Raw genomic sequence first — 57,671 nt, 5'->3', positions numbered from 1 at the left:
GGCGGCGCCGTGGCCGCGCGGATCACTGCGTGGCGGCGCGGGTCACTGCGTGGCGGAGTGGATCTGGCTGCGGTAGGACTTGATAACCCTCGATGCCTCACCGAGCTCTTCCGCCATGCGCTCGAAGGCGACCCTGTAGTTCTGCCATGCCTCGCCGAACCGCTGGGCTCCCGGACCGGTCCAGGCGACGCCGACCTTGCTCGCCTCGTTGTTCAGGGCGGCCACGATTTCCCGCACCTGGTCAGCCCTCTGCTGGAACTGGCCGGCCATGGCCTCCATTTCCTCCAGGTTGCCGCCGACCATGGGATGACTCATGCCGTCTCCTTCGGGGTCAGTATCAGGGGGACACTAAAACAAACTCACGGTACGCGCATGGATCACTCGCTATCAGCTTTATACCTATCGGTTATGATCTCCGCCAGCTATCGTTGCTGTTTTTATTGACTTATGCATATATGAGGGACTATCGCAATGCGTGAGATCGTGGTGACCGGTGGAGGGACCGGGATCGGTTACGCCGTCGCGGCGGCCTTCGTGGCCCAGGGCGACCGGGTCACCATCGCCGGGCGGCGGGAGCACGTGCTCAAGGAGGCCGCCGACCGACTGGACCCCGGCCGCACCGGGCTCGTCGCCGCGGTGGCCTTCAACGCGGCCAACCCTGTCGCCGTGGGCGAGGCGCTGGACAGGCTGCCGTCCCGGGTGGACGTACTGGTCAACAACGCGGGCGGGAACACGGACCTGGACCGCCCGGCCGACGACGGCGACCTGATGGACGTGGCCGAGGGCTGGTGGGCCAACCTCAACGCCAACCTGATGTCGGCCGTACTGGTCACGAGCGCGTTGATCCCCCGGCTCGCCGACGACGGCCGGATCGTCACGATCGGCTCGATCGCGGCCCGGGGCACCGGGTCCGGCTCGTACGGCGCGGCCAAGGCGGCCGTGGAGGCGTGGACCGCCGACCTGGCCGCCGAGCTCGGCCCGCGTGGCGTCACCGCGAACGTCGTCTCCCCCGGCCTGGTCGTGGACACCGAGTTCTTCCGGGGCCGCCTCACCGAGGAGGGGGTCCGGCGCCGGGTGGAGAACACCAGGAACGGGCGCGCCGGCACGCCCGAGGACGTGGCGGAGACCGTGAGATTCCTGGCCTCTCCGCAGGCACGCCACCTGACCGGACAGGTCGTCCACGTCAACGGCGGTGCTTATCTCGGCCGTTGAGCGGTCCCCGGCAAGACCTGGACATCAGGAGACGCTTACACTCCCTGGAGGCTCGCAGCCGCCTGCTCGCGTGTACGAAGGGAACGATCCGGTGCAGAAGGTCCTGATCGCCAACCGCGGTGAGATCGCCGTGCGAATCGCCCGCGCCTGCAAGGACGCCGGCCTGACCGGCGTCGCCGTCTACGCCGACCCCGACCGCGACGCCCTGCACGTCCGCGTCGCCGACGAGGCCTACGCACTGGACGGCCACAGCCCCGCCGAGACCTACCTCGACATCACCAAACTCCTCACCGTCGCCACCCGAAGCGGCGCCGACGCCGTCCACCCCGGCTACGGCTTCCTCGCCGAGAACGCCGCCTTCGCCCAGGCCGTCCTCGACGCCGGCCTGACCTGGATCGGCCCGCCCCCCGCCGCGATCACCGCACTCGGCGACAAGGTGCAGGCACGCCACATCGCCCAGGCCGTCGGCGCCCCCCTGGTCGCCGGCACCCCCGACCCCGTCTCCGACGCGGACGAGGTCGTCGCCTTCGCCACCGAGCACGGCCTGCCCATCGCGATCAAGGCCGCCTACGGCGGCGGCGGCCGCGGCCTCAAGGTCGCCCGCACCCTGGCCGAGATCCCCGAGCTGTACGAGTCGGCGGTCCGCGAGGCGGTGACCGCCTTCGGCCGCGGCGAGTGCTTCGTCGAGCGCTACCTGGACCGGCCCCGGCACGTGGAGACCCAGTGCCTGGCCGACGCCCACGGCAACGTCGTGGTGGTCTCCACCCGCGACTGCTCGCTGCAGCGCCGCCACCAGAAACTCGTGGAGGAGGCCCCCGCCCCGTTCCTGACCGACCAGCAGCTGGAGCTGCTGTACGCCTCCTCCAAGGCGATCCTGCGCCAGGCCGGCTACGTCGGCGCGGGCACCTGCGAGTTCCTCGTCGGCCAGGACGGCACGATCTCGTTCCTGGAGGTCAACACCCGGCTGCAGGTCGAGCACCCGGTCAGCGAGGAGGTCGCCGGCATCGACCTGGTCCGGGAGATGTTCCGGATCGCCGACGGCCAGGAGCTCGGCTACGGCGATCCGGTGCTGCGCGGGCACTCCCTGGAGTTCCGGATCAACGCCGAGGACGCCGGGCGGGGTTTCCTGCCCGCCCCGGGCACCATCACCGCGATGCGGACCCCGTCGGGGCCGGGCGTGCGGCTGGACGCCGGGTACGAGACCGGGATGACCGTGCCGCAGGCGTTCGACTCGCTGGTGGCCAAGCTGATCGTGACCGGCGCCACGCGGGAGCAGGCGCTGCAGCGCGCCCGCCGGGCCCTGGCCGAGTTCACCATCGACGGCATGCCGACCGTGCTGCCGTTCCACCGGGCGGTGGTGGAGGACCCGGCGTTCGCGCCGGTGGGGGATGAGCCGTTCGCGGTGCACACGCGGTGGATCGAGACCGAGTTCGACAACACCATCGCGCCGTACGCCGGGGAGAGCGGCGTCTCGGAGGAGGCGGGCGAGCGGGAGCGGATCACGGTCGAGGTGGGCGGCAAGCGGCTGGAGGTCGTGCTCCCGGCCGGGCTGGGCCTGCCCGTTGCGGGAGCGGGCCGTGCTTCCTCGGCCGCGCCGCCGCGGCGGCGCGGGGGCGGCGGCGCGGCGAAGAAGGCCGTCGGCGGGGATGCGCTGGTGAGCCCGATGCAGGGGACGATCGTGAAGGTGGTGGCGGCCGACGGTGACGTGGTCGCGGCCGGGGACACGATCGTGGTGCTGGAGGCGATGAAGATGGAGCAGCCGTTGACCGCGCACAAGGCGGGCACGGTGACCGGGCTGGGCGCGCAGGTGGGGCAGACGGTGACCTCCGGTGCGGTGCTCTGCGACATTAAGGACGCCTGACCCGGATCACCGTGCGGGCGGGCCGTCCGGCCGGGTTGAGCCGGTCAGACGGCCCGCTCGCGCCGCTGGGTGGGCCTCGTGCGGCCCATCGGGCGCCGCCCCCGTGCTCAGCTTGCCCACGCCGCGGAGCGAACCTCGGATCCTCGGATGTTCTGCACGGATGTCCCGCCTCCGCGCCCGATCCCGGGATGAAGGGGATACGGTCGGGTAGTAGGGAACTCCGATGTCCGCTCATTCGTCCTTAAGGGACGAAGGAGGCAATCTGCCGTGACCACCACAAAGTTCGCGCCAGGTCGTCTCGGTGCCGCGATCGCCGCGATGTTCGCCGGGCTCCTGGCCATCCTCATGACCGCCCCGCCGGCCCACGCGGCGGCGCCCGACCCCGACACGATCGTCTCGGCGTGGGCCCAGGATCCCCTCTACGTGGAGTCGGGCTCGCCCCTGACCGGAGCCGAGCAGTCCGCCATCCGCGACTCCATCAAGGGAGCGAACCCGCCGATCTATGTGGCCGCACTGCCGGATGGCACGGTCACCAGTGGGTCGGCCGCGGGTGAGCTGATGACGAAGATGGGCACCCAGCTCAAGTCCGGAGGCACGGAGAAGGCGACCATCGCCCTCCTCGACGGCAAGACCCTGTTCGCCGCGTCCAACTCCCTGCGTGGCGGTGTCGCCGGCCGGATCGCCAACGCCGCCGTCGCGAGCAACAGCGACGTCGCCAGCGGGATGCAGGACTTCGTCCGGCGAGTGGAGCTCGCCGAATCCGGCAAGACCAGGGAGGCCGTGAGCGTCGGCGGTTCCCGCGGCTCCGAGGGCTCCTCCAGCGGAGGCGGCTCCGGCGCGGGCGTGCTGGTCGGCATCCTGGTGCTGGCCCTGGCGGGCGGTGGAGGCCTCTTCCTCTACTCCCGCAAGAAGAAGAAGGAGCGCGAAGCTCGCGAGGCCGCTGAGCTGGCCGCCGTCAAGCAGACCGTGGACGAGGACGTCACCAAGTTCGGCGAGGAGATCACCGCGCTGGACATGGACGTCAAGATGCTCGCCGACGGCGGCGACCACCAGGACGACTGGGCGCGCGCGCTCGACTCCTACGAGCGGGCCAAGGTGGAGCTCGAGGCGGTCAAGCGTCCCGACGAGCTGCGCGGTGTGACCACCGCGCTGGAGGAGGGCCGCTACGCCCTCGCCTGCGTGAAGGCCCGCGTCAACCACCTGCCGCTCCCCGAGCGGCGCTCGCCGTGCTTCTTCAACCCGCAGCACGGCCCTTCCGTCCGCGACGTGCGCTGGGCCCCGCCCGGCGGCGCGGTGCGCGACGTCCCGGCCTGCGCGGCCGACGCCGAGGCCATCGAGCGCGGCTTCGAGCCGCAGACCCGAGAGGTCATGGTCAACGGCCAGCGCCGCCCCTACTACGACGCAGGCCCGGCCTACCAGCCCTACGCCTACGGCTACTACGGCGGCTTCGGTGACGTGATGAGCGGCATGCTCGTCGGCACGATGCTCGGCAGCATGATGGGCGGCTGGGGCATGGGCGGCTACGGCATGGGCTACGGCGCCGGTTACCAGGAGGGCGTCTCCGACGCCGGCGGTGACTGGGGCGGAGGCGGCGACTTCGGCGGCGGTGGTGACTGGGGCGGTGGTGACTTCGGTGGCGGCGACTTCGGCGGCGGCGACTGGTAGTCGCGGCTGAGAGCCGAGGACGGTCGCGTCTCCCCTGGGGGCGCGCGACGGCCGAGAGCCGATCACTCCGGACCTCGACCACTCCGAGCGCGGCGAGGCCGCGCGGACTCTTCCCTCACATTCGGACCCGCATCTGGAGCCGAGGGAAGGCCCGCGCGGCCTTTCGCCTATTACGGCCGCTTCATTAATAGTCATGCCGGACAGCCGAGAATTCGCATAAATTCTGCCGTCACCGCCGGATATGGCGGGACGATGCGCGGTTGTGACAGGGTGATGATCAGACTCTTGTGACCATTACCGTCCACCGTGCCGGGTGTCAGCGAAGTCCGGCCCGTGCGACGGGTGAGGAGGCTGACGGTGCCCGATCCCAACCGGCTGAGCGCGAGCGATCCGCAGCAGATCGGTGCATACCGTCTGGCGGGTGTGCTGGGCGAGGGCGGTCAGGGCACGGTCTACCTCGGCCAGACCTCCTCGGGACGGCGGGTCGCGGTCAAGGTACTGCACACCCGGATGGCCGCCGAGGCCTCCGTCCGGGAGCGGTTCGAGCGGGAGGCCGCCCTGGCTCGGCGGGTCGCGGTGTTCTGCACCGCCCAGGTACTGGAGGCCGGCGTCAGCGACGGACGACCCTACCTGGTCAGCGAGTACGTCCCCGGACCGTCGTTGCAGCAACTGGTCGCAGGCGAGGGACCCCGTACCGGCAGCGGGCTGGAGCGCCTGGCCGTCGCCACGGCGACCGCGCTGGCCGCCATCCACCGGGTGGGGATCGTGCACCGGGACTTCAAACCGGCAAACGTGATCATGGGTCCGGAGGGGCCGGTGGTCATCGACTTCGGCATCGCCCGCATCCTGGAGGCCGGTGTCACCAGCTCGGCGCTGGTGGGCAGCCCCGGCTACATGGCCCCCGAGCAGCTCTCCGACCAGCCCGCCGGACCGGCCGCCGACATGTTCGCCTGGGCCGCCACCATGGTCTACGCAGCCACCGGACATGCCGTTTTCACGGGGCAACACCCGGCCGCGGTGATGAACGCCGTACTGCGCGGCGTGCCGGACCTGACCGGGGTCCCCGATGGATTGCGGCCCTTGCTGGCGGCGTGTCTCGCCAAAGATCCCGCGGCCCGTCCCACGGCCGAGCGGGCGCTTTCCACGCTGACCGGCCACGGCAACGCTCCCATCCCCCTCAACGGGAACGGGTCACAGACGGTGGGCCGTACCGTGCCAGGGGTGGTGAGGCAGCCTCCGTACGGCCAGGGATCCAAGGCGTCCGATCGAACTCTCGGCAACCGAGGGAGCGCCGTACCCGGTCCCTCCGATGGCGGTGACGTCGAGGATGACGTGACCCGATACGGTTTTTCCGGAAAACGCAGCTGGGACGTGTCCGCGCAGCCGGATGCTCTCACCGTGCCCGCGCACCCCCACCTTTCTCCACCGCCGCAGCCCGCGATGAACCATGCTGGTGCGAGGACTCCCGTACCCGACCGTGACATCGCGGCCGGCGTGCCCCGCGGGACGACCGTGGCAGGGGCCGCAGCGCCATTCGTCCCGGCAGCACCACCGCACCGTCGGTCCCGACTCCTGTGGGGCGTCGTCGCTGCAGCGATAGTGGTCACCGCCGCCGCTCTCATCGCGGTCATCGTCTTCCCCTCACACATACCGTTTCTCGGCACGGAGACCTCCACTGCGCCGTCCACCGCCGCGGCCTCCACCCCGACGCCGTCTGTGGAGCCGAGTTCTTCCCGCGCGCTGTTCACTGGTCACGCCAGGGCGGTGAACGCGGTGGCAGTAACGGAGCTGGACGGCCGCTCGGTCGTCGTCTCCGGCAGCGGGGATCAGACGGTGAGAGTATGGGATCTGGCCACGGGCAAGCAGCTAGGACAGCCGATCACCGATCCAGCGGGTCCCATCGTCGCGCTGGCGGTGACAGAGCTGGACGGCCGCCCGACCGTCGTCTCCGGCGGATACGGCGAAACCATGCGAATCTGGGACCTCACCACGGGCAAGCAGCTAGGACAGCCGATCAAAAACTCCTCTGTCGAATCACTGGCGGTGACAGAGCTCGACGGCCGCCCTGTCGTCATCTCAGGTAGTCAGGATGAGACAGTCCGGCTTTGGGACCTGGCCACAGGCAAGCAGCTAGGACAGCCGTTCGAAGGCCACAGCGGTACGATCTCAGGGCTGGCGGTGACAGAGCTGGACGGCCGCCCGACCGTCGTCTCCGGCAGCATCGACAAGACCGCTCGAGTGTGGGATCCCACCACGGGTGAGCAGGTGCGCCAACCACTCACCGACAGCAGCATTTCTCTGAATGCAGTGACGGTGGCGGAGTTGAATGATCAGCCGGTCGCCATCACCGGAGGCGGCGTTCTCGATCGTGAAAGTGCCGTATGGGTCTGGGATCTGGTCACCGGATCACCTATTGGACAACCGTTCAAAGGTCACACTGATGAGGTCAGATCAGTGGCGGTGACGCAACTGGAGGGCCGTCCGGTCGTCATCTCCGGCAGCCTCGACAAAACCGTACGGATCTGGGACCTGGCCACGAGGGAGCCGATCGGTAAACCACTGACCGGCCACGACCGCGGGATCCACTCGATAGCGGTGACGAAGCTGGACGGTCGGCCGGTCATCGTCACCGGCAGCGGGGACGGCACGATCCGGGTGTGGGACCTGCCGACGTCCTCCGGCGGCAACTGATCTCCAAGGTCCCACCCCGGCCCGCTCAGGTGCTGGCGCGGACCGTCAGGCGCGGAGCGAGCAGGGTGCCGTCCGGTACGGCGCGGCCCTCCAGCTTGTCCATCAGCAGCCGCACGGCCTCCCGGCCGACGTCCTCGGCCGGGATGAGCACCGAGGTCAGGGCCGGGCTGGAGCGTTCCGCTATGTCGTCGGGGCAGATGGCGACCACCGCGACGTCCTCCGGGACCCGCCTGCCGTGCTGGCGCAGCGCACCGAGCACGTGGTTGACCGCGGCCTCGTTGTGCACGACCAGCCCCGTCAGACCGGGCCGTTCCTCCAGCAGCCCGCCCACCGCGTCCGACACCTGGTCGAAGGTCTCCTCGCAGGGCAGCGCGATCCCGGTCACGCCGTGGGCCGCGGCGGCCTCGGTGAAGCCCTCCCGCGTCCGGCAGGCGTAGCCGGTGCCCCGGTCGTAGACCACGGCGGGCGCACCGAGCAGCGCGACCTCCCGGTGGCCGCGGGCCGCCAGGTGCTGCACGCACAGCGTCCCGGCCCGGGCGAAGTCGAGGTCCACACAGGTCAGCCCGGTGGTGTCGGCGGGGAAGCCGATGAGCACGCTCGGCTCGGCCAGCTCGCGCAGGAGCGGCACCCGGGTGTCGTGCAGCTCCACGTCCATGAGCACCAGCCCGTCCACCAGCGCGCTGGCGGCGGCCCGGCGCAGCCCGTCGGGTCCCTCGTCGGCGGTGAGCAGCAGCACGTCGTGGTCGTAGCGCCGGGCGGCGGTCACCACCGACGTGGCGAACTGCATCAGCACCGGGACGTGCATCCCGGCCCGGAGCGGCAGCACCAGCGCGATCACGTTCGCCCGTCTGCTGGCCAGCGCCCTGGCTCCGGCGTTGGGGTGGTAGCCGAGCGTCCGCACGCTGTCGAGCACGCGCCTGCGCGTGTCTGCGGAGATCGCGCGCTTCCCGCTGAGCACGTACGAGACCGTGCTCACCGCCACCCCGGCGTGCCTGGCGACCTCCGTGATCGTCACCGCTCTGCCGCTCATCCGCTCCACGCCCCCTCACCCGGCGGCCCGGAGTCCGCATCCGTGAACATCCCGCGCCCGTCGACCCGCCCTCCCACCCGTCCGCTCATCCGTTCTCGGCGGAACCGAAGGCCAGGCGGGAGACGGTGATACCGGCATTCTCGAACACCACGTACAGATCCTGCACTCCCCGGGCCCCCTCGACTCCCCCGACGAGCCGCGACAGGTCGTAGCGGCCGGCCCGCGGGACGGGCACGGCGCCGAGGACGGGGCCGTACAGGGGGTCGCCGAGGCGCAGGGTGACCACGCCGCCCTCGGTGCTGGTGGCCTCGATCGCGCAGGCGGCGGCCCCGCTCCCGAAGTCGACCCCGCGGAAGAGGATCCAGGCCCCTTCGGCCGTGGAGCGTACGGCGTCGCCGGAGACCCGGGAGGCGTCGGTGAACGCCACCGCGTCGTACTCGTCGTGGTCCACCGCCGGGATCGGCGCGGCGAGGGCGTCGCGGGGCGGGATGTGCTCACCGGTGACGTGGATCGTCGCGCAGAGGCGGATGTCGCGGGCCGAGCGGCCCACCATGATCTTGTGGGGCGCGTCCTCGACCGCGAACCGGTTCCTGGTCACGTCCCAGAAGGCCAGGTCGGCGACGTCGAGGGTCCAGCGGACCACGGCGCTCTCGCCGGGCTCCAGCCGGAGCTTGGCGAAGTTCCGCAGGCGGCGCAGCGGCTGCTTGACGCGGGAGCGCTGCTGGTGGGTGTAGAGCTGGACGACCTCCGTGCCGGGCCGGGGGCCGGTGTTGGCGACCGTCGCCGAGACCGTGATCCGCCCGTCCGCGACCTCGGCGGTCAGGTCGCGGTGGTCGAAGTCGGTGTAGGACAGGCCGTGGCCGAAGGGGTAGAGCGGGGTGCCCCGGTAGTACTGGTAGGTGGCGTCGGCGGCGATGATGTCGTAGTCGAGCAGGTCGGGCAGCTCGCACGCCGAGCGGTACCACGTCTGGGTGAGGCGCCCCTCGGGGTCGGCGTCGCCGAAGAGCACCTCGGCCAGCGCGTGGCCGTACTCCTGGCCGCCGTGCGAGGACCACAGCACCGCGGGCAGGTCCCGCTCCGACCAGGTCATCGGGTAGCCGCTGCTGATCACCATGACGGTCCTGGGGTTGGCCGCGCGCACCGCCGCCACCACGGCCTCCTGCGCCGCCGGGAGCGCCAGGTCGGTGCGGTCCTCGGTCTCGCGCCCGTTGACCAGCGGGTGGTCGCCGACCACGACGACCGCGACGTCCGCGGCGGCGGCCAGCGCCGCGGCGCTCTCGGCCCCGCTGACGACCGTCTCCGCGGTCAGCCAGACGGCCGCGTCGGCGTCGTCCACCAGCCGCAGGGCCGCGCCGTCCGGCAGCGCGGCGGACGCCGTACCGTCCGGCACCGCAGCGCCCGGGTCGGCGGCCAGCCCGACGTAGCGGCCGGTGGAGATGTGCCGGAGCACCAGCGTGCCGCGCGGCCGGTCCTCCAGCCGGAAGGTCTGGCGCACCTCCCAGCCGTTGGGTCCCGGCTGGTCGTTGACCAGCGTGCCGGAGTCGTCCACCGAGACGTACCGGCCGGTCGCCGCGGCCCGCAGGGCGTAGGACCCGCCGCCCCAGTCGAACAGGTCGAACAGTCCCTCGGCCGTGCCCGCCTCCGCGGTGAGCCCGAGCGGCCCGCCGCCGGGGTCGGCGACGACGTGCCCGCTCTCGGCGGTCAGCGTGATCCGGTCCACCGCCTCGCAGAACACCGTCTCACACCGCTCGGCGAGCCCGGCGCGGGCGGTGACGGCGTACGGCAGCGTGCCGGAGTACCAGTCCTCCATGAGGGTGTCGCCGAGCTGGCCGATGACGGCGATCTTCGTGACCCCGGCCAGCGGGAGGATGCCGTCGTTCTCCAGGAGCACGATCGAGCGGCGGGCCGCCTCGCGGGCCAGCACCTGGTGCTCGGGGCAGTTGACGACGGCCTCGGTCACGTCGTCGTACGGCGTGGCGGGGTCGAACTCGCCGAGCCGGAACCGGATGGAAAGCGCATGCCTGACGGCCGCGTCGACGTCCGCCTCGGTGAGCAGGCCCCGCTCCAGCGCGTCGCGGATGTGCCCGAGGACGGCCTCGGTGCGCTCGTCGTCCTGGGTGAAGCTGTCGAGCCCGGCCTTGATCGCGTGCGCGTAGGCCTCGGCGGGGTCGTCGTGGTAGGCCTGCAGGCCGGTGAGGTTGCCGGGGGCGTAGGCGTCGCTGACCACCAGGACGTCGTCCGGGGCCCAGGCGCGCAGCACGTCGTTGATCAGCGGGCTGAGGTGCGCCGGGCGGCCGTTGACCAGGTTGTAGGAGGGCATCACGGCCACCGCCGCGCCGCTCTCCAGTGCGGGCCGGTAGGCGGGCAGCTCGTACTCGTGGAGCACCCGGGGCGGCAGGTCGCTGGAGGTGGTGCAGCGGTCGGTCTCGTTGTTGTAGCCGAGGAAGTGCTTGAGCGTCGGCGCCGTCTTCAGCACCCTGGGGTCGCTCCCGCGGAGCCCGGAGGCGTACGCCACCGCCATCACGCCGGTCAACCACGGGTCCTCGGAGTAGCCCTCCTCGTTCCGCCCCCAGCGGGGGTCGCGCAGCGGGTTGACCACCGGCGCCCACACGTTCCGCCCCGCCCCCGCCGGGTCCTTGTGGTGGAAGGCCAGGACCTCGTCGGACGTCGCCTCGCCGACCCGCCGGACCAGCTCGGGGTCCCAGGTGCTGGCCAGCCCGACCGCCTGCGGGAAGACGGTGGCCGGGCCGAGCCAGGCCAGGCCGTGCAGGGCCTCGGTGCCGGTGCGGAACGGGCCCACGCCCAGCCGCTCGACCGGGGCCTGGTACTGGTGCAGCAGGGCGACCTTCTCCGCCAGGCTCAGCCTGCCCTGCAGGTCGGCGATGCGGTCGGCGAGCGGGAGCTCGGGGTCGCGGAACGGTTCGTTCATCGGGGGGACCATCCCTCTGGTGAGCGTCGAAGCGCTTCGACAACGGGGCGAGAAAACGCGCCTCTGTCGAAGCGCTTCGATATTCGGTCCAGGAAAACTCCGCCCGTTACACGAATGTTTCGAGCAGAGTTTCCCTGAAGGGTGCCTGGCCGTGAGATCCAGGTCAAGACCTGCGGAGAAAATCACGGATCATTCTTCGGTTCCGGATCATCCCGGAACGCCTCCGTGCCGAGGTCAGGAGACCCGGGGCAGCCGGCCGGAGTCCACCGAGTCGAGCACCCGGGCCGCGCCGCCCAGCGCCGCCGCGTCGTAGCCGAGGGTCGAGGCCACCACCCGGCAACCGCCGCCCTCGGGCGCGATCGTACGGCCGCGCGCCTCGTCCTCCACCGCGGGCAGCAGCCAGGGCGCCAGCGGCACGTAGTAGCCGCCCAGGATGACCACCTCGGGGTTGAGCAGGTTGGCCACCACCGCCACGCCCTTGCCGAGCTGCCGCCCGACCTCCGCCAGCAGGCCGAGGGTCCGGGCGTCGCCGGCCCGGGCCAGCCGCGCCACCTCGTCGAGCTCGATCTCGACCTCCGCGGGCGAGAGCGGGGCGTGCCGGAGCACCGCGCCGATCCCGGCGACGGCCTCCAGGCAGCCGGTCCGCCCGCACCGGCACTCGGCGCCGAGCGGGTCGAGCTGGATGTGGCCGATCTCGCCGCCGTAGCCCCGGCCGCCCCGGCGGATGCGGCCGTCCAGGATGATCCCGGCGCCGACCCCGATCTCGCCGGTGAGGTAGACCAGGTTGGCGGTCCCCGCCTGCGAGCCGAAGCGGTGCTCGGCCAGGGCGGCCAGGTTGGCGTCGTTCTCGACCTGGACGGCGAAGCCGGGGTCGCGCAGCGCCTTGGCCAGGTCTCCGGCCAGGTCGGCGTCGCGCCAGCCGAGGTTGGGCGCGATGAGCACCGTGCCGTCCGTGCCGACCAGGCCGGGCACGCCCACGGTCAGGCCGAGGACCTGGCGCTCCTGCTTGGCCATCCGGCTCACCACCCGGCGGACGATCGCCGCGACGGCCGCCACGGCCTGGCCGGTCGAGCCGTCCGGCCCGGGGAAGGAGCGCCGCCACGACAGCAGCCGCTCCCCCGCCAGGTCCACCGCCACCGCGGTGACGTAGTCGACGTTGACCTCGACGCCGATCGCGGCGTACGGCGAGCCGTCGAGCACGAGCATCGTGGCCGGGCGCCCGACGCGGTTCTCGGTCAGCCCGGTCTCGCGCACCAGGCGGCGGTCGATCAGGTCGGCGACCAGGCTCGACACGGTCGCCTTGTTGAGGCCCGTGGAAGCCGCGATGTCCGCCCGCGAGCACGGCGCGTGCTCGCGCACGAACCGCAGCACCACGGCGAGGTTGGTGGCCCGGACGTCGGCGAAGTCGGCCGGCTGCGGATTCGTCGTAGATGTGATCAAGGTCCGTCCCGTCCCGATCGGCCCGGGCTCCGTCTTGCGAACGGCCCCCGGCTGGCCCCATCATGCCTCACCCGCCCCGAGGACCGCGATCGTCGGCCCCTTGTGGCGAGAGTGCCCCTCGACTAATTTGTTTGGTCAAAAGACGAACTAACTCTATCTCGGACCCATCCTCTTAGGACAACCCCCGCCCGTCCATGGACAACGAAGGGAACGCGCCGTGAAAACTCCCCCCGAGGGCGCGACGACCAGCCGCCGAGGCTTCCTCGGCCTGGTGGGACTCAGCGCGGTCGCCGCCGCGAGCGGCGGCCTGCTCAGCGCCTGCTCCACGCCGAGCGGCCCCCGGCCCGGCTCCGGAGGAGCCACGGCGGCCGCTCTCGACAAGCTGACCTCGCAGGTGCCGGCGTACGTCCCCTACGCGGGCGTCACCCCCGACATCCCCGGGCAGAACGGCGCGCCCGGCGGCTTCACCAAGTATCCCGCCTCGCTCGTCGACGCGGTCACCGCCAAGCCCGGCAAGGGCGGCCACTACAAGGCCATGACCCCGCTGTGGGGACCGCTCCCGCCGCCGCTGGGCGAGAACCCCTACTTCGACGCCGTCAACGCCGACCTCGGCGCGACCATCGAGTTCAACATCCTCGACGGCATGACGATCATCGAGAAGATGAACGCGATCATCGCCGGCGGCGACGTCGTGGACATCACGATGATCCCGAGCTGGACCGTCAACCAGATCCCCCAGTTCGGCGAGGCCGTGGGCCGGCTCTTCGAGGACCTCACGCCCTACCTGCAGGGCGACGCCGTCAAGAAGTACCCGCTGCTGGCCAACATCCGCACCGACGCCTGGAAGTGGGGGGTCTTCAACGACAAGCTGACCGGCATCCCCGGCAGCTACACCTTCCCGATGGGCGTGGTGCTCCTCTACCGCAAGGACCTGTTCGACAAGAACGGTTGGACCGCTCCCAAGAGCGCCGACGAGATGCTCGCCCTGGGCAAGGAGATCAACGACCCCAAGCAGAAGCGCTGGGCCTTCGGCGACATCAAGCTGATGGCCTACCAGATCTTCCGCGCTCCCAAGGAGTGGGTCCTGTCCGGAGGCAAGCTGGTCCACCGGTACGAGACGCCGGAGTTCGAGGCGGCGGTCGAGTTCATGCGCAAGCTGTACGAGGGCAAGCTGATCCACCCCGACATCGTCAGCAGCAAGGGCGCCAACGCCAAGGAGCTGTTCAAGTCCGGCCAGATCCTCATCACCCAGGACGGCTTCGGCGGGTGGAAGGAGATGCTGGAGCAGATGATCCCCACCAAGCCCGACTTCTGGATCGAGGCGGTGCCGTCCTTCGGCCACGACGGGGGCGCCCCCGCCTACCACAAGAGCGAGGAGCCAGGGCAGTACACCTTCATCAAGAAGGGCCTGGGCAAGGAGAAGGTCGAGGAGATCCTCTCCCTGATGAACTACCTGGCCGCGCCGTTCGGCACGCAGGAGCACATGCTGTCCGTCTACGGCGTCGAGGGCAAGCACTACACCAAGACGGACGCCGGAGCCCCCAAGCGGACCGATCTCGGCCTCAAGGAGGCCCCGCCGACCTACTTCTTCCTCAGCGGCCGGCCCGACGCGATCACCGAGAGCGAGCTCCCGAAGTACGTGGAGACCGCGGCCAACTGGTACAACGAGGCCGCCCAGCACTGGGCGCCCAACCCGCACGAGGGCATCCGGATCCAGCGGCCCGCCGAGTACGCCGCCCTGGAGCAGCCCACCGAGGACAAGATCCAGGACGTCGTCCGCGGCCGCCGCCCGCTCAGCGAGCTGAAGAAGGTCGTCGACGAGTGGCGCAAGGACGGCGGCGACAAGAGCCGCGAGTTCTACCTGAAGGTGCTGCAGGACAACGGTCGTGCTTGACAACGCCGAGAAGGCCGGAAAGGACGCGAGCACCGGACCGGCGGGTGACCTGACCTCACCCGCCGGCGCCGGCGCTCCCGCGAAGCGTAGCAAGGCCGGTCAAAAGCCCGGCGGAAAGCCCTCGCTGGGCAGCAGGCTGCGGCACGACTGGCAGCTGCTGCTGATGACCGTGCCCGCGGTCGGGCTGCTGGCGGTGTTCCACTACATCCCGACGCTCGGCAACGTGATCGCCTTCCAGGACTACTCCCCCCACGTCGGGATCGCGGAGAGCCCCTGGATCGGCTTCACCAACTTCCAGTGGCTGCTCACCGACCAGAGCTTCTGGGACGCCACGCTGAACACGCTCACCATCACGGCGTTCCAGCTGGTGTTCTACTTCCCGCTGCCGATCCTGCTGGCGGTCCTGCTCGACAGCGTGATGAACCCCCGGGTCCGGCTGTTCGTGCAGAGCATCGTCTACATGCCGCACTTCTTCTCCTGGGTGCTGGTCGTCACGCTGTTCCAGCAGATCCTGGGCGGCGCGGGGCTGATCTCCCAGCTGCTGCGCGCCAACGGCTACGACGGCATCGACCTCATGACCGACCCGGACGTGTTCCTGCTGCTGGTGACGGCGGAGTCGGTGTGGAAGGACGCCGGCTGGGGGACGATCATCTTCCTTGCGGCGCTGGCGGCGATCAACCAGAACCTCTACGAGGCGGCGGCGGTGGACGGCGCCGGCCGGTGGCGGCGGATCTGGCACATCACCCTGCCGGGGCTGCGCCCGGTCATCGTGCTGCTGCTGATCCTCCGCCTCGGCGACGCGCTCAACGTCGGCTTCGAGCAGTTCTTCCTCCAGCGCGACGCGGTGGGCCGGGAGGCCGCGGAGGTGCTGGACACCTTCGTCTACTGGCGCACGCTCGTCACCGGGGAGTGGAGCTACGGCGCCGCGGCCGGCCTGGTCAAGGGCGTGGTCGGCCTGGTCCTCATCCTCGTGGCCAACAAGGTCGCCCACCGGTTCGGCGAACAGGGAATCTACAAACGATCATGAGTACACGTCCCGCGTGGGAGGAGGCGCCGAGCGTGCCGGGCAGGCTGGCCAAGGGCCTGACCCTGACCCTCATCTCGCTCGTCGTCCTCTTCCCGATCTACATCGTGGTGCTCACCAGCCTGTCCCCCGCCTCGGCGGTGAACGAGGCCGGCGGCCTGGTGGTGGTGCCCAACGGGTTCTCCTTCGCCGCCTACCAGGAGCTGTTCTCCGGCGGCGTGGTCAGCCGGTCGGTGCTGGTGAGCCTCGGCGTCACCGCGGTGGGCACGGCGGTGAGCCTGGTCTGCACGGTGCTCGCGGCCTACGGCCTGTCCCGGCCGGGCTCGCTGTTCCAGCGTCCGCTGCTGTTCATGATCCTGCTGACGTTCCTGTTCACGCCGGGCATGATCCCCAGCTACCTGATGGTCAAGTCGCTCGGCCTGATCGACAGCTACTGGTCGCTGATCCTGCCGGGCGCGATCAACGCGTTCAACCTCGTGGTGATGCGGGCCTTCTTCATGAACATCCCGGAGGAGGTGCCCGACAGCGCCCGGATCGACGGGGCGAGCGAGTTCCGCATCCTGATCCGGATCATCCTGCCCATGTCCAAGGGCGTCACCGCGGTCATCGGCCTGTTCTACGCCGTCGGCTACTGGAACGCCTTCTTCAACGCCATCCTGTACATCAACGACAACACCAAGTGGCCCCTCCAGCTGGTGATGCGCCAGTACGTCCAGCAGGGCCAGTCGCTCACTCTCGGCTCGGCGGTGGACACCTCGGTGGCCGGCGCCCTCCCGCCCAACCTGGCCATCCAGATGGCCATCGTCGTGCTCGCCCTGCTCCCCGTGCTGTTCGTCTACCCCTTCGTCCAGAAGCACTTCACCAAGGGCGTCATCATCGGCGCCGTCAAGGGCTGACCCTCCCCGGCCGCCCGGCGCCGCCCTCCCGGCGCCGGGCCCCGCCGTACGCCCCGGTGCGCCGCCGTACGGCGTGCGGTTCCCGGAGAACGGCCACGCCGCGTAGGGCACCTGGACCAAGAAGTACAGCGGTGCGTACTCGCCCTCCTCGGGCAGCCTCGCCTTTACTGATCACCCTTCCTGTCGACGATGGCTATGTACAATATGTTTGTATGTGACCAACATCAGGAGGGGAAGCATGACCGTCACCCAGATCGACATCGACGACGAGGCACTCGCAGAAGCCATGCGCATGCTCGGCACCACCACGAAAAAGGACACCGTGAACGCGGCCCTGCGGGAATACGTCGCCCGCGTCAAGCGCATCGAGGCGCTGGAGAAGCTCTCCGCCCGAGCGGCACGCGGGGAGTTCGACGAGGCCGTCGCCGCCCACGAGAAGGCCAAGCAGGCGCGGAAAGACGCCTTCTCTTGACGGGCTACCTCATCGACGCCTCAGCGCTGTGGCACCTGTTCCGCACACCGGAGACGCAGGAGGCATGGGCGGATCGGATCACTTCCAGAGCGCTGAGCATCTGTGAACCCACCCGGACTGAGTTCCTCTACTCGGCGACCGGCCCCGACCACCGGGACGAGCTGGAGACCGAGCTGAACGACCTCTGCCGACTCGCCGCCGTTCCCAAGAACGCATGGCGCTGGGTCGAGCAGGCACAGTACAAACTCACCCTTAAGGGGCAACATCGCTCAGCAGGAGCGATCGACCTCCTGCTCTGCGCCACCGCCGTCCACCACGGGCTCACCCTGCTGCACGTCGACAACGACTTCGTCACGGTCTCCGCGGTCATGACCGAGCTCCGGCAACGAGATATCCGTATCCCCTGATCCTCCGCTCCCGTCACCCCGGATCGGGCCGGAACCCGCCCACCGGGTGGAGCCTCGCCGCCGGTTCCGGGCTCGACGGCGGGCCGTACGAGGTCCGGTCACACCCACCCCGTACGGCCGTGCACCCGGCGTCACGAACCGGATCACCTATTGACCGTGACCTCCGGGTAGCGCGCGGAGGCCCGGTCGAGCAGCGGCCGCGACCGCCCGCGCAGGTGCAGGTCGAAGAAGGCCCCGACGTACTTCCGGGTGATCTCCAGCGAGCGGGCGCCGGGGAGCGTGCCGAACATCTCCTCGTCCTTGATCACGTCGGCCAGGAGCGGTGCGTAGTCGGTGAGGGCGTTGTGACCCATGCCCTTGACCGTCACCCAGCGCTTCCAGCCGGTCATGTTCTCCCAGTCCCGTCCCCAGGTGGGGTCGGCCCCGCCCTGCGCGTGGAGCTCGCCGGCCCCCAGCAGCATGAACGGCTTGCGGAGTCCCGTGCCGGGGATCGGGATCCAGAAGGTGCCGTCCATGTTGACCCCGGCGCGCACCCGGGGATCGGTGAGCATGGTGTGCGTGGCGCTGTTGCCGCCCAGGGAGTGGCCGGCCATGCCGATCCGGGACCGGTCGATCAGCCCGGCGTGCTCCCAGGCGGGCCTCTTCCCGGTCAGCCGGTCGAGCACGAAGGAGACGTCCGCCGCGCGGACCCGGGTGCTCTTCTCACCGAACTCCGGGGTGCCCCCGGACTCGCAGGTGGTGCAGGGGGTGGTCCGGCCGTCCGGGAAGGTCGTGGGGGACTCGTGCGTGTGGTCGATGCCCACCACCGCGTAGCCCCGGCTCGCCAGGTCCTCCGACAGCGCCGTCAGCGAGCTGCGGGGCATGCCGAACCCGGGCGAGAGCACCACGAGGGGCAGGCCGCGCCGCCGTCCGAGCGGCGCGGCGCCGGTGACCGCGTTGGTCCGCGTCCCGGCCAGCGCGTTCACGACCTCGGCCCCGGCGCCCTGCTCCTTCAGCAGCAGCTCCGCCTCCTTCGCGGTCATGTACGGCGCCCGCTCCCCCCTGGCGGTCCTGGCCGGATACCAGATCGAGACCATGAGCTCGCGCGGCTTCCCCGACACCCAGGGGTCGGTGCGGGAGCCGTCCACCAGGTGCAGCGTGGTCGTGCCCACCGCGTGCGGACCGGTCGGCCGGGGCAGGGCGAGAGCCGGAGCCTGCTCCGGCGCGGCGGCGGCCGGTGCGCCGAGCGGGTACGGCGCGGCCGGTGCTCCTGCCTGGTTCGGCGCGGCGAGCGCGGCGGCGGGCGTGGCGAGGACGAGAAGCGCGGCGGCGGCGGCGAGCGCCCCGCGAAGTGGTGATCGTGACATGGCACCACCTTCGCGGCACCCCGATGACCTGCGCTTCAGCCGAAAAGGCACTCGGAAGGTACGACTTCCGAAGATCTCCCTACGCCGAAAGTTGCAACCGCGCCACCGGCACGAGTGACATGGGCCCACGCCGCCGGACCTCCCCGTCGCGCCCGTACGCGGTTACAGTGGATCCCGAGCCGTGACCGGCGCTTAGGCGGAGCACCACCGGGGAGCGGCTCGGCGATCCCGTCACCGCCGTGCGCCTGGGCATTCCGCAGCGACCCGCAGGAGCGGCCCATGACCCGGACGCAGACCGCCCGCCTCATGGACGGCACCACCCCGGCCCGCCGCATCACCGAGCGCGCCGCCTCCGCGGCGGCGGACCTCACCCGGCTGACCGGCACGGCGCCGTGCCTGGCGACCGTACTGGTCGGCGACGATCCGGCCTCTGTCACGTAGCCGGATACAACCCCGGCAACGTCGGCGACGTGGACTTCGAGAGCTGCCGGGCCCGGGCGAGCCTGATCACTCCGGTTCCGGGCGGTGTCGGTCCCATGACCATCGCCCTGCTGCTCGAACAGACCGTGACCGCGGCCGCCCGGCAACTGGGCCTCACCCCGCTTCCGTAGCACAGTGGTGATCCTTCCCCGGGAAGTGCACCGTTCTGCGGTCCATACGGCGTGCACTTCCCGGGAAAGGATCACAACCGGTCGATCGGATCAGGCCGGGCGACGATCCGTCGGCGGCTTCTGAGCCGTGCGGATCGCCGTACCGGGGACAGGGTGGCATGGGAGGCTCCATCGCGTGCTTCCCGAAGCGTTGCGCCATGGACCGTTCCGGACCGGAGACGCCTTGGCCCTAGGGCTGACCCGCCGCCAGCTGCAGGGGTCCAGGTTCCGCCGGATATATCGCGACGTTTACGTTTCCGCGGAGTTACCCGACTCCCTCCGGCTCCGTTGTCGGGCCGCGTTGCTCCTCCTGCCTCCGAGTTCGGTGTTCTGCGGCCTCACCGCCGCCCGCCTGTACGGCCTGCCCGTTCCCGAGTCCGGAAACCTCGATGTCGCGCCGCCCCCGGCACTCGGCAAGCATCCCGAGATCCTCGGCATCAGGGTTCACCGCTACACCCACTGGGGGCGGGACGATCTGCGGCGCCTGGACGGACTGCTCGTTCCCCGGCCCGAGTCCTTGTTCCTGGAACTGGCGATCAGGCTGTCCCGGATCGAGCTCATCATGGCCGGTGACCAGCTCGTCCGCTCCTGGACCTCGGTTGCGGCGATCGGCGATCGGCTGTCCCAGGTGCGGCGGCGCCGAGGGCTGCCCGCCGCCCTGGCGGCGCTCCCCCAACTGGAGCCGGAGACCTACTCCCCCATGGAGACCCGCCTCCGGATGCTCCTCGTCGACGGCGGGCTTCCGCGCCCCGTCGCCAATCCCCACGTCTTCGACGACACCGGTCAGCGGATCGCCCAGCCCGACCTCTACTATCCTCAGGCCCTGCTGACGATCGACTACGACGGCTCCCACCACGATCGCGACCCCCGCCAGATCAGGCAGGACCGCGAGACCATGCGACTGCTCGCCCTCAACGGTTATCTGTCCTTACGCTACGACGCGCGCATGGTCCTCGGCTTCCCTCGAGAGATCGTCTCCGAGGTCCGCAACCTCCTCGCCGAACGGCATCACTGATCCTTTTCCGGGAAGTGCACGCCGTACGGCCTGCGGAACGGTGCACTTCCCGAAAAAGGATCATGATTCCTCGGTTGTGTCACCCCCGTGGGCGGCGCGCATGCGGGCGATCTCGGCCTGCAGGTCGCGGACCTGCTGCTGGAGTTCGAAGATGCGGCGGACGGCGGGGAGGGTCATGCCCTCGTCGATGAGGCGGATCGCGTCCTGGAGGCTGCCGATCTCGTGCCTGCTGTAGCGCCGCTGCCCTCCGGCCGAGCGGGTGGGCCGGACCACCTCGTGCTCGTCGAGGCGGCGCAGGAACGCCTGCTGCACCTGGAGCATGTCGGCCACCTGACCGACGGAGTACAGCGGTGCGTGCTCGTCCTCGAACGGCAGCCGCGTCATCGTCGTCTCCTTCTCGGCGTCGGGGGGAAGCCGACGGGGCGGGCACCGTCCTCATGGTGCCCGCCCCGTCGCGGCCCGCCTCGGGCGGGTCAGGCCTTGATGGACTTCTGGTCGACCTGGTCCACCTTCTGGATCTCCACCTTGCGCGGCCGGGCCTTCTCCAGGACCGGGATGCGCACGGCCAGGACGCCGTTGGAGTAGGCGGCGTCGACCTTCTCCCCGTCGAGGTGCTCGGAGAGGTAGACGCGGCGGGTGAAGGTGCCCATCGGGCGCTCGCGGACGAACAGGCGGTCCTCCTCGCCGTACTCCTCCTCGCGGCCGGCGCTGACGGTCAGCACGCCGCGGTCGACGGTGACCTCGATGGAGTCCGGGTCGACGCCCGGCAGGTCGAACTTGAGGAGCACGTCGTCCTTGCGGCGGACGCCGTCCAGCGGCATGGCCCCGCGCGCGGCGTTCTCGCCCCAGCCGAGCGTCTGCCGCGCGATCCGGTCGAACCGGCGGTCGAACTCCTGGACGAACGGATCGATCGACGTCAGCAGCATCGATAACCACCTCCGTTGAATCTTGCAGGGTTCCTCAAGCCCTGCTTCCTAGAAACCTCACACTCCATTTATAGGTATCCTCCCGCGGAGATGCAAGCCGCTGCGGGGAGGTTTTACCCCCCGCTGCCGGTACGGGCCCCTCCGCCTGCCGACGCGGCCTCCGCCTGCCGCCCCCGGCCCCACCGACTGCGGGTACGGGTCCACCGGACCGCGGACCGCCGAGTCCTGCCGGTACGGGCCCACCGGACCGGCGGGCCCCGGGCGGTTCCGTGCCGCCGGGGCCCGCCGGAGGGCTCCCCCGAAGGCTCAGCGGGTCAGGACGGCGTCCTTGAGCCGCAGGTCGCCTCGGGCGACCAGGTAGACGTCCTGCCGTCCCGCAGCCCGTGCGAGCGCCGCGGTGGCCGTCGACCACCGGTAGACCCCGCCGGTGGCGGCCACCCGGACCGTGCCCAGCAGCCTGCCGGCCGGCGACCCGGTCCTGACCTCCACGGAGGCGGCCTCGGCCGCCGCGACCCCCAGCGTCGCCCCGGTCGCGCCCCGGCCGAGGTCGACGTCGGCGAAGGAGATCCACTCGCCGGAGGAGAGCGCGACCGCGTCACCGCTCGCCTTGGTCTCGTCGACCAGTTCCGCCCCCGAGTGGTCGTCGAAGTCAGCGGCCCGGACGGCCCGCGTCAGGTCGCGGGCGGGGATGCGCTCCCCGTCCACCCGCAGCGTGGCCCGCTGCCGGATCCGGTCCGAGGAGGAGCCGACGAGCACGTCGTGGGTGGACGGCTCCACCGCGAAGCGGCCCCGGGTCACGTCCCACAGCGCCAGGTCGGCGGTCTTCAGCGGGAACGTGACGGTCTTCGACTCGCCCGGCGCCAGGTGCACCCGCTCGAACCCGCGCAGCTGCCTGACCGGCTGCCGCACCCGCGAGGAGCGCTGGTGGGTGTAGAGCTGGACGACCTCGTCACCGGCGCGCGACCCGGTGTTGGTCACCTTGACGCTCACCTCGAAGCCGTCGCCGCCGCGCCTGGTCTTCAGCCCCTGGTAGCCGAAGGTGGTGTAGCTCAGACCGTGCCCGAAGGCGTAGAGCGGCTCGTCCTTCGAGTACAGGTAGGTCGAGCCGGTCTTGACGATGTCGTAGTCCAGGATGTCCGGCAGCTCCGCGCCCTCGCGCGGCCAGGTCTGGGTGAGCCGGCCGGCCGGGTTGGCGTCGCCGTACAGGATGTCGGCCAGGGCGTGGCCGGTCTCCGCGCCGGCGTGGGTGGTCCAGAGGACGGCCGGGACCTTCTCCGCCAGACGGTCGATGGTCGTCGGGTAGCTGTTCTCCAGGACGACCACGGTGTTCGGGTTGGCCTCGCGCACCGCCTCGACCAGCGCCTCCTGGCCCTCTGCGAGGCCCAGGTCGGTGCGGTCGTGGGCCTCGCGGCCGTTGATGAACGGCATGCTGCCGACCACGACGACCGCCGTGTCGGCGCTCTTCGCCGCCGCGACGGCCTCGGCGATCCCGCTGCGCACGGTCTCCCTGGTGAACCGGGTGGCGTTCTCCGCAGTGGTGAGGGAGAGCGTGCCGTCGGCGGCGGCCCGGACGTAGACGTTCGGGCCGAACCACGGCTCGGCGGTCTCGTAGCCGGCGTAGCGCAGCAGCACGGTCCCGTCGCCCTGCGACTCCAGCTTGAACTGCTCCTGGACGAACCAGCCGGCGGGCTGCTCCTGGGTGTTGGCGAGGGTGGACCAGTTGGCGCGGCTGACGTACCTGCCGTTGGCGACGCTGCGCAGGGTCACGATCCCCTGGCCCCAGTCGAAGACGTCGAACTGCTCGGCCTCCCCCGCGGTGGCGGCGGCGAGCCTCAGGTCGCCGCCCGCGCCGGCCGGGGCGGTGAGGTACCTCCCGCCGGCCTTGAGCGCGATCCGGTCGGCGCCCTCGGTCGCACCGGTGACGGCGGCCCGCTCCCTGATCCCGTCCAGCGGGGTCACCTCGTACGGCAGGGCGCCGGAGTACCAGTCGGTGTAGAGGGTGTCGGCGAGCGGGCCGATGACCGCGACCTTCTTCGCCGGATCCAGCGGGAGCAGCGCACCGGGCTTCCCTGAGCCCTCGGCGGCCGGGCCCTCGGGGCCGGTGTTCTTGAGCAGGACCATCGCCTCGGTGGCGGCCCGCCGGTTCAGCCTCCGGTGCTCGGGGCTGTCCACCACCGCCTTGGTGATCTTCCCGTACGGCCCGCCGTCCGGGTCGAACTCGCCGAGCCGGAACCGCACACTGAGGATGTTGCGCACGGCCCGGTCGACGTCGGCCTCGGTGAGCAGCCCCTGGGCGAGCGCGGCGTTCACCGAGGCGACCGTCGGAGCGCTCCTGGTGTCGTCCACGGTGAAACTGTCCACGCCCGCCTTGATCATCGCGGCGGCCGCCTCGGGCTGGGTGGCGAAGTAGCGCTGCGAGCCGGTCAGGTTGTTCGGCCCGCCCGCGTCGGAGACGTTGAAGAGCGTCCGGTCGGTCCACCGGCGCACGCTCGCGTTGAGGTCGGTGACCGTGGCGGGGCGGCCGTTGACCAGGTTGTAGGCGGTCATCACCCCGGTGGCGGCGTCGTTCGCGAGAGCCGTCCGGAAGGCCGGGAGCTCGTACTCGTGCATGACCCGGGGCCGGATGCTGGAGTTGGTGGTGTCCCGGCGGATCTCGTTGTTGTTGGCCATGAAGTGCTTGAGCACCGGAGCGGCCCGCAGGTGGTCGGGGTCGTCGCCCTGGATGCCCCTGCCGTAGGCGGTGGAGATCGCGCCGGTGAGCAGCGGGTCCTCGGAGTAACCCTCCTCGTTGCGGCCCCAGCGGGGGTCGCGGAGCAGGTTGACCACCGGCGCCCAGAGCTGCAGGCCCCACACCCGCGGGTTCTCGGCGTGGTAGCCGCGGGCCTCGGTGCCGACGGCCTCGCCGACCTGCTCGACCAGGTCCGGGTTCCAGGTGCTGGCCAGGCCGACGGCCTGCGGGAAGACGGTGCCCCTGGCGGTGACGACGTTGCCGCCGTTGTCGACGTCGGTGGACCAGGCGATGCCGTGCAGCGCCTCGGTGCCGGTCTTGAACAGGCCGATGCCGAGCCGTTCCACCGCCGGCTGGTACTGGTGCAGCCAGGAGACCTTCTCGGCCAGGGTCAACCGGCCGAGCAGGTCGTCGACGCGCTGCTGGAGCGGGAGCGACGGGTCGCGGAAGGGGTGCTGGGGGGCCGCGTGCGCCGGGGCCGCGCACAGGCCGAGGGCCAGGGCGAGCACGGCGCCGGCGGCCGCGGACCTGCGCAGGTGCGCGCGCGGTGACGGACGGGGGGACACGCGTAAGCGCATTCGGGGCGGACGGAAGGACGTGCGGAAGGACACCATGCCTCCTACTTGATCGCGCCCACGGTCACGCCGCGGGTCAGGGTCCGCTGGAAGATCAGGAAGAAGACGACGGCCGGGAGGATGCCGAGCAGCGCCGAGGCGCTCGACATGGTGGCGTCCATCATCTTGTCCCCCTGGAGCACGCCCAGCGCGACCGGGACGGTCTGGTTCTCGTTGGAGATCAGGAAGACCAGGGGGAGGAAGAACTCGTTCCAGGTCCAGATGAAGAAGAAGATCAGCAGCACCGAGAGCGTGGGCCTGCTGACCGGGACCACGACCCGCCAGAGCGCCCGCCACTTCCCGGCCCCGTCGAGCGCGGCGGCCTCCAGGATCTCGTGCGGGAACCGGCCGAGCACCGAGGCGAGCAGGTAGGTGCCGAACGCGCTCTGGATGACCGTGAAGATGATGATCACGCCGAGCCGGGTGTCGTAGAGGCCGGCCTCCTTGGACAGGTAGTACAGCGGGTAGACCAGCGCCTCCTGCGGCAGGGTGTTGGCCACCAGGAAGACGACCAGGATCCAGGTCCGGCCGCGGACCCGGCCGATGCCGAGCGCGTAGGCGTTGAGCACCGAGAGCACGACGGCGAGCACCGCCACCGAGCCGCTGATCAGCAGGCTGTTCCACAGCTTCCCGCCGAAGTCGACCCGGTTCCAGAACTCGACGATCCCGTCGAGGTGGAGGCCGTCGGGCAGGCTCAGCGGGCCGTTGGCGGAGTAGTCCGCCGGGGAGCGCACCGCGTTGAGCGTGACGATGGCGAACGGCACCAGCATCACGACGGCCAGCACGGCCAGCGAGACCAGGACCGAGTACTTCCGGATCATCGAGCGCTCCTCGGGCCGGCCGGACGCGGGTGTGCCGGATGCGGATATGTCGGATGTGAGTCGGCCGGACGCGGGCGGAGCGGACACGAGCGGGGCGGACACGGACGAGGTGAACGCGGGCGGGAGGTCACGAGTCGCCTTCCTCCCCGTCCTGGATCCGCAGGAAGAGCACCGTGACCACGATGATCAGGAGGGTCAGCACGGTGGCGATCGCGGCGCCGTACCCGACGTTGGCCTTCTCGAAGAAGTTCTGGTAGCTGAAGTAGGACGGCACGAGCGTGGCGCCGCCGGGACCGCCCCGGGTGAGCACGAAGATCGGCCCGAAGACCTTGAGCGCGGCGATCGTGCAGGTGAGCAGGACGACGTAGATCTCGGGCCGGATCTGCGGGACGGTGATGTGCCGGAACCGCCGGGCCCATGAGGCCCCGTCCATCTCCGCGGCCTCGTACAGCGCCGGGTCCACGCGCTGCAGTCCGGCCATGAAGATGACCACCGGGTAGCCGATCTGGAACCAGACCATGATCATCATCACGCTCGGCAGCGCCCAGTCCGGGTCGCCCAGCCAGCCGCGCGGCTCCATGCCGAACAGCGCCAGGAACTCGTTGAGCACGCCGAACCGGGGGTGCATGATCCAGCCCCAGACGATCCCGGCGATCGCGACGGGCAGCACCTGCGGCAGGTAGTAGGCGGCCCGCAGCACGCTCGCCGTACGGGGGCCGAACTTCTTGCCCACGTAGTCGAAGAGGGTCGCCGCCAGGACGAGCCCGATGAGCGTGGGGACGATCGCCATCGCCACGATCAGCGCCGCGTTGTTCCGGAACGACGTCCAGAACCGGGCGTCGGCGAACAACCGGGTGTAGTTGTCGAGCCCGAGCCACCTCGGGTCGCCGATCCCCTGCCACCGGGTGAAGGAGATCCCGATGTTCATCAGGAACGGCACCAGGATCACCGCGGTGAACAGCACCGCGCTGGGCAGCAGGAACACCCAGTAGCCGCCGGTGCGGCGGCGCGGGTGCGGCTCCGGTCCGCGGACCGCCTTCGGCCGCGCGGCCGGAGCGTGCACTGCCATCTTTCCTCTTTCCGACTGTCGGTCGCCGATGTCCTTCCGGCCGCCGGGGCCTTCCCGGGGCCGCCGGTCGCCGAGGCCTGCTCCGCGGGTCAGTCGCCGATGTCGGCGAGGTTCTCCTCGTACGGCGCGGCGAGCTCGTCGAGCACCTCGGCGGGCTTCTTCGCGCCGTTGATCAGGTTCTGCACCCCGGCCACCAGCACGTCGTAGTAGCCCGGGGCGGGCCAGTCGGGGTAGAACGCCAGCCCGTCGGCGGTCGAGAGCTTCGTGAAGTTCTCGATCAGCTCCTTGCTCTTCGGGTCGGTGATCGCGGCGGGGTCGGCCGCCACCGGGATGCCGCCGGAGTTGCCGAGCAGGTTCTGGATCTCCTTCTTCATCGTGATGTCGATGAAGTCGTAGGCCAGGTCCTTGTTCTTCGCGTTCTCCGGGACCACCCAGATGTTCCCGCTGGAGCCGGCGTGCAGGGTGTTGCCCGGCCAGAGGAACGAGCCCCACTCGAAGTCCTTGATGTCGGTGGCGAACCGGCCGTACCACCACGATCCGGTGACCACCATCGGGTACTTCCCGCCGATGAAGGACAGGCCCATGTCCTCGGCCTTGATCCCGGCGGAGTCCTTGGCGATGTAGCCCTTCCTCACCCAGTCGGCCGTGGTCTCGGCCGCGTAGGTGAACTCGGGCCCGTGGAAGTCGACCTTGCCCTTGTAGAGCTGGAAGCCGTCCACCCACGGCCGCTGCGCCTTGCTCAGCGCGAGCTGGTAGAAGATCTGCTGCGCCGGGTACTCCGCGCCGCCGACCGCGAGCGGGGTCACTCCGGCCTTGGCGAACGTGTCCATGGCCGCGGTGAACTGCTCGAACGTGGTCGGCACCTCGACCTTGTGCTTCTCGAACAGGTCCTTGTTGTAGTAGACCATCACGTACTCGGCGTAGTTCGGGATGCCGAACCACTTGCCGGAGCCCATGACGCCCCGGTCGTCGTACTTCGCGGTGGTCTGCAGCGACGGGCTGAGCAGCTTGTCCCAGCCGCGCTTCGCGGCCTCCGCCGACAGGTCGGTCAGCAGGCCCTGCTTGGAGAGCAGCCCGGCGGTGGCGTTGCCCTTGTTGTACTCCATGACGTCGGGGGCCTCGTCCGAGTTGAGGATCATGCCCGCCGACTGGCGGATCTGCTCGAACGCCTTCTCCTCGAACTGGACCTTGACGCCGGGGTGGGTGGCCTCGAACTGCTTGATCGCCTCGGCCCAGGCCTTGCCCATCGCCCCGTCGGCGCTCTCGTAGTGCCAGAGCTTGAGCGTCCGGGGACCGCTCGCGGCGGGCTCCGCGCCCTCCTGCCCGTCGCCCCCGCAGGCGGCCAGCGCCGCCAGCATGACCGTCGCGGCCAGCACGGCCGCCCCGGTTCGCATTGTGAACATGCTCGTCTCCCATGGATGGTGGCGGCCGTGCCGCCCCTGGCGGCGGTCCGGCTCCGGACCGCCCGGCCGCGCTCGGCGGCCGTCGTACTTCAGGCGGCCCCGGACCGCCCGGAACCGGTGACCCTCACGCGGCCCCGAACCGCCCGGAGCCCACGGCCCTCAGGCGGCCCCGAACCGCTCGAAACCCGTGACGCGCGCGGGACCGTCCACCCGGATCCCGCCCGCCTCCACGGTCGCCGTGGTGTCGCCGTCGACGTCGGAGATCACGGCGGTCCCCGCGTCCGTGCCGTAGCCGACCAGCGTGATCTCCCCGAACGGCCCGTCGCCGACGGTCTCGCCGGGCTCGGCCAGGACCGGGACGACCGCGCCGCGCCGGACGAACAGGGGGATGCGCGAAAGCGGCGCGGACACCGTGACGTGCCGCCCGCCCGCGAGCACCTCGCCCGTCCAGTGGTCCACCCACTCGCCGGCCGGGAGGTAGACCTTCCGGACGCCGTCGGGCGAGGTCATGGGGGCCACCAGCAGGTCGCGGCCGAGGAGGTACTCCAGGTCGGCCCGCCAGGCCACCGGGTCGTCCGGGTGGTCGACGCACAGGGCCCGCATCATCGGCGCCCCGGTCCGCGCGGCCTCGACGGCGGCGGTGTAGACGTACGGCATGAAGCGGTAGCGGAGCTTCAGCGCCGCCACGGCCTCGGCCTCGACCTCGGGGAACTCCCACGGCTCGCGGCTGGTGGTGCCGTGCAGCCGCAGCAGCGGGGAGAAGGCGCCGAACTGGGTCCAGCGGACGTACAGGTCGTCGGTGGGGCGGCCGGTGAAGCCGCCCGCGTCGTGGCTCCAGAACGGGATGCCGGACAGGCCGTGCGCCAGCCCGCCGCGCAGGGTGCTGCCCATCGCCGGGTAACCGGTGTAGGTGTCGCCGCTCCACTGGGCGGCGTGCCGCTGCCCGCCGAGGAAGGACGAGCGCGCCCAGACCATGCCGTGCCCGGCGACCTCGCGCGTCACCTCGGAGACCACGTCGTTGAAGAGCAGCGTGTAGACGTTGTGCAGGTCGGTGCCGGTCATGCCGTTGGCGGCGACCGCGTCGCGCGGCACGCCCTCGGCGAAGTCGGTCTTGAAGACCTGCACGCCCTGCTCCAGCAGCGGCCGGAGCAGCCCCCGGAACCACTCGACGGCCTCGGGGCTGGTGAAGTCGACGATGCCGCACTCGGGGTAGGAGCCGTGCCAGGAGTCGGCGACGTAGACCTCGCCGCCGGGCCTCCTCAGGAAGTACCCCTTCTCCGCCGCCTCGGCGAAGGCCGGGCTCAGGTGGGAGATGTACGGGTTCATCCAGAGGCAGACCTTGAAGCCCATCTCCTTCAGCTCCGCCAGCATCCCGGCCGGGTCGGGGAAGTTGCCCTCGTCCCAGCGCAGGTCGGACCAGTGGCCGTCGGTCTGCCAGTAGGTGTCCAGGTGCAGCACGTCGCAGGGGATGCCGCGCTCGCGGATCGTCCGGGCCCGGTTCATCACCCGCTCCTGGGTGTCGACGAAGAAGCCCGAGGAGATCCAGGTGCCGAACGCCCACTTCGGCGGGAGCGCCGGACGGCAGGTCAGCCGGTCGAAGCGGTCCAGGATCTGCGGCGGGGTCGGCCCGGCGATCACGTAGTAGTCGATCAGGTCGTCCGGAACGACGATCTGCACGCAGCTGTGCGTGGACTGGCACATGTCGAACTCCACCGGGGCGCCGCTGTCGACCAGCACGCCGTAGCCCCGGCTGGACAGGTAGAACGGCACGTTCTTGTAGGCGCGCTGGGACTCGGCGCCGAAGGCGTCGAAGTTCCACATGACCGGCCGCTGGCCGCGCTTGTCCAGCGGGGTGAAGGACTCGCCGAAGCCGGTGAACGCCTCGTCGGCGGGGGCGGCGAAGCTCTCGTGGTAGCCGGCCACCTCGCCGCCGGCCGTGGAGCGGCCGAACGGGAGCGTGCGCAGCCGGCCGCTGATGTCGACGTGGCCGGCGTCCTGCTCCAGCAGGGTCCTCCCGGCGGCGTCGGTGAAGCGCAGGTGCCAGGGGGACAGGGTGATCTCGGCGCGGAGCGACCCGGCGTCGACCACGACCGTCCCGCCGCCCGTCTCCACCCGGGCCCCGGGGAACCCGCCCGGTGTGACCATGGTGATCGCCCGCGCCGACCGGGTGCGCGCGTCGGCGTCCTCGCCGAGCCGTACCCGGATCACCCCTTCGCCCGCCACGCCCACGCAGGCCACGAGCGTCTCCTCGGCCGAGGTGGTCGCCTTCAGGACCACTCCGGCCGCGTCCGCCGCCACCAGCTCCGCCGCCGTCAGCGCCGAGAGCCCGCCCTCCCCGTGCGAGCGGACGGGCAGCTCCGGCGGGTCGGCGACGAAGTACTCATGCGCGATCAGCGGGGGACGGTAGGGCATGGGGGCTCCAGCGCTTCAGGCTTCCAGTTGCTGAATTAGTTTTGCGTCCAAACCAACAAACGTCAATGGCAACGCCTCCCCGGGCAGCACCCGCGCGCTCTGGATGCCGCAGGTGACCAGGAGCGGGGCCCAGGCCCGCACCACCGCCTCCACCCGGCCGGGCTTCCAGGTCAGCCGCTCGACCGTGCCGCCCCGCACCACCAGCCCGCGCGCCTCGCCCCGCGGCCAGGCCTCCGGGAGCGCGGGCAGCAGGTCCACCCGCCCGTAACCGGCGCCGGGCAGCGAGGAGCGCACCAGCATGGCCGCGACCAGCGCGGGCAGCCCGCCGCAGACGTCCACGTTGAAGATCGCGTCCCGGTTGTGGGTGGAGACCAGGTTCTCCTCGCGCCAGTAGCGGGTGGCCAGCAGCGTGAGCGTCTCGTGCGCCTCCTCGGCCAGGCCCAGCGAGGCCGCCGCGAGCCCCAGCTGGACCAGCCCGAACGCCATCTCGTCGCTGCCCTCGCCGCGCCACCACTCCAGCCTCCGCCGGACCGCGAGCTCCGCGGCCGCCGCCAGCCGGGGGTCGTCGAAGGCGGGGTCCCGCTCGTACCAGAGCGGGTAGAGGTGCGAGGCGTGCCGGTGCGCGTGGTTGTCCGCCGGAAGGCCCCCGCCCCCGCCTCCGCCCGTCCCGCCCGGGGAACCGCCGTCCGCGCGCCCGCCCGCGCCGCCGCCCGCGGTGCCCGCCGGAGCGCCGTCCGCGAGGTGCCGCGGGCCGATCCACTCGGCCAGTTCCCCGGTCGGCGCGATCCGGTACACCGGGAGGCGTTCCAGCAGCCGCCACCACCGGGCCGGGTCCAGCCCCAGGAGCTCGCACGCGCGGACGAGGTTGCGCAGCAGGTCCCGGACGACCGCGACGTCCATGGTCGCGTTGACGCACGCCTGCGAGTCGCCCCCCGCCGGGGTGTTCTCCGGCGAGTAGGACGGGACGAAGTCGCCGCCCCCGTCCAGGAAGTCCTCGTAGAACAGGGCCGCCTCGGTCATGAACGGCAGCGCCCGCTCGCGCAGGAAGGCCAGGTCGCCGGTGTGCGCGTAGTGGTCGTGGTAGAGCCGGGCCAGCCAGCCCGCGCCGGCCGTCCAGAAGGTCAGGCACCAGACCGGCCCGAAGTGGTTGTGCAGGCCGTGCGTGGACAGGTGCGCCGGGACCAGGATCCCCCGGCAGCCGTACAGCCTGCGCGCGTTCTGCCGGAAGTCGTCCATCATCGCGTCGGCCAGGTCGAAGACCGGGAGCATGAGCTCCGGGGTCCCGGTGCAGGGCAGGGCGGCCACCGCCGAGGCCAGGTTCCCGTCCATGGTGAAGCCGCTGCGCCACGGCGGGTCGTAGGTCCCGGTCCACACCCCCTGCAGGGTCGGCGGGAGCTCGCCCGAGCTGGAGATCACCGCGTACCGCCCGGCGGTGAACAGCCGCTCGACCGGCCCGCCGTCCGGCAGCCGGACCTCCGACCGGGCCAGCAGCCCTCCGTGCACGGCCGCGTGCTCGTCCAGCAGCCGCCCGAAGTCGGCGGGCAGCCCGTCCAGCGGGTACGGCTCGCCGCCCGCCCGCCCGACCCCGTGCACGACGGTGCGCACCAGCACGAGCGCCTCACCCCGGACCGCCAGCCCGTCGGGGAGCGCCTCCGCCTCCCCGTCGACCCGGCACTCGACGGTGTAGCCCGTCATCGCGCCGGGCCGGCACTCGGGCAGGTCCGCGCGGAGGACCAGGCGGCCCGGGGCCGTCTCCGAGGTGAACCGGACCGGGACCGGCGGCTCGCCGTCCGGCGGCAGCAGCCGGAGCAGCCCTCCGGCCCCGGAGAGGCGGACCGCCACCACGTCGGCGGGGCGGGAGGCGAACACCTCCTGCCGGGCCGGGCCGTGCTCCTGCGTCACCAGCCCGGTCGTGAAGTCGCAGGTCCGCCGGACGCCGCCGGGCGCGCGGGTGGAGAAGGCCAGGGTGGCGGCGGGGACCAGGGGGTCGATCCAGCGGGTCTCCGCGTAGCCGGGGTGCTCCTCGGCCGCGAGGCCGGCGACCCGCTCGGCCGCCTCGCGGGGGCGCCCGCCGTACAGCAGGGCGTGCAGCTCGGACAGGACGCGGGCGGTGTGCGGCGGCGGCAGGGGCTCGGTGACGGGGAGGAAGAGGCGTTCGTGGGAGAGGGTCACCCGGAACTCCCCCGGCTCCCCGTACACCAGGGCGCCCTGGCGGCCGTTGCCGGTGATCAGCGCCCGCTCCCAGTCTCCGGTCGCGGCACTTGAGACGACTCCATGATCCATGGATAATTAGTTTAGTTTCTGTACGAACAAAGGATCCAGAGTGAACTGGCCGAAAGGGCTGGAAGGCCTGTGCTACGGCGGGGACTACAACCCCGAGCAGTGGCCGGAGAAGGTCTGGGAGGAGGACGTCGCCCTGATGCGGCAGGCCGGGGTCAACCTGGTCAGCGTCGGGGTGTTCTCCTGGTCGCGCCTCGAACCCGCCGAGGGGGCCTACGACTTCGGCTGGCTGGACCGGGTGCTCGACCTGCTCCACGAGGGCGGGGTCCGGGTGAACCTGGCCACCCCCACCGCCTCCCCCCCGCCCTGGTTCTCCCTGGCCCACCCCGACGCGCTGGCCGTCACCGCCGACGGCGTCCGGCTCACCCACGGCAGCCGCGACACCTACTGCGTGGCCGCCCCCGCCTACCGCGAGGCCTCGGTCCGCATCGCCCGCGCGCTCGCCGGGCGCTACGCCGGCCACCCGGCGCTGGCCATGTGGCACGTGCACAACGAGTACGGCACCGGCTGCCACTGCGACCACGCCGCCGCCGCCTTCCGGGCCTGGCTGCGCGCCCGGCACGGCTCGCTGGAGGCGCTGAACGACGCCTGGACCACCTCGTTCTGGAGCCAGCACTACTCGGCGTGGGAGCAGGTCATGCCGCCCCGCGCCACCCAGTACCTGCCCAACCCCTCCCAGGTCCTGGACTTCCGCCGCTTCCTGTCCGACGAGATGCTCACCCATTTCCGCGAGCAGAAGGCGGTCCTGCGCGAGCTCACCCCGGACGTCCCGGTCACCACGAACTTCGTCTTCGGCGACTGGGTCCCGGTGAACCAGTGGGACTGGGCGGAGGAGGTGGACCTGGTCGCGATCGACCACTACCCGTCGGAGAACCCGCCGGAGGAGACCGCGTTCGCCGCCGACCTGGCGCGCGGCTGGGCGGGCGGGCGGCCGTGGCTGCTGATGGAGCAGGCCGTGGTGACCTACACCGGCCCCCGCATGGCCGCCAAACGCCCCGGCGAGATCACCCGGCTGAGCCTGTCGCACATCGCGCGGGGCTCGCGCGGGGCGATGTTCTTCCAGTGGCGGGCCTCGCGCGGCGGGGCCGAGCTCTGGCACGGCGGGATGGTCCCGCACTCCGGGCCGGACTCGCGGATCTTCCGCGAGATCCGCGACCTCGGCGCGCTGCTGCCCGCCCTCGCCGAGGCCTGCGAGGCGCCGGTCGAGGCGTCCGCCGCGATCCTGTGGGACCCCGAGTCGGGCTGGGCGCTGCAGTCCCCGGGCTTCCCGTCCACCGAGACCGGTTACCTGGAGGCCGTACGGCAGGCGCACCGGGTGCTCTACCGGCACGGCGTCACCGCCGACTTCGTCCGCCCCTCGGCGGACCTGTCGGCCTACGAGCTGGTGATCGCCCCGAGTCTCTACCTGCTCTCCGACGACGACGCCGGCAACCTGCGCCGGTACGCCGCCGGCGGCGGCCGCCTGGTGGTCTCCTTCCTCAGCGGGATCGCCGACGAGCACGCCCGCGTCCGGACCGGCGGCTACCCCGGGGCGCTGCGCGACCTGCTCGGCGTCCGGGTCGAGGAGTTCCTGCCGGTCGCCGGCCCGGTGACGCTGGACGACGGCGCCACCGCGACCCTGTGGACCGAGCACGTCCACCTGGCCGGGGCCGAGGCCCTGGCCCGCTACCCGGACGGCACCCCCGCGGTCACCCGCCGCGACCGGGCCGTCTACGTCTCCACCCGGCTGGACGACGACGCCTACGCCCGCCTGCTCGGCCTCGGCCCCGCCGCCCCCGTCGAGTCGGTACGGCGCGGCGACTGGGTCTTCTCCGTCAACCACGGCGACCGGGAGCAGGCGGTTCCCGGTAACCTGCTGCTGCCCCCGGGAGGGTACGCGGTGGTCCGGGTGCCTCGCTGAGGCGGGGCGCGGCCACCGGGGATCAAGCGGGTGTCCAGCGGACTGCAATGGGCCGCTGGCACGCTCGGGGCCGTAGTCGAAGGAGGCTCCCGTGCGTCGTTCCATCTCCCTGGCGCTCACCGCCGCGATCGTCGCGGCGCCGGGGTTCGCAGCCCTGCCCGCCCACGCCGCGCCCGCCCAGGGCCAGGCCCGCGCCTCGGCCGGAACCCCGGCGCGGCCGATTCCTGCCGGGTGGGCCCCGGCCGGACGGGGCTCGGCCGAAGCGGCCTCGGCCGGCCCGTGCCGGCCCGGTCAGCGGGCGAACCTGCGCGGCCGGGACTTCACCGGGGGCGCCCAGCTCCCCTCCAGCCTGCGCTGCGCCGACCTGACCGGCGCCAAGCTGGACGGCCAGCAGCTGACGCAGAAGGACCTGACCGGGTCGATCCTGCGTGACGCCTCGCTCAAGGAGGCCGACCTCACCCAGGCGACGCTGAAGTACGCCGACCTGCGCGGCGCGAACCTCACCGAGGCCGATCTGGGCCAGGTCAGGGCCGACCACGCCGACCTGCGCGGCGCGATCCTCATCGACGCCGAGGCGGGGCAGGCCGAGTTCCCCTACGCGGACCTGTCCGGGGCGAAGCTGACCCGGGCCGAGCTGACCCAGGTGGAGTTCACCAGCGCCAAACTCGTCGGCGCCGACCTCACCGAGAGCACGCCCGGCCAGCTCAAGGCCCGCAAGGCCGACTTCACCCGGGCCAAGCTCCGGGAGGCCCCGCTGACCCAGGCCAACCTGCGCAACGCCGTCTTCGTCGACGCCGACCTGACCGAGGCCGAGTTCACCATGGCCGAGCTCGCCGGGGCCGACTTCACCGGGGCGACGGTCGAGAAGGCGTCCTTCACCATGGCCGACGACGCGAACCTCGAGGGCGCCAAGGGCACCCCCACCGGCCTGGCCGGCCTGCCGACCTCCTTCCCCACCTCGCTCCCCCTGGGCGGCGAGGAGGCGCCGGAGGACGAGCCGTCCACGGCCGCGGCGCCGGACCAGGGCGGCGGGATCTCCGTGGGCCTCGTCATGGTGGTGCTCAGCGCGGTGGGCCTGGCGGTCACCGTGGTGGCCTGGGGCGTCAGCGCGCAGCGGCGGACCAGGCGCAACGCCCGCTTCACCCTCATGCGCCGGGGCGCGGAGGAGGACATCACCCGGCTCGGCGAGGAGATCGACCGGCTCGACTACGAGTTCCAGATCAGCGGGCGCGGCGGGATGACCGCCGACCACGACTGGCGGCAGGCCCTGGACGCCTACGAGGCCGCGAAGAACGCCCTGGTCATGGCCAGGCGGGAGCAGGACCTGCACCTCGTGGCGCGGGCCGTGCAGGACGGCCGGAACGCCCTGGGACGGCTCCGCGGCCGCGTGCGCTAGCCGGTCAGATGCCGCTGGGGGTCATCGGCTGCATCAGGCGGCGGGCCGCCTCGGTGACGGACCCGGACAGCGAGGGGTAGACCGCGAAGGTGTGCGCGAGCTGGTCCACGGTGAGCCGCTGCTGCACGGCGACCGAGACCGCCAGGATCAGCTCGGAGGCGCGCGGGGCGACCACGACGCCGCCGAGGATGATGCCGGTGTTGGGGCGGCAGAACAGCTTCACGAAGCCGTCGTGGAAGCCCTGCATCTTCGCCCGGGCGTTGGTCGCCAGCGGGAGTTTGACCACGTTGGCCTGGATCTCCCCGGACTCGATCGCCTTCTGCGTGATGCCGACCGCGGCGATCTCGGGGTCGGTGAAGATGTTGGAGGCCACGGTGGCCAGGCGGAGCGGCTGCACGGCCTCGCCGAGGGCGTGCCAGACGGCGATCCGGCCCTGCATCGCGGCGACGGAGGCGAGCATCAGCACCCCGGTGCAGTCGCCGGCCGCGTAGACGCCCGGCGCGGAGGTGCGGGAGACCTTGTCCACCTGGACGAACCCGCCCCGGTCGAGGGTGACGCCGGCCTCCTCCAGGCCGATCCCGGCGGTGTTGGGGACCATGCCGACCGTCATCAGGCAGTGGCTGCCCTCGGCGGTCCGGCCGTCCTCCAGGGTGACGACCACGCCGTCGGCCGTGCGCTTGACCGACTCGGCGCGGGAGCGGCCCATGACGTTCATCCCGCGGCGCCGGTAGACCTCCTCCAGGACCTCGGCGGCGTCGGCGTCCTCGTTCGGCATCATCCGGTCGCGCGACGAGACGAGGGTGACCTCGGAGCCGAGCGAGCGGTAGGCGCCGGCGAACTCCGCGCCGGTGACGCCGGAGCCGACCACGATGAGGTGCTCGGGCAGCTCCTCCAGGTCGTACATCTGCCGCCAGGTGAGGATGCGCTCCCCGTCGGGCTCGGCGGTCGGCAGGATGCGCGGGGTCGCGCCGGTCGCCACGATGACCACGTCGGCCCGGATCGTCCGGTCGCCGGCCCTGACCACCTGCGGGTCCACCAGCCGCCCGGGGGCCTGGACCACCTCGACGCCCTCGGCGGCGAGCCGCGCCGCGATGTCGGTGGACTGGGCCCGGGCCAGCTCCTTCACCCGCAGGTTGACCAGCGGCATGTCGGCCACCGGGGTCCCCACGTCGCCGTCGGGGCCCCCGCTGTAGTGCACGCCCAGCGCGGCGGCGTCGAGCAGCGCCTGCTTGCGCACGGAGGTCGCGATCAGGGTCTTGGAGGGCACGCAGTCGGTGAGCACGCAGGCGCCCCCGGGCCCGTCCTGCTCGACCACGGTGACCTGCGCGCCCAGCTGCGCCGCCACCAGTGCCGCCTCGTATCCGCCGGGTCCGCCACCGATGATCACGATCCTTGTCACTACCCCATTCTCCCGCATCCCCGGACCAACCACCGCTCGGGTCCCCCTCGAAAACCGGGGAAAGCCCTTGCCCTTCGAGGAAATCGACGACATGACATCACGGGAGGGGCATGCGGGCGATCTTGGATTAGTCTTGGGCACCGTGCCTGTCTACGCCGCCTACGGCAGCAACATGGACCCCGAGCAGATGGCCCAGCGGGCCCCGCACTCCCCCGTCCGGGGGTCGGGCTGGCTGCAGGGCTGGCGCCTGACGTTCGGCGGGGACGACCTCAGCCGGGAGGGCGCGCTCGACGGCGCGCTCGCCACCATCGTCGAGGACCCCGACGAGCACGTCTTCGTCGTCCTCTACGACGTCCCCGAATGGGACGAGACCTCCCTCGACCAGTGGGAGGGCGCCACCCGCGGCCTCTACCACAAGGTACGGCTGCGCGTGCAGACCCTGGACGGCGAGGTCGTGGCCTGGTTCTACGTGCTCGACGGTTACGAGGGCGGCCTGCCCTCGGCGCGCTACCTCGGCATCCTGTCCGACGCCGCGGAGAAGGCCGGGGCCCCCGACGACTACGTCAAGGCGCTGCGCAACCGCCCCTGCACCTCCTTCGGCGGCTGACGCCCCGTCCGCGGCGGGCGGTGGCGGGCCGCATCCGCGGGACCGGTGACGCCTCCCGTCTGCGGGACCGGTGGCGGGCCGCGGCCGGATGCTCGGCAGGTCGGAGGCGTAGCGGCGGGTCGCGGCCGCCGGAGTCATGGCGTGGACGGCCCGGCGAGTACGCTCGGTGAGGTGACCAATGACCCTTATGCACTCGCCACGGACGCCGCGACCGCACTGCGGAGCGCCACCGGAGTCGAGTCCTTCGACGTCGCGCTGGTGATGGGGTCGGGCTGGGTCCCGGCCGCCGACGCGATCGGTGAGACCGTCGCCGAGATCCCGGTGACCGACCTGCCCGGTTTCGCGCCGCCCGCCGTGGCCGGCCACGCGGGCAGGGTCCGCGCCGTGCGGACCGAGTCGGGCAAGAACGCGCTGATCTTCCTCGGCCGCACCCACCTCTACGAGGGCCGGGGCGTCGAGCCCGTCGTGCACGGCGTGCGCACCGCCGTACGGGCCGGGGCCCGCACCGTCGTGCTGACCAACGCCGCCGGCGGCCTGCGCCCGGAGACCCAGGAGGTCGGCGAGGCGGTGCTGATCAGCGACCACATCAACCTGACCGGCGCCAACCCGATCACCGGCGCCACCTTCGTCGACCTCACCGAGGTCTACTCCCGGCGCCTGCGCGACCTGGTCCGCGGGGTCGAGCCCACCATGACCGAGGGCGTCTACGTCGCCTTCCGCGGCCCGACCTACGAGACCCCCGCGGAGATCCAGATGTGCCGGATCCTCGGCGGCGACATGGTCGGCATGTCGACCGTGCTGGAGGCCGTCGCGGCCCGCGAGGCCGGCGCCGAGGTGCTCGGCATCTCCCTGGTCACCAACCCGGGGGCGGGCCTGGTCGGCAAGCCGCTGAACCACGAGGAGGTGCTCCAGGTCGGCCGCACCACCGCGGCCCGCATGGGGGTCCTGCTCGCCGGGATCGTCAACAAGCTGTAGCGCCCGGCCCCGCGGGTCCCCGGAGCGGGACCCGCGGGCGGGCCGGTAGGGGAAACCGGCGGGGACACGCCCTCCCCGCCCGGAGCGTGAGGTGATCATGAGCAGCGATCTCGTACGGCTCGCCCAGGACTGGCTGGCCCAGGACCCGGACCCGCGGACCCGGGAGGAACTCCGGGAACTCCTCGACGAGGGGGACGAGGAGGCGCTGCGCGAGCGGTTCGGCGCCAAGCTGGAGTTCGGCACCGCCGGTCTCCGCGGCGAGCTGGGCGCCGGACCCAACCGGATGAACCGGGTCACCGTCATGCGCGCCGCCGCCGGGCTGGCCGCCGTCCTCGGCCCGGACCGGCACGTGGTGATCGGCTACGACGCCCGGCACAACTCCGACGTCTTCGCCCGCGACACCGCCGCCGTGCTGACCGGCGCCGGGCTGCGGGCCTCGCTGCTCCCGGCCCCCCTGCCCACCCCGGTGCTGGCCTTCGCCGTCCGCCACCTCGGCGCCGACGCGGGCGTGACCGTCACCGCCAGCCACAACCCGCCCCGGGACAACGGCTACAAGGTCTACTGGGGCGACGGCTCCCAGATCGTGCCGCCGGTCGACGCGGGCATCTCCGCCGCCATCGACGCCGTCGGCCCCGTCTCCGCCCTGCCACTGGGCTCTCCCGACGACCCCGGGTGGGCCGACCTGGGCGAGGAGATCGTGGCCGCCTACCTGGACGCGGTGACCCTGCTCCCGCTGGGCGACGCCCGCGAGCTGAAGGTCGTCTACACGCCCCTGCACGGCGTCGGCGGCGTCACGCTCACCTCCGCGTTCCTGGCCGCCGGGTTCGCGAGCCCGGTGACCGTCGAGGCCCAGGCCGACCCTGACCCCGACTTCCCGACCGTCGCGTTCCCCAACCCGGAGGAGCCCGGCGCGATGGACCTCGCCCTGGAACTCGCCGGACGGGTCGGCGCGGACCTCGTGCTGGCCAACGACCCCGACGCGGACCGCTGCGCCGTGGGCGTGCCCCTGCCGCAGGGCGGCCACCGGATGCTCACCGGCGACGAGGTCGGCGCCCTCCTCGGCGAGCACGTCATCCGGCACACCTCGGGCGACGACCGCCTGGTCGCCACCACCATCGTCTCGTCGTCCCTGCTCGGGAAGATCGCCGCCGAGCACGGCGTGGGCTACGAGGAGACCCTCACCGGCTTCAAGTGGATCATGAAGGCCGGAGGCGGCCACGGGAAGCTCGTCTACGGCTACGAGGAGGCGCTGGGCTACAGCGTCGGCTCCGGCGGGGGCCTGCCCGTCCACGACAAGGACGGCATCGGCGCGGCCCTGACCGTCGCCGGCCTCGCCGCCCGGGCCAAGCGCGACGGCCGCACCCTGCTCGACCTCCTCGACGACCAGGCCCGCCGGTACGGCCTGCACGCCACCTCCCAGCTCTCGGTCCGGGTGAACGACCTGTCCCTGATCGCGGGGGCCATGGCCCGCCTGCGCGGCGCCCCGCCGGTGGAGCTCGGCGGCCGCAAGGTCGAGTCGGCCGAGGACCTCAGCCTGGGCTCGGCAGGCCTGCCGCCCACCGACGGCATCCGCTACCGCCTGGCGGGCGGCGCCCGTGTCGTGGTCCGGCCCTCGGGGACGGAGCCCAAGCTCAAGTGCTACCTGGAGACCGTCGTACCGGTGACCGGCGAGGTCGCCGACGCCCGGGCGCAGGCCGTACGGGAGCTGGGCGCGCTGACGGCCGATCTGTCGGCGGCGCTGGGCCTGTGACGCGCCCGCCGGGCCGTGGCCCGGCGCTCCGCCTGTGCCGCGCGGCCTCGGGCGGCGGCTCGGCGGTCTCCCCTGCCACGGGCCGCGCCCTGCCGCCCGCGGGTCGCGCGCCCGCGGTCCGCATGCGCTCAGACGCGGAACCGGTCGACCAGCGTCCGCAGGTCGGCCGACATGCGGGCGAGGTCCTCGGCCGCGCGCCGGGCCTCGGTCACACCGTCGCTGGTGAGCCGGACCGCACCGGCCACGTCGGAGACGGTCTCGGCGATCCGCCCGGTGCCGGAGGCGGCCTGGGTCACGCCGCGGTTCATCTCCCCGGAGGTGGCGGTCTGCTCCTCCACCGCGCCGGCGATGGCCAGCTGGTAGTCGTTGATGCGGGTGATGATCCCGCTGATCTCGCTGATCGCCGCCACCGCGTCGCCGGTGTCGGCCTGGATCGCCTCGACCCGCCGGGCGATGTCCTCGGTCGCCCTGGCGGTCTCCTGCGCCAGGTCCTTGACCTCGCCGGCGACCACGGCGAAGCCCTTGCCGGCCTCCCCGGCCCGGGCCGCCTCGATGGTGGCGTTCAGGGCGAGCAGGTTGGTCTGCTCGGCGATGGACGTGATCGTCCTGATGACCGAGCCGATCTCCGCCGACGAGGCGCCGAGCCTGGCGACGGTCCCGCTGGCGGAGGCGGCCACGGCGACGGCCTGCGAGGCGACGCCGGCCGCCTGCCCCGCGCTCTGCGCGATCTCCCCGATCGCCGCGCTCATCTGCTCGGATCCGGCCGCGACGGAGTGCACGTCGCCGGAGACCTGCTGGGCGACGGCGGCGACCGCGCCGATCCGGGCACTGGCCTCCTCCGCTCCGGCGGCGATCCGGCCGCTGGTGACGGTCAGTTCCCCGGAGGCGGTGGCCAGCCCGCCCACGGAGGCGTCGATGGTGCGCACGGCGGTGCGCATGTGCTCGATCGCCTGGTTCAGCGCCTGGGCCATGCGGCCGAGCTCGTCGCGGGAGGCGACGTCGGCGCGCGGGGTGAGGTCGCCCTCCGCCACCGCGGCCAGGACCCGGCCGATGCGGCGCACCGGCCGGGAGATGGAGCGTCCCAGCGGAACGCAGAGCGCCACCAGCAGTACCACCCCGCCGATCCCCACCAGCAGGGAGAGCAGGCGGGTCTGCGCGACGGAGGCGTCCATCCCGGCGCGGGCGGCCTCGATCTCGGCGTCCACCCCGGCGTGCACCGCCTCCAGCTTGCCGTCCACCACGCTGTTGCGCTCGGCGATCTGCTGCCCGCGCTCCCGCGCGGCGGCCCGGTCGCGTCCGGCGTCGGCCACGAACGCCGACACGAAGGCGTTGAACTCCTCGATGTCGGGCCGCACCGACTCCAGCCGCTCCCGCACCCGCTCCGGCAGGGCCAGGGCGTCCAGGTCCGCCACGGCCTGCGTCACCGACGCCACGTCCTCGGGCAGGTCGGCGCGCACGTCGCTGAGATCCCGCTCACTGATCGCCCGGTAGGCGTCGACCTTCAGCTCGGCCTCGCGGGTGTCGAGGTGGTTGAGGATCGCCTTGGCGTGCTCCATGCCCCGCAACCGGTCGGCGTCGCCGATCAGCCGGCTCTGGGAGTACATGCCGATGCCGACGACGGAACCGACCGTCACCGCCCCCGCGGTGAAGATCAGCGCCAACCGCTGCGTGACGCTGAGGTTCGTCACTCGTGCCGCCATGGCTTCCTCCAAGGGGTCGGCGGGATACCCGCCCCATCGGCGCGGTGCCGCCCGGGCTGAGCATTCCGCCGCCGGACGGAGCCCGCCGGGCGCTCCGGTGCCGGGCACCGGACGGCCCGCTCCCGGACAGGCCTCCGCACGCGGCTCCCGCCAGGTCCCGGAAGGCTTCCGCATGCGGGTCCGCGGAAGGCTTCCGCATGCAGGTCCCGCACGCGGCTCCCGGCGGGCGCGGCGGCGTGGACCGCGCCGTCGGCGTCTCCGGAGGGGGCGGCCGCCGTGACCGCAGGCGTACGACTCTCCGGAACGGGAAAGAGTCGGCCTCGGAACCTCCATATCAGGCCTGCTCAGCGGTGAGGTGCCAGATTACGGGCACATCGGACAGAAGAGTCTCGCTGCTGAGACTCTCATCAATGAGACCCTCGGGGAGCGATGGCCCGGTTCATCGGCAGGGAGCACGAGCTGTCCAGGCTGGAACGCCTGCTGGGCAAGGTCGCGACGGGCGGCCGGGCCGGCCGCCCGGGCCGGGCGGTCCTGGTGCGCGGCCGCCGCGGAGCCGGCAAGTCCCGGCTGCTGGAGGAGTTCGTCCGGCGCGCGGACGTCCCGTACGTCTTCCACACCGCCGTCCGGGGCACGGAGGCCGAACAGGTGGCGGGGCTGCTCGCCGAGGGCGCCGCGTCCGCCCTCCCCGGCGCCCGGATCCTGGCGGAGCGGTCCGCCGGATCGTGGGAGGACGCGCTCCGGCTCCTGGCGGTGGCCGTCCCCCAGGAGTCGCCGAGCGTCGTCGTGCTCGACGGGCTCCCCGTGCTCCTGGCGACCGCCCCCGAGTTGGAGGGCGTGCTGCAGGTGGTGTTCGCCCGGGAGCTGTCCCGCCGTCCCGTGCTGCTCGTCCTCGCCGGCTCGGACCTGGAGACCATGGAGGCGGTGAACCGGCCGGGGCGGCCCTTCTACATGCGCGCCACCGAGCTGGTCGTCCACCCCCTCACCCCGGCGGACGTGGCGGACGCGACGGGGCTGCCCGCCGCCGAGGCCGTCGACGCCTGCCTGGTCTCCGGCGGCCTGCCGCTGATCTGCCGGGAGTGGCCCCCGGGACTGCCCGTGCGGGAGCAGCTCCGGCGGGCCCTGTCCGACCCGGTCTCCCCCCTGGTCGTCACGGGGGAGCGCGTCCTGGCCGCCGAGGCGCCGCCGGACACGCAGGCGAGGACCGTCCTGAACGCCGTCGGCGCCGGGCACCGCACCCACTCCGCGATCGGCCGCGCCGTGCCGGGGGTGCCCAGGGCCTCGCTCAACCGGGCGCTGCAGTCCCTCGTGGAGCGACGGCTGGTCACCGCCGCGACCCCGCTCTCCACCCGGCCGTCGCGTGAGACCCGCTACCACGTCACCGACGCGCACCTGCGCTTCTGGCTCGCCTTCGTCGGCCCCGGGCTGGCGGAGATCGGCCGGGACCGGGGCGACCTCGCCCTCGCCCGCCTCCTGCGCTCGTGGGACGCGTGGCGCGAGGCGGCCGTCAAGCCCCTGGTCCGGGAGTCGCTGCGGCGCATGGGCGGGCTTCCCGGCGGGACGGGCGCGATCGGCGGTTACTGGACCCGCACCGACGACCCGGAGATCGACGTCGTGGGGACGGACCTCGAACCGGTCGGGCGTACGGTGACCCTGCTCGGCTCGGTCGTGTGGCGGGAGGACCGGCCCTTCGGGCGGGGCGACCTGGACGCGCTCATCGTCCGCCGCTCCCGGATGCCGGGCGCGACCCCCGGCACGCCGCTGCTCGCCGTCTCCCGGAGCGGCTCGGCGACGGCGGAGGTCGCCCTGGTCACCCCGGAGGACCTCGTCGCCGCCTGGCGTCCCGGCCCGTCCTGAACCCGTCAGGTCCGGGGCCGCGCCCTCCTGCCGCACGGGCCCGGGCCGTGTCAGGTCAGGAAGGCGGCGACCACCAGGGCCAGCGCGACGCCCAGCGCGGCCAGGGCGCCCGGCGCCCAGGTGATCCTCATCGTCGCGGGCCCCTCACCGGTCCCGGCGGCTCCCGGCCCCGCCCCGGCCTCGGCTCCGGCCCCGGTCTCGATCGTCGCGGACCCCTCACCGGCCTCGGCCCCGGTCCCACCGGTCCCGGCCCGCGGCCTGGCGGCCTCCGCGCGCCGCCTGATCTGCTCGGCCGCCCAGTCGGCGTGCGTCCTGCCCGCCAGCGCCTCGGCCGCCGCCTGCTCCCCCCGGCTGCGGGCGGGCTCGGCCGCCGGACCGCCGCCCTCGGAGCCGGAGCGCCCGCGCCGTACGGCCGCCGCCCGCTCCCGCGCGGTGGTCTGCGGCGTCCAGCAGCGGACCGCCGCGTCACCGGAGGTGATCGTGATCGCGTGCGAGACCGCCACGCCGTCCACGGCCGTCCAGGGCACGAAGGCGTCCCGGAGCGGGTTGCGGACCAGCACGCCCTCGTCGGTCAGGACGACCGCCGGGCGGATGCACGTGACGAAGACCAGGGCCGTCAGCACCGCCAGGACCGCCCCGGCGTCCAGCGAGGACGGCCCGCTGTAGCGGACGACCAGGTCGGCCGCGTTCGCCGCGGCGAACGCGACCCACACCCAGCCGAGGACCAGTGCGGCCTTCGACCGGAACACCTCTCTCATCGCGCCCGTCCCGCTCCCGCCGCCCCGCTCACGCCTGCCACTTCAGACGCGCGAAGCCCGGCTTGATGACGCCGTTGATGAGGGCCAGCCGGTCGTCGAACGGCAGGAACGCCGACTTCATCGCGTTGACCGTGAACCACTGCAGGTCGTCCCAGTCGTAGCCGAACGCCTCCACCAGTTTGGCGAACTCCTCCGAGACCGTGGTCCCGCTCATCAGCCGGTTGTCGGTGTTGACCGTCACCCGGAAGCTGAGGCGGCGGAGCAGGCCGATCGGGTGCTCGGCGATGGAGGGCGCCGCCCCGGTCTGCAGATTGGAGGTCGGGCACATCTCCAGCGGGATGCGCTTGTCGCGCACGTAGGCCGCCAGGCGGCCGAGCTTGGGCTCGCCGTCGCCGGACACCGCGATGTCGTCGATGATCCGCACGCCGTGGCCGAGCCGGTCGGCGCCGCACCACTGGATCGCCTGCCAGATCGACGGGAGACCGAACGCCTCACCGGCGTGGATGGTGAAGTGGGCGTTCTCCCGCTGGAGGTATTCGAAGGCGTCGAGGTGGCGCGTGGGCGGGTAGCCCGCCTCGGCCCCGGCGATGTCGAACCCGGCCACGCCGACGTCGCGGTAGCGGACCGCGAGCTCGGCGATCTCCATGGACCTGGCCTGGTGCCGCATCGCGGTGAGCAGCGTGCCCACCTTGATCCCCCGGCCCTCCGAGCCGATCCTGAACCCCTCCAGGACCGCCTCGATGACCTCTTCGAGGCTCAGGCCCCGCTCGGTGTGCTGCTCGGGCGCGTAGCGCACCTCGGCGTAGACCACTCCGTCGGCCGCCAGGTCCTCCGCGCACTCGGCGGCGACCCGGACCAGCGCCTCACGCGTCTGCATGACGCCGACCGTGTGGTCGAAGGTCTCCAGGTAGCGCTCCAGCGAGCCTGAGTCGGAGGCCTCCCGGAACCAGGTGCGCAGCGCGTCGGGATCGGTCGTGGGCAGTCCGTCGTAGCCGGTCTCACGGGCCAGGTCGACGATGGTCCCGGGCCGCAGACCGCCGTCGAGGTGATCGTGGAGCAAGACCTTCGGAGCCCGGCGGATCTCCTCGAGGGTGGGTAGCTGCTGGCTCATCTCGTCATCCTACCGTTCGGTATCATCCGGCGATCTTGCGGAGACCGCCGGAGGCCGCGCGGGCTATCCGTCACGGCGTGCCGTCTCCGGGGAGAAGGCGGGCAGGCAGACGGCGACGTACTCGGCGCCCTCGGGGCCGCAGCTGTAGCGGACCTTCTCCCCCGGCTCGCAGGCGAACGCCTGGCCGGCGTGCACCTCGGTCGTGCCCTCGGCGTGCTCGACGACGACCGTTCCGGAGAGCACCAGGGTGTACTCCGCGAACTCCGGCGTCTGGGCCGGCTCGTCCCAGCCCGCGGGGGCCTTCATGTGCGCGATGGAGATCCCGGCGTCGCCGCTGTTGACCCGGCCGACGTACTCGTCGATGATCTTTCCCCCGGGTACGGGGATCCGCGTCGCGCTGTCGATTTTCCTCACCATCGGACCATCTTGCCACCGGGCCCGGGCCGCGGGTTCAGTGGGCCACGTCGATGACCAGGCGGTTCGGCTGCTTCTGCTCGGTGACGCGGAACCCGGCCCTGCGCTCCAGCACGATGCCCACGCCCACCACGGCCTCGAAGTCGCCGGTCTTCACGACGCTGCGCACGTTGCCCAGCCCGGCCTGGAGGATCGGCCCGCCCGTCAGGGTGGGGGTGCCCGACTCGGTGTGCGCGTTCGCCGGGAGCATCGTCACCTGCAGGTAGGCCCCGCCCTCGACGTCGATCGGCTCCCCCGACCCGTCCTGGACCAGCTCGGGCACCCAGTCCACGGTGTATCCGGGCAGGTCCCCCCTGAAGTCGATCACCACCCGGTCGTAGCCCCCGTGCTCGGCGAAGCGCACGCCGGTGACGAGCGGCGGCTCGTCGGGGTGCCGCTCGACCCGGACCGCCGCGGTGCTCGTCGGCGGCTCCGGCCCGGTGGGCGGCGCCTGCGGGGCGGAGGTCCTCCCCTGCGGGGTCCGCGCGCCCGGAGAGTCCTGCGCGGCGGGCGGGTCCTGCGCGTCGGGTGGGGCCGATCCGGTCCCGGCGTCGGAGGCGACCCCGGAGGACGGGGAGCCGGTGATCCCGGTGGTCCGGCCGGCCGGGTCCGCCTGACCGGTCGAACCGCCGCAGCCGGTCAGCAGGGCGAGGGGAATGATCACGAGTGCGGCGCGAGAGCGGTTCATGTGGGCCTCCTGCCAGGTTAGATGCCCAGGAACCCCCGCGGGTTCACCGCCCCGGCCGCCCCTCGTCGCGCGGAGATCCGCACCCGCCCCCATGGGCCCCTGATTCGTCCATGGGGGCGCGGGCGTCCCCGGCTGATCTTCCGTCCCCGGGCCGGTTCCGCCCACGGGCGGCTCCGCCTCCGAACGGTCGGCTCCGTCCTCAGACCGGCTCCAGGACCGGCTCCTCCTTCCGCTCGGCGGCGGCCGTACGGGCTCCGCGCAGCCCGGTGAGGGCGATCACCAGACCGGCTAGCGCGAGGATGCCGGAGACCGCGATCGCGGCGCGGAATCCGTCGAGCGGGTCGGCGCTCGTGCTGGAGGTCAGCACCGCCGTCACCACCGCGAGCACGACGGCGCCGCCGACCTGGCCGGAGGTGTTGAGCAGGCCGGAGGCCAGGCCCTGCTCGTCGTCGGCGACCCCGTTGGTCGCCTGGATGTTCAGCGACGGGAAGGACAGCGCGAAGGCGACGCCCAGCAGGACCATGCCGGGGATGACCAGCGTGGCCAGGTCGGGCGCCCCGTCCACGCGGAGGAAGAAGGCGTATCCGGCGGCCAGCGCGGCCGAGCCGATCACGATCAACCGGGCGGTGCCGAAGCGGTCGGCCAGGTCGCCCATCTTCGTCGAGGTGACGGCCACCAGCAGGCCGGCCGGGAGGAAGGCCAGCGCGGTCTCCAGCGGGGACCAGTGCAGGAAGTTCTGGAAGTACTGCATGGCGACGAACTGGAAGCCGACGTAGGAGCCGAACAGGATCACCAGGCCGAGGTTGGCCCGGACGATGGGGCCCGAGCGCAGGATGCCGAGCCGTACCAGCGGGTGCCTGACCCTCCGCTCGGTCACCACGAAGGCGGCCAGCAGGGCGGCGGCGGCGAGCAGCGAGCCGACGGTGCGCAGGGAGCCCCAGCCGGCCTCGGGCGCCTCCACCACGGCGAAGACCAGCAGCAGCATCGAGGCGGTGATGGTCACGGCGCCGACGAGGTCGTGGCCGCTCTCGGCCCGCTCCTCGGGCCGCTTCGGCAGGAACCGCAGGGCGGCGACCAGGGCGATGACCGCGACCGGGACGGGCATCAGGAACGTCCAGCGCCAGCCGAGCTCGGTCAGGAGCCCGGAGATGACCAGGCCCAGGGAGAACCCGCTGGCGCCGGAGGCGGTGAAGATGCTGAGGGCCCGGTTGCGGGCCGGTCCCTCGGCGAACGTGGTGGTGATGATGGACAGGGCGGCGGGTGCGGTGAAGGCGGCGCTGATGCCCTTGACGAACCGGGCCGCGATCAGCAGGGTGCCGTCGTTGACCAGGCCGCCGAGGAGCGAGGCCACGGCGAAGACCGCCAGGGCCACCAGGAAGACGCGGCGCCGGCCGAGGAGGTCGGCGGTGCGGCCGCCGAGCAGGAGCAGGCCGCCGTAACCGAGCACGTAACCGCTGACCACCCACTGCAGGGAGTCGGTGGACAGCCCCAGGTCCGCCTGGATGGACGGGAGCGCGACGCCGACCATGGAGACGTCGAGCGCGTCGAGGAAGACGACGGCGCACAGGACCGCCAGGGCGGCCCACAGGCGCGCGTCCCAGCGTCCTTCGGTGGAGGAAGGGATCATGAGGCCCAACAATACATGCAGACGCATCTAATGCAACAGAATTTAATTACCATGCATTTGATGTTCACGCATGCTAGGATCCGCGGCATGAGCGAGGAGTCCGCCGTCCGCGCCTGGCGGGAAGTGCTGGCCAGGCATTCCGTGACCGCCTGCGCGCTGGAGCGGGAGCTCTCCGACAGGCACGGCCTGGGCATGAGCGAGTTCGAGGTCCTGGAGCGCATGGTCGAGGGCGGCCGGCCGAAATACCGCGTCCAGGAGATCGCCGACGCGGTGCACCTGAGCCAGAGCGCCTGCTCGCGGGTGGTCGCCCGGCTGGAGAAGGCGGGCCTGGTCAGCCGGGGCATGTGCGAGGCCGACCGGCGCGGCATCTTCGTGTGCATCACCGAGGACGGCCGCGCCCGCCACGCCGCCGCCCTGCCGACCCACCGCGCCGTCGTCGCCGGGATCTTCGACTCCGCGGAGGCGTCCCTCCCCGCCTGAGCACGCACCCCGAACACGCACCCCGAGCGCGCACCCCGAACACGGTGGCGGCCGGCCACCGCCGTGCGGTGACCGGCCGCCGCGCCGATCGCCGGAGACCTCCGGCCGGGACCTCGAGGGTCAGCTTCCGACGCTCACGCCCTGATGCGGTCGATCACCAGCGGGAGCAGGTCCACCTCGCCGGCCTCACCGATCGCGTAGGCGCCGTCCAGCGCGGCCAGCGCGCGGTCGAAGCGGGCCGTCTCGTCGGCGTGCAGGGTCATCAGCGGCTGGCCCTCGCGGACCGCGTCCCCCGGCCGGGCGTGCAGCATGATGCCCGCGCCGAAGGAGACCGGGTCCTCCTTGCGCTCCCGGCCCGCGCCGAGCCGCCAGGCGGCCAGCCCCACACCGTAGGCGTCGAGCCGGGTCAGCACGCCCGTCGCGGGCGCGACGACCTCCATCGTCTCGGCGGCCCTGGGCAGCGCCGCGTCCGGGTCACCTCCCTGGGCGCTGATCATCCGGCGCCAGGCGTCCATCGCCGAGCCGTCCTTCAGCGCCTGCTCGGGGTCCTTTCCGCCGTCCAGCCCCGCGGCCTGGAGCATCTCGCGCGCCAGCCGCACGGTCAGCTCGACCACGTCCTCGGGGCCGCCGCCGGCGAGCACCTCGACGGACTCGGTCACCTCCAGCGCGTTGCCCACCGCCCGGCCCAGCGGCCGGTCCATCGCGGTCAGCAGCGCCACCGTGTTCACCCCGGCGTCGGTGCCCAGCTCGACCATGGTGGTGGCCAGCTCCCGCGCCCGGTCCACGGTCTTCATGAACGCGCCCGAGCCGACCTTGACGTCCAGCACCAGCGCGCCGGTGCCCTCCGCGATCTTCTTGGACATGATCGAGGAGGCGATCAGCGGGATCGCCTCGACCGTGCCGGTCACGTCGCGCAGCGCGTAGAGCTTCTTGTCCGCCGGGGCGAGCCCCTCGCCCGCCGCGCAGATGACCGCCCCGGCCTCCCGCAGCACGCCGAGCATCTCGTCACTGGAGAGCGAGGCCCGCCAGCCGGGGATCGACTCCAGCTTGTCCAGCGTGCCGCCGGTGTGGCCCAGGCCGCGGCCGGACAGCTGCGGGACGTACCCGCCGCACGCGGCGACCAGCGGGGCCAGCGGCAGCGTGATCTTGTCGCCGACGCCGCCGGTGGAGTGCTTGTCGGTGGTACGGCCCGGCAGCCCGGACCAGTCCATCCGGGTCCCCGACCGGATCATGGCCTGGGTCCACTCGGCGATCTCCCGCCGCGTCATGCCGTTGAGCAGGATCGCCATGGCGAGCGCGGACATCTGCTCGTCGGCGACCACGCCCCCGGTGTAGGCGTCGATCACCCAGTCGATCTGCGCGGTGGACAGCTCGCGGCCGTCCCTCTTGGTGACGATGACGTCGATCGCGTCCACAGGTCTCAGGCCCCCCGGCTCAGGTCGTCGGGTCCGAAGGCGTACGGCAGGATCTCCGCCATCGGCTTCGGCCCGTCCACGGTCTCCATCAGCAGCTCGGGGCCGCCGAACTCGAACAGCAGCTGGCGGCAGCGCCCGCACGGCATGAGCAGCTCCTCGTGCCCGTCCACGCAGGTGAAGGCGACCAGCCGGCCGCCGCCGCTCGCCTGGAGCGCGGAGACCAGCCCGCACTCCGCGCACAGCCCGACGCCGTAGGAGGCGTTCTCCACGTTGCAGCCGGAGACGATCCGCCCGTCGTCCACCAGCGCGGCGGCGCCCACCGGGAACTTCGAGTAGGGCGCGTAGGCGTTGCCCATGGCCCGTACGGCCTCGGCCTTGAGCGCGGCCCAGTCGACAGAGACGCTCATTTCGCCTGTCCCTTCCGGTACGGCACGCCGTCGGCCGCGGGCGGCCGGAGCCGCTGCGCGGCCAGCGAGAGCACCAGCAGCGTGGTGATGTGCGGGGTGACCGAGGTGAACTGCGCCGGGATGCTGTCGGTCAGCGCGAACAGCGCGAACACGATGACCGCCCCGGCTCCGGTGAACACCGCGGCCTGGGTGCGGCTCTGCTTGACGAGCTGGTAGACGGCCACCCCGGCGAGCAGGACGGCCACGAGCAGCAGCAGCGCGTGGACCGACTCGCCGCCCCGGCGGAGCTGGAGGGCGTCGGTGTAGCCGAACAGTCCCGCACCGGCCGCCAGCCCGCCCGGCCGCCAGTTGCCGAAGATCATGGCGGCGAGGCCGATGAAGCCGCGGCCCGCCGTCTGGCCCTCGCGGTAGGCGCTGGAGGCCACCAGCGACAGGAACGCGCCGCCCAGGCCCGCGAGCGCGCCGGAGACGACGACCGCGACGTACTTGTAGGTGTAGACGTTGACGCCGAGCGACTCCGCGGCGACCGGCCGCTCGCCGCAGGAGCGCAGCCGCAGGCCGAACGCCGTCCGCCACAGCACGTAGAACGTCAGCGGGACCAGCAGGATCGCCAGGACGGTCACCAGCGAGACGTTGGTGGTCAGGCCGCGCAGGATCCCCGCCAGATCGGAGAGCAGGAACCAGCGCTGCTCCTCCAGCGACTTCAGCGGCTCGCCGATCCCCGGGATGCTGACGGGGTCCAGCTTGGGCACCGGAGGCGACTGCGTGTCGCCGCCGCCCTTCATCTCGGCGAAGGTCACCTTGGACAGGAACTGGGTGATGCCCAGGCCCAGGATGTTGATCGCGACACCCGAGATGATGTGGTCCACCCCGAACGACACGGTGGCCACCGCGTGCAGCAGGCCGCCGAAGGCCCCGCCCAGCAGGCCCACGAGCACGCCCGCCCAGGGGCTGCCGAACTGGATGGCGCCCCAGGCGCCGCCCCAGGTGCCGAGGATCATCATGCCCTCGAGGCCGATGTTGACCACGCCGGCCCGCTCGGACCACAGGCCGCCGAGACCGGCCAGGCCGATCGGGACGGCCAGGGCCACGGTCGCGTTGATCGCGCCCGCGGAGGTGAGGTCGACGGCCCCGGTGACGAACCGGGTGAACGACAGCAGCAGGACCAGCGCGCCGAGGGCGAGCAGGAGGACCTTCCAGGTGAAGCGGAACTTCGACGGGACCCGTTCGACCTGCTCCACCCGCATCTCTGCGGTGGTGTCCCTCTCTTCGGTCATGCCGATGCTCCTTCAGCCTGGGGCGGGGTCCCGCTCGCCAGTTCCTTGCTCACCCGGCGCTGCTCGGCCGCGATCTGATAGCGGTGGACCAGCTCGTAGGCGATGATGACCGAGAGCACGATGGTGCCCTGCATGATCTGCACGATCTCGGGCGCGATGTCGTGGAGCTGGAGGATCCCCGCCGACGTCCCCAGGAAGGCCCAGAGCAGGGCGCCGAACGCGATGCCGACGGGGTGGTTGCGGCCCAGCAGCGCGATCGCGATGCCGGTGAAGCCGAGACCGGTGGGGAAGTCCAGGCTGTAGGAGTAGGACGCCCCCAGCAGCTGCGGCATGCCGATCAGGCCCGCCGCCGCGCCGGAGAGCAGCATCGCCATGACGATCATCTTCTTGACGCTCACGCCGCTGGCGACCGCGGCCGTCTCCGACCGTCCGGTGGCCCGCAGGTCGAAGCCGAACCTGGTCCGGTTGAGCAGGACGTGGTAGCCGATGCCCACGGCGATCGCCAGGAAGATCAGCCCGAACACCTTGCTCTCCGTGCCCGGGATGAGCGCCAGGCCGGGCACCCGGCCGGACTCGGCGATCGGCTCGGTGCCGATGTTGTTGCTGCCCGAGACCTCGACGGCCAGGCGCTCCCGGTTGAGCAGCCACGAGCCCAGCGCGGTGGCGACGGCGTTCAGCATGATCGTGGAGATGACCTCGCTGACGCCTCGCTTGACCTTCAGCAGCGCCGCGATCGACGCCCAGCCGGCGCCGACGAGCATCGCCACGAGGATGACCAGCACGATGTGCAGCGGGCCGGGCAGGACGACCGCGCCGCCCACCGCGGCGGCGATGAGCGCCGCCAGGCGGTACTGGCCGTCGACGCCGATGTTGAACAGGTTCATCCGGAACCCGATCGCCACCGCGATCGCGGCCAGGTAGAAGGTCGTCGCGTCGTTCAGCGTCAGCACGATCGAGCGCGGCTGCACGCCGTACTCGCCCATGATGGCCAGCGTGTCCAGCGGCGGGGCGCCGGTGGCCAGCAGCACGATCGAGGTGATCAGCGCGGCGAAGAGGATCGCCACGACGGGCGCGGCGAGTGAGAGCAGTCCGCTCAGCCGTACCCGCCCGAGCAGGCGGTCGGCGAAGCTCGACTCAGCGGGTTTCATGCGATGGCTCCGGATCCGGCGTACGCCGTGTGGATGTTCATGCCGCCTCGCCCGCGCCCGTCATGGCCGACCCGAGCCGCTCGGGCGTCACGTCCCGCGGGTCCACGTCGGCGACGATGCGCCCGCGCAGGATCACCTTCAGCGTGTCGGACAGGCCGATGAGCTCGTCCAGGTCGGCCGAGATCAGCAGTACGGCGAGGCCCGCGGCGCGGGCGGCGCGCAGGTGGTCCCAGATCGCGGCCTGGGCGCCGACGTCGACGCCCCGGGTGGGGTGCGACGCGATGAGGAACACCGGGTCCCCGCTCATCTCCCGGCCGACGATCAGCTTCTGCTGGTTGCCGCCGGACAGCGCGGCGGCGTCCACGTCGATGCCGGGGGTGCGGACGTCGTACTGGTCGACGATGCGCCGGGTGTCCTCGCGCGCTCCGGCCCGGTCGATCCAGGGGCCCTTGACGTTGGGCCGGCGGGTCTGGTGGCCGAGGATGCGGTTCTCCCAGAGCGGCGCCTCCAGCAGCAGGCCGTGCCGGTGCCGGTCCTCGGGGATGTAGCCGATGCCGGCCTCGCGGCGGCGGAGCGTCGTCCAGGCGGAGATGTCCTCCTCGCCCAGCCGGATCTCGCCCTCGGCGGCGCGCATGCCCATGATGGCCTCGACCAGTTCGGCCTGGCCGTTGCCCTCGACGCCTGCGATGCCGAGGACCTCGCCCTTGCGGATGTCGAAGCTGACCCCGTCCACGATGCAGCGCTCGTCCGCCGAGTGGACGGACAGGTCGCGCACGGACAGGGCGACCACGTCGGTGACGGTGGACTCGCGGGTCTCCGGGCTGGGCAGTTCGCTGCCCACCATGAGCTCGGCCAGCTGCCGGGCGGTCACGTCCCCGGGGTCGACGCTCGCCACGGTGGTGCCGCGCCGGATGACGGTGATGGCGTCGGCGACCGAGAGCACCTCGTCCAGCTTGTGCGAGATGAAGATGATCGTCAGCCCTTCGCGGACCAGCTCGCGCAGGTTGCCGAAGAGCTCCTCCACCTCCTGGGGCACGAGCACCGCGGTCGGCTCGTCCAGGATCAGGATGCGGGCCCCGCGGTAGAGGACCTTGAGGATCTCCACCCGCTGCCGGGCGCCGACGCCGAGGTCCTCGACCACGGCGTCGGGGTCGATGCCCAGGCCGTAGGTGTCGGAGATCTGCCGGATCCTCCTGCGCGCGGTGCCGAAGTCGATGGCGACGCCCGCCCTGCGCGGCTCGCTGCCGAGGATCACGTTCTCCAGGACGGTCAGGTTGTCGGCCAGCATGAAGTGCTGGTGGACCATGCCGATGCCGACCCCGATGGCGTCCGCGGGGGAGCGGAAGCCCACGGCCGTCCCGTTGACGCGGATCTCTCCCTCGTCGGGGCGCTGCATGCCGTACAGGATCTTCATGAGCGTGGACTTGCCCGCGCCGTTCTCGCCGACGATGGCATGCACGTGTCCCTGCTGCACGGACAGGGAGATGTCGCGGTTGGCCACGACGCCGGGGAACCGCTTGGTGATCCCCTCAAGCTCGACGGCCGGTGTCGAGGTGCTGATGACGGCCTCCTCCATGACGGATGGCCAGGGTTGGTTTACCGAGGGTGAGAAGAGAGCGAAGGGCCCGGGGACTCGTCCGCCGGGCCCTTCATTGATATCAGGTCAGGAGGTCTTGGCCGGAACGGTGATCTCCCCGGCCGAGATCTTCTGCTTGTACTCGTCGAGCTTGGCCTTGATGTCGTCGACCTGGCCACCGGTGGTGGAGTAGTCGACGCCGCCGGCCTTGAGGTCGTAGACCGTCGGACCGGCCTTGGCGCTGCCCGCCGCGGCCGCCTTCAGGAACTCGAAGACCGCCACGTCGACCTTCTTGATCATGGAGGTCATGATCACGGACTGCAGCTCGGGGGCCGCCGTCTTGGCCTGGTCGGAGTCGACGCCGATGGCCTTGGCGTTCGCGGCCTTGACGGCCTCGAACACGCCGCCGCCGGAACCGCCCGCGGCGTGGTAGATCACGTCGGCGCCGCCGTCCAGCATGCCCTCGGCCATCGTCTTGCCCTTGGCCGGGTCGTTGAAGCCGCTGAAGTCCGGCGGCTCGCTGAGGTAGTCGGCGTCGACCTTGATGTCGGGCTTGACCGCCTTGGCACCGGCGGTGAAGCCCGCCTGGAACTTGTCGATCAGCGGCGTGCGGACGCCGCCGACGAAGGCCACGTGGTTCTTCTCGGACTTCAGCGCCGCGGCGGCGCCGACCAGGAAGGAGCCCTCGTGCTCGGCGAAGACCAGGTTGGAGATGTTCGGCCCCTGCGCCGCCTCGTCGTCGACGATGGCGAACTTGACGTCGGGGAACTCGGTGGCGACCTTCTTCACCGGACCGGAGTAGGCGAAGCCCACCGCGATGATCGGGTTGAAGCCGCCCTGGGCGAGCAGGCGGAGCCGCTCCTCCTTGGCCGCCTCGGTCTCGCCGTTCCCGGCCTCGAGCTCCTTGGTGTCGGCCAGGCCGAGCTCGGCCTTGGCCTTGTCCAGGCCCGCGGCGGCGGCGTCGTTGAACGACTGGTCGCCGCGGCCGCCGATGTCGTAGGCCAGACCGACCTTGGGGCCGGTGGCGGCCGGAGCCGCGCTGCCCGTTCCCGCACCCGGCGAGGCCGTGGTGGCCGAATCATCGCTGCCGCCGCACGCGGCGGCGCCCATGAGCATGCTGCCCGCCAGTGCGGTCGCGGCCAGCTTGCCGAGTCGGTTCTGAAGCAAGATGGACTCCCTTCGCGTTTCAGTGCACGCGCGAAGAGACGCACGGCAACTCTGCACGGAAGATAGTTGTTCGGTGAGCACGGACCAAACCGGCACACAGGTCCGCAATAGGTCCGTTACCCAGCTCACGCCACCTTGTGACACATGAGGGGGGCCGAATATACCCGGCGGTAGGATTTCCCGGCGTAACGATCCGATCACGTAACGCTCACCGCGACGGCCGCCCGCCCCCAGCGGCGGGCTCAGGTGTCCAGGTTCACCACGATGAGCGGCTCCTCGACGGTGGGCTGCCGCTCCTCCCAGAGGGCGGTCAGCGCCGTCCCGACCAGGAAGCGCACGCCCGCGCCGATGCAGCTCTCGTCGACGTCGAAGGTGCCCTGGTGGATGTCACCGGCGTGCACCGTGCCCGGCGTGCGGGTGCCCAGGCGGGCGAACGCCCCGGGGACGGACTCGAGGTACCAGCCGAAGTCCTCGCCGCCCAGGCTCTGCTGGGTCGGCACCGAGGCCCCCTCGCCGAGCATGCTCTCGGCCGCCTCGGACAGCATCTGCACGCTGTCCTCCTCGTTGACCACCGGCGGCACCCCGCGCACGTAGTCCAGGTCCACCTCGACGCCGTAGGCCCCGGCCACCGACTCCAGCAAGGACTTGATCATGTCGGGGGCCGCGTGCCAGGCCTCCTCGTCCAGGCAGCGCAGGGTGCCCTCGGCGAGGCCGTCGTCCGGGATCGCGTTGGCCACCGAACCGGCCTCGACCCGGCCCCAGACCAGGCTGAGCGACGAGCGCGGGTCGACCCTGCGGGAGAGCGCGGCGGGCAGCTCGGTGAGGATCTTGGCGAGCGCGAAGACCAGGTCCACGGTGAGGTGGGGCCGGGCGGTGTGCCCGCCGGGGCCGCCGACCCGGATGTTGACCCGGTCGCAGGCGGAGGTGATGGGCCCGGCTTTCAGGCCGACCTTGCCCACGTCCACCTTGGGGTCGCAGTGCAGGCCGAAGATCCGGTCGACCCCGCTCAGGCCGCCCGCGGCCAGGACCTCCAGCGCCCCGCCGGGCAGTTCCTCGGCGGGCTGGAACAGCAGCCGGACCTTGCCGGGCAGCAGTCCCGCCCTCGCCTGCTGGGCGAGGAAGAGCCCGGCGCCGAGCAGGATCGCGGTGTGCACGTCGTGGCCGCAGGCGTGGCAGACGCCGGGGACCGTCGAGCTGT

At 72.1% G+C, this 57,671-nt stretch carries 46 protein-coding genes and 1 riboswitch (1 of these 47 cut by a window edge); of the genes, 19 read left to right on the top strand and 27 right to left on the bottom strand.

What is annotated here, in order from left to right; translation table 11 throughout:
• Positions 1 to 42: 42 nt before the first annotated feature.
• Positions 43 to 315 carry a WXG100 family type VII secretion target gene (locus HS048_RS08955; RefSeq protein ID WP_068894494.1) on the bottom strand — a complete coding sequence of 91 codons (273 nt, stop codon included), beginning with the start codon at positions 313 to 315 and terminating at the stop codon, positions 43 to 45.
• 156 nt (positions 316 to 471) lie between these two features.
• On the opposite strand from HS048_RS08955, the gene HS048_RS08950 reads away from it, so the two are divergent.
• The 4 genes from HS048_RS08950 (at position 472) to HS048_RS08935 (ending at position 7,429) form a co-directional block, all read left to right on the top strand.
• Complete coding sequence (locus tag HS048_RS08950; RefSeq protein WP_068894493.1) at positions 472 to 1,212, top strand: SDR family NAD(P)-dependent oxidoreductase; 741 nt, start codon at positions 472 to 474, stop codon at positions 1,210 to 1,212.
• 91 nt (positions 1,213 to 1,303) lie between these two features.
• Positions 1,304 to 3,073 (top strand): biotin carboxylase N-terminal domain-containing protein, encoded by a 1,770-nt coding sequence (locus HS048_RS08945; RefSeq protein WP_196466671.1) that lies wholly within the window; start codon positions 1,304 to 1,306, stop codon positions 3,071 to 3,073.
• 267 nt (positions 3,074 to 3,340) lie between these two features.
• Complete coding sequence (locus HS048_RS08940; protein WP_196466670.1) at positions 3,341 to 4,738, top strand: hypothetical protein; 1,398 nt, start codon at positions 3,341 to 3,343, stop codon at positions 4,736 to 4,738.
• Between the two features lie 357 nt (positions 4,739 to 5,095).
• Positions 5,096 to 7,429 (top strand): WD40 repeat domain-containing serine/threonine protein kinase, encoded by a 2,334-nt coding sequence (locus tag HS048_RS08935; protein ID WP_196466669.1) that lies wholly within the window; start codon positions 5,096 to 5,098, stop codon positions 7,427 to 7,429.
• Positions 7,430 to 7,454: 25 nt separating this feature from the next.
• Here the strand turns inward: HS048_RS08935 and HS048_RS08930 are convergent, their stop codons facing one another.
• The 3 genes from HS048_RS08930 to HS048_RS08920 form a co-directional block, all read right to left on the bottom strand.
• Entirely contained in the window at positions 7,455 to 8,459 is a 1,005-nt protein-coding gene (locus HS048_RS08930) for a LacI family DNA-binding transcriptional regulator (protein ID WP_068896746.1), read from the bottom strand.
• Between the two features lie 85 nt (positions 8,460 to 8,544).
• Positions 8,545 to 11,388, bottom strand: a complete 2,844-nt coding sequence (locus HS048_RS08925; protein ID WP_196466668.1) for a glycoside hydrolase family 3 protein — start codon at positions 11,386 to 11,388, stop codon at positions 8,545 to 8,547.
• Positions 11,389 to 11,622: 234 nt separating this feature from the next.
• A complete protein-coding gene (locus HS048_RS08920) occupies positions 11,623 to 12,828 on the bottom strand; it encodes an ROK family transcriptional regulator (RefSeq protein ID WP_068896696.1) in 1,206 nt (401 codons plus the stop codon).
• A gap of 217 nt (positions 12,829 to 13,045) precedes the next feature.
• Here HS048_RS08920 and HS048_RS08915 point away from each other — a divergent pair, with 217 nt between their 5' ends.
• The 5 genes from HS048_RS08915 to HS048_RS08895 all read left to right on the top strand — a co-directional run bounded on the left by HS048_RS08915 (position 13,046) and on the right by HS048_RS08895 (position 17,521).
• Positions 13,046 to 14,722, top strand: coding sequence for an extracellular solute-binding protein (locus HS048_RS08915; protein WP_196466667.1), 1,677 nt, complete (start codon positions 13,046 to 13,048; stop codon positions 14,720 to 14,722).
• Positions 14,715 to 15,749, top strand: a complete 1,035-nt coding sequence (locus HS048_RS08910; protein WP_307832395.1) for an ABC transporter permease subunit — start codon at positions 14,715 to 14,717, stop codon at positions 15,747 to 15,749. Before HS048_RS08915 ends, HS048_RS08910 begins: the two co-directional genes overlap by 8 nt.
• Positions 15,746 to 16,642, top strand: coding sequence for a carbohydrate ABC transporter permease (locus tag HS048_RS08905; RefSeq protein WP_196466666.1), 897 nt, complete (start codon positions 15,746 to 15,748; stop codon positions 16,640 to 16,642). The genes HS048_RS08910 and HS048_RS08905 overlap by 4 nt, the downstream gene beginning before the upstream one ends.
• A gap of 238 nt (positions 16,643 to 16,880) precedes the next feature.
• Positions 16,881 to 17,114, top strand: a complete 234-nt coding sequence (locus HS048_RS08900; protein ID WP_196449851.1) for a type II toxin-antitoxin system VapB family antitoxin — start codon at positions 16,881 to 16,883, stop codon at positions 17,112 to 17,114.
• The gene (locus tag HS048_RS08895; protein ID WP_196466665.1) at positions 17,111 to 17,521 is read left to right on the top strand and encodes a PIN domain nuclease; all 411 of its coding nucleotides are present in this window, start codon (positions 17,111 to 17,113) and stop codon (positions 17,519 to 17,521) included. The genes HS048_RS08900 and HS048_RS08895 overlap by 4 nt, the downstream gene beginning before the upstream one ends.
• A 143-nt stretch (positions 17,522 to 17,664) precedes the next feature.
• Here the strand turns inward: HS048_RS08895 and HS048_RS08890 are convergent, their stop codons facing one another.
• Positions 17,665 to 18,867, bottom strand: coding sequence for an alpha/beta hydrolase (locus HS048_RS08890; protein WP_196466664.1), 1,203 nt, complete (start codon positions 18,865 to 18,867; stop codon positions 17,665 to 17,667).
• Between the two features lie 171 nt (positions 18,868 to 19,038).
• Positions 19,039 to 19,125, top strand: a riboswitch (ZMP/ZTP riboswitch).
• A 21-nt stretch (positions 19,126 to 19,146) separates the two neighbouring features.
• On the opposite strand from HS048_RS08890, the gene HS048_RS36975 reads away from it, so the two are divergent.
• The 3 genes from HS048_RS36975 to HS048_RS08880 all read left to right on the top strand — a co-directional run bounded on the left by HS048_RS36975 (position 19,147) and on the right by HS048_RS08880 (position 20,532).
• Complete coding sequence (locus tag HS048_RS36975; RefSeq protein WP_230880780.1) at positions 19,147 to 19,308, top strand: hypothetical protein; 162 nt, start codon at positions 19,147 to 19,149, stop codon at positions 19,306 to 19,308.
• Positions 19,309 to 19,337: 29 nt separating this feature from the next.
• Positions 19,338 to 19,478: a hypothetical protein gene (locus HS048_RS36970; RefSeq protein ID WP_275413752.1), complete on the top strand. Its 141-nt coding sequence runs from the start codon at positions 19,338 to 19,340 to the stop codon at positions 19,476 to 19,478.
• Positions 19,479 to 19,818: 340 nt separating this feature from the next.
• Positions 19,819 to 20,532 carry a hypothetical protein gene (locus HS048_RS08880; protein ID WP_196466662.1) on the top strand — a complete coding sequence of 238 codons (714 nt, stop codon included), beginning with the start codon at positions 19,819 to 19,821 and terminating at the stop codon, positions 20,530 to 20,532.
• Between the two features lie 60 nt (positions 20,533 to 20,592).
• Here the strand turns inward: HS048_RS08880 and HS048_RS08875 are convergent, their stop codons facing one another.
• From HS048_RS08875 to HS048_RS08840, 8 genes are all read right to left on the bottom strand, one after another.
• Complete coding sequence (locus HS048_RS08875; RefSeq protein ID WP_196466661.1) at positions 20,593 to 20,916, bottom strand: MerR family transcriptional regulator; 324 nt, start codon at positions 20,914 to 20,916, stop codon at positions 20,593 to 20,595.
• Positions 20,917 to 21,005: 89 nt separating this feature from the next.
• Positions 21,006 to 21,458 (bottom strand): Hsp20/alpha crystallin family protein, encoded by a 453-nt coding sequence (locus HS048_RS08870; RefSeq protein ID WP_196466660.1) that lies wholly within the window; start codon positions 21,456 to 21,458, stop codon positions 21,006 to 21,008.
• 306 nt (positions 21,459 to 21,764) lie between these two features.
• Entirely contained in the window at positions 21,765 to 24,752 is a 2,988-nt protein-coding gene (locus tag HS048_RS08865; protein WP_307832394.1) for a glycoside hydrolase family 3 C-terminal domain-containing protein, read from the bottom strand.
• Positions 24,753 to 24,805: 53 nt separating this feature from the next.
• A complete protein-coding gene (locus HS048_RS08860; protein ID WP_196466658.1) occupies positions 24,806 to 25,621 on the bottom strand; it encodes a carbohydrate ABC transporter permease in 816 nt (271 codons plus the stop codon).
• A 127-nt stretch (positions 25,622 to 25,748) separates the two neighbouring features.
• The gene (locus tag HS048_RS08855) at positions 25,749 to 26,690 is read right to left on the bottom strand and encodes a carbohydrate ABC transporter permease (RefSeq protein WP_191894073.1); all 942 of its coding nucleotides are present in this window, start codon (positions 26,688 to 26,690) and stop codon (positions 25,749 to 25,751) included.
• An 89-nt stretch (positions 26,691 to 26,779) separates the two neighbouring features.
• Complete coding sequence (locus HS048_RS08850; RefSeq protein ID WP_196466657.1) at positions 26,780 to 28,093, bottom strand: ABC transporter substrate-binding protein; 1,314 nt, start codon at positions 28,091 to 28,093, stop codon at positions 26,780 to 26,782.
• A gap of 159 nt (positions 28,094 to 28,252) precedes the next feature.
• The gene (locus tag HS048_RS08845; RefSeq protein WP_196466656.1) at positions 28,253 to 30,505 is read right to left on the bottom strand and encodes a TIM-barrel domain-containing protein; all 2,253 of its coding nucleotides are present in this window, start codon (positions 30,503 to 30,505) and stop codon (positions 28,253 to 28,255) included.
• Between the two features lie 15 nt (positions 30,506 to 30,520).
• Positions 30,521 to 32,788: a glycoside hydrolase N-terminal domain-containing protein gene (locus HS048_RS08840; protein ID WP_196466655.1), complete on the bottom strand. Its 2,268-nt coding sequence runs from the start codon at positions 32,786 to 32,788 to the stop codon at positions 30,521 to 30,523.
• 40 nt (positions 32,789 to 32,828) lie between these two features.
• Between HS048_RS08840 and HS048_RS08835 the strand changes: the two genes are divergently transcribed.
• Both HS048_RS08835 and HS048_RS08830 read left to right on the top strand, forming a co-directional pair.
• Complete coding sequence (locus tag HS048_RS08835) at positions 32,829 to 34,685, top strand: beta-galactosidase (protein WP_307832393.1); 1,857 nt, start codon at positions 32,829 to 32,831, stop codon at positions 34,683 to 34,685.
• Between the two features lie 91 nt (positions 34,686 to 34,776).
• On the top strand, positions 34,777 to 36,081 hold the full coding sequence (locus HS048_RS08830; protein WP_196466654.1) for a pentapeptide repeat-containing protein: 1,305 nt from the start codon (positions 34,777 to 34,779) through the stop codon (positions 36,079 to 36,081).
• A gap of 4 nt (positions 36,082 to 36,085) precedes the next feature.
• Here HS048_RS08830 and HS048_RS08825 read toward each other — a convergent pair whose 3' ends face one another.
• A complete protein-coding gene (locus HS048_RS08825) occupies positions 36,086 to 37,480 on the bottom strand; it encodes an NAD(P)H-quinone dehydrogenase (protein ID WP_068896679.1) in 1,395 nt (464 codons plus the stop codon).
• A 142-nt stretch (positions 37,481 to 37,622) separates the two neighbouring features.
• On the opposite strand from HS048_RS08825, the gene HS048_RS08820 reads away from it, so the two are divergent.
• The 3 genes from HS048_RS08820 to HS048_RS08810 all read left to right on the top strand — a co-directional run bounded on the left by HS048_RS08820 (position 37,623) and on the right by HS048_RS08810 (position 40,812).
• Positions 37,623 to 38,087, top strand: a complete 465-nt coding sequence (locus HS048_RS08820; RefSeq protein WP_068896744.1) for a gamma-glutamylcyclotransferase — start codon at positions 37,623 to 37,625, stop codon at positions 38,085 to 38,087.
• A gap of 171 nt (positions 38,088 to 38,258) precedes the next feature.
• A complete protein-coding gene (locus HS048_RS08815; RefSeq protein ID WP_196466653.1) occupies positions 38,259 to 39,062 on the top strand; it encodes a purine-nucleoside phosphorylase in 804 nt (267 codons plus the stop codon).
• Positions 39,063 to 39,159: 97 nt separating this feature from the next.
• A complete protein-coding gene (locus HS048_RS08810) occupies positions 39,160 to 40,812 on the top strand; it encodes a phospho-sugar mutase (RefSeq protein WP_196466652.1) in 1,653 nt (550 codons plus the stop codon).
• Positions 40,813 to 40,940: 128 nt separating this feature from the next.
• Here the strand turns inward: HS048_RS08810 and HS048_RS08805 are convergent, their stop codons facing one another.
• Positions 40,941 to 42,512, bottom strand: a complete 1,572-nt coding sequence (locus HS048_RS08805) for a methyl-accepting chemotaxis protein (protein ID WP_196466651.1) — start codon at positions 42,510 to 42,512, stop codon at positions 40,941 to 40,943.
• A 429-nt stretch (positions 42,513 to 42,941) separates the two neighbouring features.
• Between HS048_RS08805 and HS048_RS08800 the strand changes: the two genes are divergently transcribed.
• Entirely contained in the window at positions 42,942 to 44,366 is a 1,425-nt protein-coding gene (locus HS048_RS08800; protein ID WP_196466650.1) for an ATP-binding protein, read from the top strand.
• A gap of 50 nt (positions 44,367 to 44,416) precedes the next feature.
• Here the strand turns inward: HS048_RS08800 and HS048_RS08795 are convergent, their stop codons facing one another.
• From HS048_RS08795 to HS048_RS08775, 5 genes are all read right to left on the bottom strand, one after another.
• The gene (locus HS048_RS08795; protein WP_196466649.1) at positions 44,417 to 45,124 is read right to left on the bottom strand and encodes a PH domain-containing protein; all 708 of its coding nucleotides are present in this window, start codon (positions 45,122 to 45,124) and stop codon (positions 44,417 to 44,419) included.
• Positions 45,125 to 45,152: 28 nt separating this feature from the next.
• Positions 45,153 to 46,235, bottom strand: a complete 1,083-nt coding sequence (locus HS048_RS08790) for an adenosine deaminase (RefSeq protein WP_068896676.1) — start codon at positions 46,233 to 46,235, stop codon at positions 45,153 to 45,155.
• A 63-nt stretch (positions 46,236 to 46,298) separates the two neighbouring features.
• A complete protein-coding gene (locus tag HS048_RS08785; RefSeq protein WP_068896675.1) occupies positions 46,299 to 46,652 on the bottom strand; it encodes a cupin in 354 nt (117 codons plus the stop codon).
• 34 nt (positions 46,653 to 46,686) lie between these two features.
• Positions 46,687 to 47,376, bottom strand: coding sequence for a hypothetical protein (locus HS048_RS08780; RefSeq protein ID WP_196466648.1), 690 nt, complete (start codon positions 47,374 to 47,376; stop codon positions 46,687 to 46,689).
• Positions 47,377 to 47,575: 199 nt separating this feature from the next.
• Positions 47,576 to 49,003 (bottom strand): MFS transporter, encoded by a 1,428-nt coding sequence (locus HS048_RS08775; RefSeq protein WP_230880777.1) that lies wholly within the window; start codon positions 49,001 to 49,003, stop codon positions 47,576 to 47,578.
• 87 nt (positions 49,004 to 49,090) lie between these two features.
• On the opposite strand from HS048_RS08775, the gene HS048_RS08770 reads away from it, so the two are divergent.
• Positions 49,091 to 49,483: a MarR family winged helix-turn-helix transcriptional regulator gene (locus tag HS048_RS08770; RefSeq protein ID WP_068896673.1), complete on the top strand. Its 393-nt coding sequence runs from the start codon at positions 49,091 to 49,093 to the stop codon at positions 49,481 to 49,483.
• Positions 49,484 to 49,617: 134 nt separating this feature from the next.
• Here the strand turns inward: HS048_RS08770 and HS048_RS08765 are convergent, their stop codons facing one another.
• The 7 genes from HS048_RS08765 to HS048_RS08735 all read right to left on the bottom strand — a co-directional run.
• Positions 49,618 to 50,898 carry a thymidine phosphorylase gene (locus tag HS048_RS08765; protein ID WP_068896672.1) on the bottom strand — a complete coding sequence of 427 codons (1,281 nt, stop codon included), beginning with the start codon at positions 50,896 to 50,898 and terminating at the stop codon, positions 49,618 to 49,620.
• A gap of 5 nt (positions 50,899 to 50,903) precedes the next feature.
• Positions 50,904 to 51,305 carry a cytidine deaminase gene (locus tag HS048_RS08760; RefSeq protein ID WP_068896671.1) on the bottom strand — a complete coding sequence of 134 codons (402 nt, stop codon included), beginning with the start codon at positions 51,303 to 51,305 and terminating at the stop codon, positions 50,904 to 50,906.
• The gene (locus tag HS048_RS08755) at positions 51,302 to 52,582 is read right to left on the bottom strand and encodes an ABC transporter permease (protein ID WP_084008216.1); all 1,281 of its coding nucleotides are present in this window, start codon (positions 52,580 to 52,582) and stop codon (positions 51,302 to 51,304) included. The genes HS048_RS08760 and HS048_RS08755 overlap by 4 nt, the downstream gene beginning before the upstream one ends.
• Entirely contained in the window at positions 52,579 to 53,730 is a 1,152-nt protein-coding gene (locus tag HS048_RS08750) for an ABC transporter permease (RefSeq protein WP_068896670.1), read from the bottom strand. Before HS048_RS08750 ends, HS048_RS08755 begins: the two co-directional genes overlap by 4 nt.
• Before the next feature lie 37 nt (positions 53,731 to 53,767).
• Complete coding sequence (locus HS048_RS08745) at positions 53,768 to 55,306, bottom strand: ABC transporter ATP-binding protein (protein WP_068896669.1); 1,539 nt, start codon at positions 55,304 to 55,306, stop codon at positions 53,768 to 53,770.
• An 87-nt stretch (positions 55,307 to 55,393) separates the two neighbouring features.
• Positions 55,394 to 56,473, bottom strand: a complete 1,080-nt coding sequence (locus tag HS048_RS08740; protein WP_157237462.1) for a BMP family protein — start codon at positions 56,471 to 56,473, stop codon at positions 55,394 to 55,396.
• 242 nt (positions 56,474 to 56,715) lie between these two features.
• Positions 56,716 to 57,671 carry the 3' portion of an amidohydrolase gene (locus HS048_RS08735; protein WP_196466647.1) on the bottom strand. Its footprint extends 286 nt past the window's final position, so only the last 956 of its 1,242 coding nucleotides appear in the window; its start codon lies beyond the right edge, outside the window; the stop codon is at positions 56,716 to 56,718.

Source organism: Planomonospora sp. ID91781 (genome assembly GCF_015711595.1).
Lineage (GTDB): Bacteria > Actinomycetota > Actinomycetes > Streptosporangiales > Streptosporangiaceae > Planomonospora > Planomonospora parontospora.
This window is presented reverse-complemented; position numbering and strand designations above follow the sequence as displayed.

Excerpts from the sequence above, each read along its gene's own strand:
- HS048_RS08755 (WP_084008216.1), bottom strand. The coding sequence starts at position 52,582 with ATGACCGAAGAGAGGGACACCACCGCAGAGATGCGGGTGGAGCAGGTC.
- HS048_RS08875 (WP_196466661.1), bottom strand. The coding sequence starts at position 20,916 with ATGACGCGGCTGCCGTTCGAGGACGAGCACGCACCGCTGTACTCCGTC.
- HS048_RS08870 (WP_196466660.1), bottom strand. The coding sequence starts at position 21,458 with ATGCTGCTGACGTCGATCGATCCGTTCGTCCAGGAGTTCGACCGCCGG.
- HS048_RS08955 (WP_068894494.1), bottom strand. The coding sequence starts at position 315 with ATGAGTCATCCCATGGTCGGCGGCAACCTGGAGGAAATGGAGGCCATG.
- HS048_RS08950 (WP_068894493.1), top strand. The coding sequence starts at position 472 with ATGCGTGAGATCGTGGTGACCGGTGGAGGGACCGGGATCGGTTACGCC.
- HS048_RS08905 (WP_196466666.1), top strand. The coding sequence starts at position 15,746 with ATGAGTACACGTCCCGCGTGGGAGGAGGCGCCGAGCGTGCCGGGCAGG.
- HS048_RS08780 (WP_196466648.1), bottom strand. The coding sequence starts at position 47,376 with ATGAACCGCTCTCGCGCCGCACTCGTGATCATTCCCCTCGCCCTGCTG.
- HS048_RS08745 (WP_068896669.1), bottom strand. The coding sequence starts at position 55,306 with ATGGAGGAGGCCGTCATCAGCACCTCGACACCGGCCGTCGAGCTTGAG.
- HS048_RS08860 (WP_196466658.1), bottom strand. The coding sequence starts at position 25,621 with ATGATCCGGAAGTACTCGGTCCTGGTCTCGCTGGCCGTGCTGGCCGTC.
- HS048_RS08775 (WP_230880777.1), bottom strand. The coding sequence starts at position 49,003 with ATGATCCCTTCCTCCACCGAAGGACGCTGGGACGCGCGCCTGTGGGCC.
- HS048_RS08800 (WP_196466650.1), top strand. The coding sequence starts at position 42,942 with ATGGCCCGGTTCATCGGCAGGGAGCACGAGCTGTCCAGGCTGGAACGC.
- HS048_RS08840 (WP_196466655.1), bottom strand. The coding sequence starts at position 32,788 with ATGGATCATGGAGTCGTCTCAAGTGCCGCGACCGGAGACTGGGAGCGG.
- HS048_RS08925 (WP_196466668.1), bottom strand. The coding sequence starts at position 11,388 with ATGAACGAACCGTTCCGCGACCCCGAGCTCCCGCTCGCCGACCGCATC.
- HS048_RS08750 (WP_068896670.1), bottom strand. The coding sequence starts at position 53,730 with ATGAAACCCGCTGAGTCGAGCTTCGCCGACCGCCTGCTCGGGCGGGTA.
- HS048_RS08760 (WP_068896671.1), bottom strand. The coding sequence starts at position 51,305 with ATGAGCGTCTCTGTCGACTGGGCCGCGCTCAAGGCCGAGGCCGTACGG.
- HS048_RS08845 (WP_196466656.1), bottom strand. The coding sequence starts at position 30,505 with ATGCCCTACCGTCCCCCGCTGATCGCGCATGAGTACTTCGTCGCCGAC.
- HS048_RS08930 (WP_068896746.1), bottom strand. The coding sequence starts at position 8,459 with ATGAGCGGCAGAGCGGTGACGATCACGGAGGTCGCCAGGCACGCCGGG.
- HS048_RS08785 (WP_068896675.1), bottom strand. The coding sequence starts at position 46,652 with ATGGTGAGGAAAATCGACAGCGCGACGCGGATCCCCGTACCCGGGGGA.
- HS048_RS08890 (WP_196466664.1), bottom strand. The coding sequence starts at position 18,867 with ATGTCACGATCACCACTTCGCGGGGCGCTCGCCGCCGCCGCCGCGCTT.
- HS048_RS08900 (WP_196449851.1), top strand. The coding sequence starts at position 16,881 with ATGACCGTCACCCAGATCGACATCGACGACGAGGCACTCGCAGAAGCC.
- HS048_RS08770 (WP_068896673.1), top strand. The coding sequence starts at position 49,091 with ATGAGCGAGGAGTCCGCCGTCCGCGCCTGGCGGGAAGTGCTGGCCAGG.
- HS048_RS08850 (WP_196466657.1), bottom strand. The coding sequence starts at position 28,093 with ATGTTCACAATGCGAACCGGGGCGGCCGTGCTGGCCGCGACGGTCATG.
- HS048_RS36975 (WP_230880780.1), top strand. The coding sequence starts at position 19,147 with ATGACCCGGACGCAGACCGCCCGCCTCATGGACGGCACCACCCCGGCC.
- HS048_RS08855 (WP_191894073.1), bottom strand. The coding sequence starts at position 26,690 with ATGGCAGTGCACGCTCCGGCCGCGCGGCCGAAGGCGGTCCGCGGACCG.
- HS048_RS08795 (WP_196466649.1), bottom strand. The coding sequence starts at position 45,124 with ATGAGAGAGGTGTTCCGGTCGAAGGCCGCACTGGTCCTCGGCTGGGTG.
- HS048_RS08805 (WP_196466651.1), bottom strand. The coding sequence starts at position 42,512 with ATGGCGGCACGAGTGACGAACCTCAGCGTCACGCAGCGGTTGGCGCTG.
- HS048_RS08810 (WP_196466652.1), top strand. The coding sequence starts at position 39,160 with ATGAGCAGCGATCTCGTACGGCTCGCCCAGGACTGGCTGGCCCAGGAC.
- HS048_RS08790 (WP_068896676.1), bottom strand. The coding sequence starts at position 46,235 with ATGAGCCAGCAGCTACCCACCCTCGAGGAGATCCGCCGGGCTCCGAAG.